This is a genomic window from Croceicoccus sp. YJ47 (genome assembly GCF_016745095.1).
Lineage (GTDB): Bacteria > Pseudomonadota > Alphaproteobacteria > Sphingomonadales > Sphingomonadaceae > Croceicoccus.
The window spans coordinates 1,297,981-1,347,500 of the sequence record NZ_CP067087.1 but is presented as its reverse complement, the minus strand read 5'-3'; the positions used below and the strand labels follow the sequence as shown (position 1 = coordinate 1,347,500).

The window sequence follows — 49,520 nt, the reverse complement described above, 5'->3', positions numbered from 1 at the left end:
AGGGGGTAGCGACTGTTTAGCAAAAACACAGGACTCTGCTAAGTCGGCTTCAAGACGACGTATAGGGTCTGACGCCTGCCCGGTGCTGGAAGGTTAAGAGGAGGAGTGCAAGCTCCGAATTGAAGCCCCAGTAAACGGCGTAACTATAACGGTCCTAAGGTAGCGAAATTCCTTGTCGGGTAAGTTCCGACCTGCACGAATGGCGTAACGACTTCCCCACTGTCTCCAGGATATGCTCAGCGAAATTGAATTCTCCGTGAAGATGCGGAGTACCCGCGGTTAGACGGAAAGACCCCGTGCACCTTTACTGCAGCTTCAGAGTGGCATTAGGAAAGAACTGTGTAGCATAGGTGGGAGGCTTTGAAGCGACGGCGCCAGCTGTCGTGGAGCCATAGGTGAAATACCACCCTGTTGTTTTCTGATGTCTAACCTCGCACCGTTAGCCGGTGTAGGGACCCTCTGTGGCGGGTAGTTTGACTGGGGCGGTCGCCTCCTAAAGAGTAACGGAGGCGCGCGATGGTAGGCTCAGGACGGTTGGAAACCGTCTGCAAGAGTGCAATGGCATAAGCCTGCCTGACTGCGAGACTGACGAGTCGAGCAGAGACGAAAGTCGGTCATAGTGATCCGGTGGTCCCTCGTGGAAGGGCCATCGCTCAACGGATAAAAGGTACGCCGGGGATAACAGGCTGATGATTCCCAAGAGCTCATATCGACGGAATCGTTTGGCACCTCGATGTCGGCTCATCACATCCTGGGGCTGGAGCAGGTCCCAAGGGTTTGGCTGTTCGCCAATTAAAGTGGTACGTGAGCTGGGTTCAGAACGTCGCGAGACAGTTTGGTCCCTATCTGCCGTGGGCGTCGATACTTGAAAGGAGTTGCCCCTAGTACGAGAGGACCGGGGTGAACATACCTCTGGTGTACCTGTCATCCTGCCAAGGGTGCCGCAGGGTAGCTATGTATGGACGGGATAACCGCTGAAAGCATCTAAGCGGGAAGCCTCCCTTAAGATTAGGTATCTTCGAGTCGTGATAGACCATCACGTTGATAGGCCGGGTGTGGAAGTGCGGTAACGCATGGAGCTAACCGGTCCTAATAACTCTGATCATGCTTGATGAATCTGCACCATCAATGACAGCCTTGGGTAACCCCGAGCGTCGTTGACCGGACGATCATCCAGCCAGATACGCCCAAGTATATCGCATCGATTAAAACCCGTGACACGCCAGCTTCATTGCTTGGTGACCATAGCGTCTGTGACCCACCCGATCCCATCTCGAACTCGGCCGTGAAACCGGACAGCGCCGATGGTACTAATGCTCAAGCATTGGAAGAGTAGGTCGTCGCCAGGCATTGAAGCCAGCGTGTCACGGGTATAACCCATTCACTTGTCAAAGGGCTGACCCCAAAAGGGCAGCCCTTTTTCCACGTTGGCGCAAAGCCAACACGGCGCAGTACGCGCCCGTCGCGGGGTGGAGCAGTCCGGTAGCTCGTCAGGCTCATAACCTGAAGGTCGTTGGTTCAAATCCAACCCCCGCAACCAACTAAATCAATGATTTAATGCCTCGGAAGCCTAATGCTTGCGGGGACATGTCCGTGTGATGTCCGGAAATCCGTGGCGGTTTGTCGCGCTATTTGCGTCGCGCTTTTCCGTGCAGGCATCTGGCTATCGCCTTGGACCAATCATTGTAACCCCTCTTTGCAACCGGATTGGCCGGGAAGGTTTAGTCGTAGAAACCGACGCCGCACCTGCCGGCTGTTTATCGATGCGGTGTCACGCAATTGGTGCGAGCAAATCCCTGTCGACGCTGCGCCAAACCAGAATTTCCGCCATTTCCCCGCTGTCGTCCCCGGAATCTTATGGCTGGTCGGCGCTGATACCCTTGGCAAAGATGGCTGCTGCAGTGCATGCACTGCGTTCGATTTCCTCGGTGGTGGGGCTGATGCGCGCCATAAGTTGGCGCACGTGCATGCCAGCCTTGATCATGTCGATGAACTGGGCCGCCGCCAGATCGGCGTCGTCGACATCGATAAGCCCCTCGCTCTGCCGGGTGCGAAGATAACCCGCAACCTGCTCGATAGCCTTCAAGGGTCCGATTTCCCACAGGCGCGTCACCAGATCGGGAATGATCGCTGCTTCTGCTATGACCATTCGAAAAATATTGAGACGCGTCGGATCGAAAAATTCTTTGAGGTAAGCGATCGCAAATTCACAGAGGTCGTCGGCAACGGGCCTTTCCGTTGTGCGCAGGCGTGCATTTCGGGGCAGGCTCAGATCGGCGTGGCGGGCGATTGCTTCTCGAAACAGGTTATGTTTGTTGCCGAAACGCCTGTAGACGCCGCCAATCGACCGACCGCTTGCATTGACGATGGCGCGTAAATTCGCGCCTTCGTAACCTTTCGCCAAAAACTCCGCGACTGCTGCGTTCAAGACGGCTTCGGTCTCTGCAAGATCGTCATGGGTTTCGGCAGCGGCCGTGCTGTGCGGGAGCGTTGTCATGGCGTTTCGGCCTCTGATCACAGGATGATGCTGATTCCGCCCTGACCGCGCAGGACGTCAATATCGAGTTCGACCCGTTTCTCCGCGATCAGGAAACCATTGCCGCTACGACGCAGGCGATAACGGTATTTGCCGATGAATGTCGTCACCTCGGATCTCCTGCTGCGATATACGACGACATTGGCAGTGACACGAAAAATGTCGTCATGAACGTCGAGGATTCGAATATTCGTGACGGCGCGACGCAGCCGGGAGCGCGGTTTTTCCGCAAAATCGACACCCCCGTTACTGCGAACGACGCGCGCGCGCAGCATTTCCCTGTCGTCCGCAACCACGAACATCACCTTATCGGGATCCAGCTCGGACTGATTATCCACCCCGATCGGAGGAACGAGATAACGCGCGTCGTCCGCGAGCAGCGCTTCCCATTCGGTGAGACGCCACTCGTCGAGCAGATCCGCTTCCCGGTAAAGGAAGTCCTGAACGGCCAGACCAATCGGGTTTTCCATTGCCGCGCTCATTCTTCGAAGGTTTCTTCGCCGCGGACAACGCGGTCCCACTGAGCCCACCAGGCGCGTTGCTGCGCCTCGTCGGCCTGGTCGCCGACGCCGGTGAGAATATCGCCATCCTCGTCGGGCTGCATGCCCTTGGAATAGTCGTGCATGAATTGCGGTGACGCCGCATCGGCGAGAGCCCTGCGATCGAATATCTCATAATCGTCGGGATGCGCAAAGCCGCCAGGCCCGACGAACGTCAGATGGTTCTGGAGCCGGATGCGGCGAAGGCGCGCATCTTCGCCCTTCGGAGCGAGATTCCAGATCATCGAGCGCGAAGAGGCCGGAGAGGTTGGGTAGGACGTGCGAACGGACAGCGACAGGATGTCGTTGAGCAAGGTGTTGGGGAAGATCAGCATCTGCCGGGTAAGCTCGTTCATGCGTTTGCCGCGTTCTTCGCCGTGCCTTGCAACGATCCTTGCCGCGTTCGCTTCGATGACGGGCCGGACTTCCTCGCCGAATGCAGGTATCCAGTCGGTCCATGGCTTGCCGACCTTGACATGGTTCTCGACGCCGGCGTGTCCGTTCCCGAGCCCGACACCCTGTCCATTCAGCGTGAGCACCCTGTCCTTCATCTGGCCCGGAGATGCCGAGGCGCCCGCGCGCTCTGCGGCATACATGAAGTAGCTGACATGCAGGGATGGTCCGTGGTAGGAATCGATCTGATTTTCCGTGATCGACTTCCAGTTGCAGTTGACCTGGAATTGCTGCGTTCCCGGAAGCACCTCCAGCCCCGCGTCGAACTGATCGACGATGAGATCGATCCATTCGCGCGCCCCGGCGAGGTAATCGTAGAGGGGTATCGCACGAGGATTCATGTTCACGAACCAGAACCCGCGATACTGTTCAAGACGCGCCGCGCCCTTGAGATTATACGCCCCGTCGTCGTTGAATGTCTTTGAATATCCGCCTGTCGGCCCGTGATTGAGCAACGTGCCGTTATTGCGGAACACCCAACCGTGATAAGGGCAGGAAAAGGTCTTTGCCTTGCCGCATGTGTCTGCTTGCAACATGACGCCGCGGTGCGTGCACAGATTATGGAATGCGTTGACCTCGCCGTCGACATCGCGATTGAACAGCATGCTGTAGCCGCCGACCATTCGGACGTGAAAATCTCCCGGCTTTTCGATCTCGGATTCGTGACCGAGGTAAAGCCACGACCGGCTGAAGACGAGCTCCCTTTCGCGTTCGAAAACAGCCGGATCCATGAAGGCGCGCTTGTCGACGAGAAAGCGTCCTTTTTCGCGATCGATATGTACGAGGTTCAATGGGCCAACTATGCCGGGCGAAATATAGTTCATCCTCTTCCTCCGTCGTTACGGACAGGCCAGAAAAATCGGATGCGCTTAAGCGGTGCGCTCTCTCGTTGCTCTGGAACACTTGTTCCATACACAATGGGTGGACCGGGTCAAGAGTGGTTCGCTTATGTATTAATAGCGTGATGACAATCGGGTCACAGCCCTGCCTGTCCGCACAGTCGGCAGCTCTACCGCACCGACGAACGGGTCGCGCCATTCCCCGTGAACAGTTTCCAGCGCTAGGGGTTGGCCTCATGACGACGGCGCACCGGCGGGAAATGCCGATATGTGATGACGCGACCGCTCCCGACACGAATGGGCGACGCCGCGCGTCACTCCCGGCCCGGAACCGCGGACACACGATCGCCGCAGCTCCCTCACCGGGATGCGTGTGCTCGCGAAAGAACGCTCGGCATCGCTTGTAGACCATCGAGGAAAGGCGCTCTCGACCGGATGGATCCAAACGTTTGGCGACCGTGGTTTCCGTCCCAAGGCTGGGGGCGGCATTTTTCGAACGCTATTGAGAGGTTCCCGCGATCGGTCCTTCTTGCCAATCTCGCAAAATCTGCGCGACATCGGTTTCGACGTCGGTCGGGGGTGCCTGAACCGCCCCCGGAGTGCGGCTAAAGCGGGGGGCCGGCATCGGCTGCGGAACGCCCGCTATTTTCCCGAAACTGCCGCGCGCCATGGAATGCGGATGGGCAATCGCCTCGTCCGGCGTGAGCACCGGCGTCGCGCAGGCATCCAGATCGGCAAAGATACTCTCCCACTCGGCCCGTGTCCTGCTCTTGAAGATTTCGGCGAAACGTTCGCGCATGGCGGGCCATTGGGTGCGGTCGTTCTGCTTTGGCAGGTCCGCCGCATTCAGCCCGAGGCCGCGAAGCAAGTCGGCGTAGAACTGCGGTTCGATCGCGCCCACTGCCATGAAGCCGTTATCCGACGTTTCATAAACTTCGTAAAAATGCGCTCCGCCGTCGAGCAGATTGGCCCCACGCTCGTCCACCCAACGGTCCATCGCGCGATAGCCGTGCATCATGATCCCCAGCAACGCCGTTCCTTCGGTCATCGAACTGTCGATTACCTGGCCCATGCCCGACGCGCGCGCCTCCAGCAGGCCGCAGGCAATGCCGTAGGCCATCATCATGCCCCCTCCGCCCATGTCGGCGACCATGTTGAGGTTGGGCAGCGGGCGCTCATCCGCGCGGCCGCACATCCACAAACTGCCCGATACGGCGAAGTAATTGATATCGTGCCCTGCATAGGCGGAGAGCGGGCCGGTCTGCCCCCAGCCGGTCATGCGCGCATAGACCAGCGCAGGGTTGCGTTCGAGGCAGACGTCCGGGCCGAGTCCCAGCCGTTCCATGACGCCCGGCCGGTAGCCTTCGAGAAGAACGTCGGCCATCTCCACCAGTGCGAGCAGGGTTTTGACGTTTTCGGAATCTTTCAGGTTCAGCGTCACGATGCGTCGCCCGCGGTGGAGCAGGTTCTTCACCGGGTCGATCGGGATCAGTGGCGGCGGGGCGCCCGCGCGCTCGATCCTGATGACGTCGGCGCCCATGTCCGAAAGCATCATCGCGCAAAAGGGGCCCGGCCCGACGCCCGCGATCTCCAGCACCTTCACCCCCGTCAGCGGGCCCGACGCGCCGCTCACAGGCCTGCCTCCAGCGGACGGAAGACGGTTTCCTCGGTTTCCACCGCGAAGATGCTGATCGATGCAGGGTCGAGGAAGTGGCTCTCGTCCTCCTCGCGCAAGCGCCGTTTGCGGGGATCCGAAAGCTCAGCCACCGTTGCCGCAAGCGTGTCCATGTCTTCGTGGATCGCTTCGCTTATCACATCGTAATCGGCGCGCTCTTCACCATCGGGGTGAACGATGAAATGGCGCCGATGGACGGCGGCCCCATGATCCATCAGATCGTGCATGTAGGGCAGGTGCCGGTTCGAATAATAGGCGCGAAATTCTTCATCGCTCAGTCCAGCCTTCTTGCGGGCGATCACCATGATCCTGACACTCACAGCGAACGTCCGATCAACAGCTTCATGATTTCCGTCGTGCCGGCGAAGATCCGGTGCAGGCGCGCGGCCGTATAGAGGCGCGAAACGGGATATTCATCCATATAGCCCGCGCCGCCATGAAGCTGTACGCACTGATCGATGACGCGCGCCTCCATCTCCGGAAGCCAGATCTTGGCCATGGCGCATTTCATCGTGTCGAGCGTACCGTTGGCTTTGTAATCGCGAATGATGTCGTCGAGGAACGCGCGGCCAACCGCCAGTTCGGTCTTCATTTCCGCAAGCTTGAACTGCGTGTTCTGAAAATCGAAGATCGTCTGGCCGAATCCCTTGCGATTTTTTACGAATTCGACGGTTTCGTCGAAGGCCCGCTGAGAGGCGGCATGGGCGACCAGCGGCCAGGTGATGCGATCCATGTTGACGCCGCCGAGTGCAATGCGCATGCCCTTGCCCTCTTCGCCCAACAGGTTCGCGACCGGCACGCGCACTTCGTCGAACGAAATCTCACCCGTATTCGACGCCTTGGTGCCCATCTTGTGCAGCAATCGGCCGCGATTGAAGCCGGGTCTGTCGGCCTCGACGATGATCATCGAGAGGCCCTTGCTGCCCGCGTCCGGTCCGGTGCGCGCAGCGACCATGAAGGCATCGGCGGTATTGGCCTGGGTGATATATGTCTTGGATCCGGTGATGACATATTCATCGCCATCGCGCACTGCCGTCGTACGCAGGCCCGACACATCGCTGCCGCTGTCGGGTTCGGTAATCGCAAGACCGAACAGATATTCGCCCGCGATCATCCCCGGCAGAAACCTGCGGCGTTGTTCTTCGTTGGCGGAGCGATAGAGAATCTCGCTCGTCCCGTCGGCGATCAACGAAGTCGACATGCTCGCCCCCGAAACCGAGTAGCCGATTTCTTCCGCGATAACGAGGCGGTGGAGGAAGTCCCCGCCCGGTCCACCATATTCCTCGGGAATGTCGACACCCAGAATGCCCGCCTCTGCGGCCTTGCGATAGAAGCTGCGGGGCACCTCGTATTGCTCGACCCACGCATCGACATTGGGGTCGACCTCGCGCGCGATGAAATCGCGCACCGTCTGCCGGAAGATCTGGTGCTCCGGTTCCCAGAGCGATTCATTGGTCTGATAGGTCATTAGCCGCTTCGTCCTCCGATTTCGGGATTGGCTCGGTTCGGCGGGCGAGACACGGCACGGGTTTGCCGCGCGCCGGAAAATGTGTGGGGAGGGTGAGCGCCGGTTGCCCGCCGGCACCGGGTCGCATCCGTCATCCGCGCGCGGGATCGCGCACGACTGCGCCAACCATCAAAGCTGTGTCTTGCCATTTGTCCTCTTCCAAACATACTTTCTATACGCTAGCGTATTTTACGCAAGAGAGATTATTGGCGGCGAGGGACGAGGTATGATCACGATCTATGGAAACCTACCGCAACGGGTCGTGCGCTGCCTGTGGGCGCTGGAGGAGCTGGGCATGCCGTATGAGCAGGTGTCCGTGCCCGACAAATCCAACGATGCTTTCCGCGCCCTCAATCCGGCCGGCAAGACGCCTGTGCTGGTGGATGACGACTTCGTGTTGACCGAGTCCTGCGCGATCAATGCCTATCTCTCGGCAAGGTCGGGCGGGGCGCTCATGCCGGATGACATCCGTGGCCGGGCGCGGGTCGAGCAGTGGACCGATTGGGCCATCACGGAAGTGGAGTTCCACTTCACCGTCATGGTTCGGGAGATGCGGCGTGCCGCCGGCGCGGGCGAAAATCCGGACCAGGCCGTGATAACGTCGTGCCTTTCACAGGTTTCCGACACGGTCGCCCTGCTGGAGGCGCATCTGGCGAAGGGACATGATTATGTCGCCGGGGAGGCGTTCTCGATCGGCGACATCAACGTATGCTTTCCGGTGGCCGGTATCGCGGGGCAGATCGACATGGCCCCGTTCCCCCACGTCGCCAACTGGATCGCGCGGTGCCAGGGGCGCGACGCCTGGCAACGCGTACAGTCCGCAGATGAGAGCGGCTTGCGCGAAATATAACGCTGTCCGGCGGCTGTTCACTCAGGCGAAATGCCGCTGCGTGACCTTGCGTGCGCGAATGAACAGCACCGCCGTCAAAAGCGTGAAGCCCACCGAAAACGTGAGTGCGTAGCGGAGCGGATCCGCGACATGCCCGGCAAGGGCGTCGCTGAGCTGGCCCACGAACAGGACGAGCACGCCCTGTCCGATCAATGCGTTAAGGACATTGGACACCGCGCCTGCCGTTCCGCGTTGCTGCGCCGCACAGACGCTTTGCATCGTCGCCTGAAAACTCGGTGCATAGCTCACGGCCAACGCCATGCCGATGAAGCAGGCCGCAAGCGCCAGTGTCGTGGAGCCGAGCCAGAGCACCCCCAGAAAGATCGGGACGAGCGCAAGATTGGCCGCGATGCAGATCGTGACCGGCGCGGCAAGCGAGCGACTGGCAAGGCGGTTTCCAAGCCAGCCGCCGGCGAGCATGCCAGCAAACCCAGCGCGGCGACGGGACCGAACAGCAAACCGACCTGAGACTGGTTCAGCCCGTGATAGCGGATGAAGAACTGCGGCAGCCAGACGAGCATGCCGAGGCTGGAAAAGACGCCTGTGCTCGCCGCGGCGCAAAGCCAGCGATAGGCACGATTACGCCACAGATCGCGCGCCGTCCCCATGAAACTGCCCGGTTCGGCAGCGGCATCATCGGCTGTCTGAGCGTCATGTCGTCCGCGCATGGGTTCGCGCAGGAAGATCAGGCTGGCCACGGCCAGAAGCAGGCCCGGAAGCGCGGCGATGAAGAAAGCCGCTCTCCAGCCATGGGCAATCGCGATCTGACTGGCGATGAGAAAGCTTCCCAGCATGCCGACCATTCCGCCCGCCTGGAACAGGGCGAGCGCATTGACACGCTTTTGCGGCGGGAAATGATCGCTGAGGAGCGAAAGCCCCGCCGGGTTCGATCCGCCTTCGCCAATCCCGATGCCCGCGCGGGCGAGCGCCAGCATGGGGAACGACTTGGCGAACCCGCAAAGCGCCGTCATCGCGCTCCATAAAGCGATGGCAAAGGCAATGAGCCGGCCGCGATTGCAGACATCGGCAAGCCGCCCGAAGGTCAGGCTGGCCAGCGCATAGACAAGGACGAACGCCGGGCCGGTCAGCAAACCATATTGCGTGTCGGACAAGTCGAACTCTTGCCGCAGCGGTTCGGACATGACGACCACCAGCAAGCGGTCGTAATAGTTCATCATGTTGATGGTGGCGAGCAGGCCTAGCGCCACCCACGCATTTCTCCGCGCCGATCGGTCAGATGCGGTCATAAAGGCAGCGCTCTGGCGGGCGTCCCCTCTTCGTGCGTGAAGCGGGGATGTCCCGATGCGTCGCGACGGGCGATTCGCCAGATCGTGCCGGCAAAGGCGGCGGGGTCGGCAACGATTTCGGTTACCCTCGCGCCCAGCTCATCGGCCGTCACCCATGCGCCATCCTGGATTGCGTGGTTACGGCCCGCAACGACGGACGCGACAATCAGTTCGCGCAATGCGGGCGCGTCGGTTTGCCGTTCGAAAGCAAGGCCGCGGTACATCTGGCGCAGGGCGGCCTGCGCCATCGACACATGCGCTCCGCCCTCCAGTATGAAATCCGCAGCGCCGCCGCCAATGCCCAGAAAGCAGCCATGTTTCGGCAGAAGAGGCAGGAACACGCGGACGGCGATGAAGTGGGTCAGCACATCGGCGTGCATATGGTGTGCCAGCGCCTCTGGCGTCAGCGTGTCGAGCCGGGAGGGCGCGCGCATGGCATTGACCGCGACGATCACGGCATCGACCGGCCCGACCGCATCGGCAAGCGCAAGGGCGGAAGCGACGCTGGCCAGTGATCCGCGAACGGTGGTGAGCCGTGCCGGATGGCCCAATCGCGTGATCAGCGCATCGAGCCCCGCCTGGCCGCGGGCGGAACCGACCGCATCATGCCCCGCGGCCAGTAACTGCCGGACGACACCTTCGCCGACTTCGCCGCTTGCGCCGATCACGAGCGCTCTCACCGCGTCATCCGATTTGCGCGGTGCAGCGATCGAGCACTTTCAGATCGTCCCTGTTGGTGGCACGCGCTTCGAAACGGACCGTGCCCGGTCCCGAGCCCCAGAAGTTGAAGCGGAGCGTGTCGCCCGGCAGCACGGGCGCGGAAAAGCGCACGGCCATGGACCCGAGGCGCGAGGCGTCCATATCGCAGAACTGCCGGATCAAGGCATAGCCCGCCATGCCCTTGGTCGAGAGGCCGTGCAGGATGGGGCGGGGGAAGCCGGCGGACTTTGCCACGTCGGGATCGATGTGCAGAGGATTGACGTCGCCCGACAGGCGATAGATCAGCGGCTGGATTTCCATCACCGGCACTTCGATCGAATGATCGGGCGCCGTATCCGGCAGCGTCTCGAGATCGTCGGGTGCATCGCCCCAATCACCGCACCCCCCATCCCCGCGCAGCATCAGCGTCGTGGTGACCGTTGCAATTTTCGCGCCCGTACTCGCGTCGATGACCTTTTTCTGCTGGTGCAGGAACGCCCCGCGATCCGCGCCCCGATCGCGGATGCCGAGGATTCTGTGCTCGCCCCTGATCTTTCCTTCTGCGCAAAGCGCACCATGCATTTCCAGCCGCTGCTCGGCATGGAGCAGCTTCTTCCAGTCGATCGCATATTCGGGATCGCGGGCCCACATGCCCGGATGCCCCAGGACGTTCGCCATGGTCGGGCTGGCGACGAGCCGTTCCTCGAACAGATAGTCGAGATGGGCCGGGTCCAGGGGTTCGGTTCCGAAGCCCACGCCCAATGCGTATAATATGGTGTCGCGTGCGGTATAGCTTTGCTCGGTATCCGCGAACTGGCGGTTCACCACCGTGTCGAAATTCATCGATCCATGTCCTTCTGGGCGCGCTGTACTGTCATGGGTTGTGCGTCAGCCGATCATGCAAACAGCTTGCGGCTGATGATCTCGCGCATGACTTCGGATGAGCCGCCCGCGATCTTGCGAATGCGGGAATCGAGGAAGCGATGGCTGATGTCGTATTCCATCATGTACCCGTTCCCGCCATAGAACTGCAGGCATTCGTCGGCCATTTTCCATTGCAGTTCACCCGCGATCATCTTGGCCATGGCCGCGGTCGTCGCGTCGAGTTCGCCCGTGACGGCCAGGCCGACGCAATGGTCGACAAAGACCTGCGTGGCCTGCAATTGCGCGCCCATCTCGGCAATCTTGAAGCGTGTGTTCTGAAAGTCGGCGATGCGCTGGCCGAACGCCTCGCGTTCCTTGGTATAGGCGATGGTCTGATCGATAATCCCATGGCACATGCCGATGGCGTGAACCGCGATCGAGAGGCGTTCCTCGGCGAGGTTGTGCATGGCGATCTTCATGCCCTGCCCCTCATCGCCGATCCGGTTCGAAACCGGTACGCGCATGTCGGAAAAGAACAATTCCGAGGTATCCTGCGCCTTCAGGCCGAGCTTCGACAGGTTGCGTCCACGGGAAAAGCCCTCCCGGTCGGCTTCGACGATGATGAAGGTCATGCCCCCGCGTGGATTTTCGGGGTCGGTCTTGGTGGCCAGCATCACGATGTCGCACAGCTGCCCGTTCGAGATATAGGTCTTCTGACCGTTGATGACGTAGTCGTCACCGTCGCGGACCGCGGTCGTCTTCATGGCGCGCAGATCGCTGCCCGCAGCGGGCTCGGTCAGTCCGATAGCCGCGATGCATTCGCCCGCCGCCATCCTCGGGACCCAGCGTTTCTTCTGCTCCTGCGTTCCGAAATTCAGGATGTAGCTTGCGGCCATGTCGGAATGCACCGCGAAACCCGGACCTGTCGCGCCGGCACGGCCCAATTCTTCGGTGAAGACAGCGTTGAAGCGGAAATCGGCGCCCGCGCCCCCGAATTCCTCGGGCGCGTTGGAGCACAGGAAACCTGCGGCCCCCGCCTTGCGCCAGACCTCGCGGTCGACCATGCCTTCCTTTTCCCATTGCTCGTGAAAAGGCTTGATCTCGGTCTCGATAAAGCGTCGCACCGCGTCGCGGTACATCTCGTGATCATCGTCGTAAGTGGGGCGCTGCAGGGTCTGCATGTGTGTTTTCCTGTCGTATCGTATTCTGGGGTGCGGTGCGTCAGATCCCGCGACCGGTGAGCCCGCCGTAATTTTCCTGCCCCTCGAATCCGTAGGGGCTGTATCGGCCGTTGAGGAAGATCTCGAACTGGCTGCGCCCGTTACGAACCGTGCCGTCGGGACTGATCAGTCGAACCTTCGCAAAATGCTCCACGCCATAGACTGTGCGAGTGTGTCCGTTGCCGGGGAACGTGTGCTCGCACGGTTGCCGGGAGAAATCGAATTCGTCCCACTCCATGGCCGGGCTGCGACCATGATAGGTATGGATCGTGCCGCCATCGCTCCACGCGCCGACATGATATCCGATCTGGCCCAGCACGTGGGGCGGGGGCCCGACATCGAGTTCCAGCGTCCATTCGCCTCCCGCGTCATCGGTGAGCTTCACGACCCCGTCGGTGACCGAGCGCGTGCCCGGCCGCCAGTTCAGTGCATGGTTGTAGTCGACGAACTTCACCTTCCGGCCATCCCAGCCGAAATCGACCGACCCTTCGAGCGGCGCGTTGAACGCATCGTTCAGGGGGCCGCGTTCTCCATCCGGCCCTTCGTGGAAATGGAAATACGCCGAAACGTCCTCGGCCTCGACAAAGCACGAGAAACGCAGGGCGCGCGGCGTACCCGCCGGTTCGCTCGGCGGCAGATAGGCCGGATCGAGGCCCAGCGGGGGACGGCTTTCATAGACGCCCCATGACCGGTCGCGCGACCCACCCCATGGTGCCTTATCCTCCATCGCAAAGGATGCTTCGCCAACGCTCAGCGTCCCGGTACAGGCGCCGACCTGATGATAGCGCGTCTGGTCCGTCGTCCGGCGCCCCGCACGCACCGCGGTATGGTGCGCTGCGAGATGGCAATGGGACAGCCCCCTCCACATGATGTCGAATTCGATCCCCGACTCGTTGGGTTCGCAAACCAGCCGAATGGCCTTCAACGGCTCGACGAATTCGAAGCGCAAAGGGCCGATCGCCGTGCTGAAATCGTCGCGCCAGATGCGGCTGAGTCGCAGGCAACGCTGCACGCCATTGATGTTGGTATTGGCATAGCCGCCGATCATATTGCTGTTGGGGGCAATGCGCATGCCGGTCCAGATCGACACGCCCGACGCCACATCATAGGCCAGGAAATAGTAGCCATCGTCCCACGCCGGATCGGAATTGGGGACATAGGACATCGGATAGGGCGTCGCGTGAAACGGGTACTCATCCGCAGGCGTCAGCGCCATTTTCTCAAAATCGGGTTCCGACAATTTCGCTCTCCCTGCGGCTTTCTTCGCGTTGACAACCATTCCGTCAGGCAATAGGCCAACATCAATATAGTTTGCAACATTACAATTCGCGTGCGCTCTAAATTTGCGTGCGCCGGAAGGAGGATACAGATGGGCATTCTCGATGGTCGGGTCGCAATTGTTACCGGCGCCGGGCGAGGCGTCGGCAAGGCGTATGCGCTGAAGCTCGCCGAGGAAGGCGCAAAGGTCGTCGTGAACGATCTTGGCGGCGACGTGCGCGGCGACGGGGCCGATATTTCACCGGCTCAGGAAGTGGTCGACGAGATCAAGGCGGCTGGTGGCGAGGCGGTGGTCAACGGTGCGGACGTGGCCGATTGGGACGGCGCGAAGGCCATGATCGATCAGGCGATCGACAATTTCGGCGCCCTCGACGTTCTGGTGAATAATGCTGGCATCCTGCGCGACAGGATGATGGTCAACATGACCGAGGACGAGTGGGATTCGGTTATCCGTGTCCATCTCAAGGGGACATTCGCGCCCTGCCATCATGCCGCGAACTACTGGCGCTCCGAAAGCAAGCTGGGCCGGCAGCGGGATGCGCGCATCATCAACACGGCGTCGGGTTCGGGCCTGTTCGGCAATATCGGCCAGGCCAATTATGGCGCCGCCAAGGCTGGTATCGCGAGTTTCTCGATCATTACCGCGCGCGAGCTCAGCCGGATCGGTGTGACGGTGAATGCTCTTGCCCCCCGCGCGCAAACCCGCATGACCGAGGGGCTGCGCGATGTCAGCGGCGAGATGCTGGAGCGCCGCGATCCCGAGTGGATCGCGGCGCTGGTCGCGTTTCTCGCCAGCCCGGCGGCGGCCGACATATCGGGCCGCATCTTCGCGGAAGTATGGGGCTTCGGCTACACCGTGGGACAGGGTTGGGGTCATGGCCCTCGCGCCGAGGCGAGCCGCGACGCCAAGAATGTCGAGGAAAGTCTCCGTCATGCGCTGGCTGCGGCCGGCTATAATCACGGTATCGAGCGCGATACTTTCATGAACCCGTAATCGGGCGTGAAGCTGTAATTGGCTCAGACCAGGCAGGAGAGGAAAATGAAAGCCCAGCGTATCCATGAATGGGGCGGCCCGGATCGGCTGACGCTCGACGATGTGCCGGCTCCCGATGTTTCGGACGGCGAAGTTCTTGTCGCGGTGAAGGCTGTCGGGATCAATCCGGTCGACTGGAAACTGATGACCGGAAAGGCGCCCGTCTTGCCCGAGCTACCGCTTGTCCCCGGCGGGGATATTGCAGGTGTGGTCGAGCGTGTTGGCGAAGGGGTGGACGGGCTTTCTCCCGGCGACCGGGTCTTTGGCCTGATCGGTCTCACCGGCGCCTATGCCGGCAAGGTCGCCGTCGCGGCGTCGAGCCTGGCGCGCATTCCCGGCAACGTCGATTTCCCCGCCGCGGCGGCGCTTCCGCTCGTCTCGCTCACGGCGCTGCAGGGGATGCTGTCCGATGGGCGCGAGGTCGGCTCGCTTGACATTCTGGTGCATGGCGGGGCCGGCGGCGTGGGGACCGCCGCCATCCAGATCGCCAGGGCCATGGGGGCCCGGGTGACCGCCTCGGCGTCTGCTGAAAAGGCGCAATTCGTCAAGAACCTTGGTGCGGGACAGGTCGTCGACTTCCGCTCTGGTACCATTCTGGACCCGTCGAGTTTCGACATGTTGATCGACCTTGTCGGCGATTCGCAGGAAACCGCACTCTGGAAATTGGTGCGAAGGGGCGGATCGGTGATTCGCATTGCCGGCGGCGCCACCGCGCCCGCCGAAGAAGAGGTCGGCGGCGTGCGGGCGTACAAGGTGCGCGTTCGCCCGAACGGCGAGCATATGAATAAAGTCGCCAGCCTGTTGGACAGCGGCGCCATATCGGCTCCGATCGACGCGATCTTTCCTTTCGAGGACGCGGTCGAGGCGCTTGAAATGGTGAAGGCAGGCCACGTCAAAGGCAAGGTCGTCCTCACTCTGAGCTAGGCGGGCCGTCCGGTGACGATGCGGCGCCGACCCGGACGAAAAATATTCGAATTGACGGTTGCGCAATAAGGTTCGCTACCGTACCATCATCACGATAACAGTCTCTTTTGGGAAGCATGCCATGGCTCTCTATGATCCGGTCAACAGCAGTCTCGTCGACGCAAACCCCGAAAAGGGGACGTTTCGCGTTCACCGCGATGCCTATCGCAGTGACGAGGTGTTCAAGCAGGAGAAGGAATTAATCTTTTCCAAGTGCTGGCTGTATCTCGGGCACGAGAGCGAGCTGGAAAAAAAGGGTGACTTCCGTTCACGCCGCGTGGGCGGGCGCGATCTCATCTTCATCAAGGACAAGAAAGGCGTGGATCGCGCCTTCTACAACACCTGCACGCATCGCGCGGCGAAGATCTGCCGCGTGGCGAAGGGCAATGCCCGCACCTTCACCTGCCCCTATCATGGCTGGGTTTTCAGTTCCGAAGGCGAGCTGAAGTCGCAGAACGCCTCGACGGGCTATGTCGAAGGCATCAACGACGACGGCCATCTCGACCTGCGACCGGTCGAGCGGCTGGAGGACTATCGCGGCTTCTATTTCGTCAACTTCAATCCCAATGCTATCAGCCTGCACGATTATCTCGCCGATGCGCGCAGTGCCATCGATGCCTTGTGTGATCAGACCGAGGGGCGCCAGATCATCCTGTCCGGTGACCATTCCTATACGATCCGCGCCAATTACAAGCTTTTGTGCGAAAACAGCTACGACGGCTACCACCTGTTCCCCGTCCATGCGTCCTATTTCGACTATCTGAAGGACCAGATGGCAGGGACCGAGGGCGAGAAGCTGATCGAGCAGGCGCTGAAGAGCTATAATACGGCAGGCCAGGCCCGCGCTCTCGGCAATGGTCATGCCATTCTCGACAGCTTCGTGCCCACCGGGCGCCCTGTCGCGCAATGGCTGCCCTCGCTGGGGCTGGACACCAAAGACGAAGTCGAGGCGAAATACGCGTCGCTGGTCGAGCGTTACGGGCAGGACCGGGCCGACTATATCGCGAATACGCAGAAGAACCTCGTGATCTTTCCGAACCTCGTCATCAATGACATTCTGTCGTGCACGGTGCGCACGATCGAGCCGGAGAGCGAGAATTTCATCCGTGTGCACGCCTGGGCCATGGGTCCGGAGGATGAGAGCGAGAAGCTGCGTGCGATCCGCCTCGACAATTTCGTGTCGTTCCTCGGGCCGGCAGGTTTCGGATCGCCGGATGACATCGAAATGCTCGAAATCTGCCAGGATGCCGCGGGGCACACGCCCCTCGAATGGAGCGAGATCTCCAAGGGTTTCGGCAAGGCCGACGATCCGCTCGTCGCCGAAGGACCGCCCGACGACGAAATCCAGATGCAGGCCTACTGGACCATGTGGGACCGGGTGATGCGCGGTATCGAAACCCTCGAGGAAAAATAAGAATGACGCTGACACGCGCGCAAGCAGAGGATTTTCTCTTTCACGAAGCCGAACTGCTCGACGATTGGCTGCTGGAAGAGTGGGCCGACCTTTACACGGATAAATCCGTCTACGAGGTCGCCTCGCCTTCATGCGAGGATCCGGTGAATGCCGATCCCGACAATACGCTCTTCCTCATTTCGGATCGGATCGATCGCATTCGCGGGCGCGCCAAGCGCCTGCTCAAGCCAACCGCCCATGCGGAGTTTCCGCGGTCGAAGACACGGCACATGGTGTCGAACGTCCGGGTCGTCAGCAGCGACGACGGGACGACCAGGACACGCGCCAATTTCGCCGTGTTCCGGACAAAGGAGGATACGAGCACGGTTTACATGGGCGAGATGCATCACACGATCGTGGAGGACGGCGGCGCGCTTCGCATCCTGAGCAAGCGCTGCATCCTCGATCTCAACAGTCTTTACAACCAGGGACGGCTGACGATCATCCTGTGACAGAACCGTGTGATTACAAGGACCAGACCGATGGGTGTTGATTTTCGCTATCGCCAGCTCGGCTATCTCGCGCTCAACGTGACCGATGTCGAGAAGTCGGCCGCTTTTGCAACCGATGTATTCGGCATGGATGCTGCGGGCGAGGGCGACAATGGTGCGCGCTTCTTCCGCATCGGTCCGCGGCATCACGACATGATGCTGATCCCGTCCGGCGAACCGGGGTTCGTCCGCTCGGGCTGGGAGCTTGAGACCGAAGACGATCTCGACAAGGCGATGGCCCATTACCGCGACATCGGTCTTTCCCCCCAGCTGATCGCCCAGGACGAGGCGAACATGCTTGGGCTGGAGCGGGCCTTCCGGATCGTGGAGCCGAAGCTGGGCACGACGTGGGAATATTATGCGCGCATGAGCCACACGGCCGTGCCGCGTCAGAACACGCTGACCAAATTTCAGGGGGGCAAGCACTACGGGCTGGTCGTTCCCGACTGCAAAGGTCTGACCGAATACATGATCGAGAACATGGGCTTCATGAACTCCGATTATGTCGAAGGCTGGCGGGCCTCATTGCTGCGCGCATTCCCCAACCCCAATCACCACAGCTTTGCGCCGTTGCAGTTTCCGGCACCGCGTCCGACCTTCCACCATGTTGCCTTCATGGTCGAGGAAATCGACGATATCGGCAAGCTGTTCAATCGCATCAAGCGATATGACGTGGGAATCCAGTTCGGCATCGGCCGTCACCCCACTTCGGGCAGCATCCATCTCTATATCTATGATCCCGACTATTTCGTGTGGGAATATACGCTGGGGATGGAGCAGTTTCCCGAGGAAGGCGCACGTGAACCGCGCCGCATGTCGGCCGACCCGGCAGGTTTCGACCTGTGGGGTGCCGTTCCCGAAACCGTGCATGCGGACAAGTTTCCGCCGATCGTCGTGGCCTGACCATGCGGCGGCTGGAAAGCAGAAGCGCCGTCGTGACGGGCGCAGCACGCGGGATCGGCAAGGCCATCGCAACGCGGCTTGCCAGCGAGGGCGCCGCCCTGACGATTAGCGACGTCAACGCCGACGGGCTCGATCGACTTTGCGGCGAGCTCGAACACGCCGGCGCGCCGCGTTGCGTTTCGATTGCCCGCGACCTCAGCAAGGAAGAGGGGGCCACGGCCTTGCGCGATACCGCAATGGCGGCGCACGGACAGGTCGACATACTGGTCAACAATGCGGGTGGCGGCGTGATCCGGCCATTTCTGGAGCATACGCCCGAGACGCTGCGCCAGACGATCGATCGCAATCTCTGGACCACCATCTGGTGCACGCGGGCCTTCCTCCCCGGCATGATCGAGCGCCGGTACGGCCGCATCGTCAATATGGGTGCGGATTCGGTGCATACAGGCACCTACAGCCACGCCGGATATAACGCGGCCAAGGGCGGAGTGCATGCCATGGTGACCGGCCTGGCCTTCGAATTCGCCAAGGAGGGCGTTACCTTCAATGTCGTGTCGCCCGGCGGCGTCCTGACCGAAGATCTGCAGGCGATGATGACGGACGATCCCGAGGTCCTCGCCAAGTACAAGATGTCGGTCCATCCGCGCGAGGTCGCCAAGGCGCAGATCCCGTCGCAGCGCTTTACCGAAATGGACGAGGTCGCTGCCTATGTGGCGTTCCTCGCCACGGAAGAGGCAGGGGCTGTGAACGGACAGATCCATTCGATCAATGGCGCGCAGTGGATGCTCTGATCGCCATGACCGCGCCCATCATCGACATGCACAGCCATTTCATCCCCGCCCGGTTTCCGGATCGGCCGAGCGGCGTGGAAGAGCCGGCCTGGCCCAGCCTCAAGTCCGTGCCGGGCGGCGCACAGATGTTTGTCGGCGACACGCTCTTCAGGGAATTCGAAAGCTATTACTGGGACGTCGAAGGCCGCATCGCGACGCTGGATCGCAACGATGTCGCGGTTCAGGTGATCTCACCCCTGCCAGAGTTGTTTTCCTACTGGCTCGACCGGCGGGCGGGCGCGGTGCTCACCGATGCGATGAACCGCGAATGTGCCGCGATGGTGACTGAATCGGGGGGGCGCCTGCGCGGGTTCGGCATTCTCGCCTTGCAGGATATTGGCAAGGCGGTCGAGCAAGTGGCCGAGATCGCCGAACTCGGGCTCGTCGGTGTGTTTGCCGGCAGCCACGTGAACGGCGTTTCGATCGCCAATGCGCAATTTCATCCCGTCCTTGCCGCGCTCGAGAAGCACGGCCTCGCCCTGTTCATTCACGGCCTGAAGCCCGCTGGCCTCGACCGGATCGAGGGGCCGGGCCTGATGGGAGCCGTGCTTGGCGTACCCTATGAGGGGACCATGGCGCTTGGCGGCTTCATTGCAACCGATGTCTTCGGACGCTTCCCGAAGCTCAAGATCATTTTCGCGCATGGTGGCGGAATGATCGCATCGATTATCGATCGTATGGACCTCGTATGGGAAAAATTCCCGGGTCCGATGCAGGCGAGCCTGAACATTCGGCCAAGCGAATATGCGCGCCGGTTTCATTACGACACGGTGGTCTTCTCGCCCAGGGCGGTCGCCTTTCTGGCCGAGCGTTTCGGCGCAGGCTGCATTCTGGCCGGAACCGACGGCCCGACCGAGATCGGCCAGACCGACCTTGAAGACTTCATTGCCCAAACCGGCCTGTCCCAGACGGATCGGCACGCAATCCTTGGCGGCAATGCCGCCCGAGTACTGGATATATCCCTATGACCAAGTCAGCCGTAGCTCTCGACGACAAGTACACGCAGGAAGAAGGGCGGATCTATATCTCGTCCAACCAGGCGCTTGTCCGCCTGCCGATGATGCAACGTTGGCGCGACATGGCCGCGGGCTTGAATACCGCAGGCTATATCACCGGCTATCGCGGTTCGCCGCTCGGCATTTACGACAGCAATCTCTGGGCGGCTTCCAAGCTGCTCAAGGAAAATCAGATTCATTTCCAGTCCGGCGTGAACGAGGAACTGGCGCTGACCGCGGTGCGCGGCACCCAATGGCTGCATTATTATCCGCAAGCCAATTACGACGGCGTGTTCTCGATCTGGTATGCGAAGAACCTCGGCGTGGACCGCGCTTTTGAGGTCATGCGGCAGGGCAATCTGGAGGGCAGCGCGAAGAATGGCGGCGTTCTCATCATCGGTGGCGACGATACCGGCGGAAAATCGACAGTCACCGCGACCTCGTCCGATCCGGTCTGGAAGGCGGCGCTGATGCCGATCCTCTATCCGTCGAATACGCAGGAATATCTCGATTATGGCCTGCTCGGCTGGGCGATGTCGCGCTTTTCCGGAACCTATGTCGGGTTCAAGACCGTGACCGACACGATCGAGCGGACTTCGACCGTGGATCTCGATCCCAGCCGATCGATGCCGATCATTCCGGAATTCGAATTTCCGCCCGGCGGCGTGAACAAGATCAAGGGCGACCTGATGCCGCTTCCGATCGAGAAGCGTCTGATCGAATACAAGCTTCCGGCCGTGCATGCCTTTGCCCGCGCCAACCGGCTCGACAAGGTGATCTTCGATTCCGACCGGCGGGAACTCGGCATCGTGACGGCGGGCAAACCCTATTCCGACACGCGCGAGGCGCTGATCGAACTGGGCATCGACGAGAACCGCGCCCGCAAGCTCGGCATCCGCCTCTACAAGCTCGCCATGACATTTCCGATCGAGCCGGAGGGGGCGCTGGCCTTCAGCCGCCGCCATCGCGAGATCCTCGTCGTCGAAGAGAAAAACGCCTTTGCCGAGGAGCAGCTGGTCCAGTTGCTGTATCGCGCGGATGCCGACGAACGCCCGGTCGTCACCGGAAAGGCGGACGACAAGGGCAAGAGGCTGATCCCGGAATTCGGCGAGACATCCGTCCACCTGGTCATGGATGTGCTGATCGAGCGGATCGAGGCGCTGGGCATCGCCGATGACGAACTGAAAGACCGCATCGCCAAAATCCGCGATCGGGATTCCAACGTGCTGGAAATCAAATCGACCGGCCTTGTTCGAACCGCCTTTTTCTGTTCGGGCTGTCCGCATAATACGTCCACCCGGACGGTCGACGGGTCGCTCAGCTTCGCCGGCGTCGGTTGCCATGGCCTTGCCGCCATGCTGATGCCCGACCGACCGAATGGTCGGCGCAGATGGGCGGCGAAGGCATGCTGTGGGCCGGCCTTCACGAATTCGTCGATATCCCGCACGCGTTTCAGAACCTGGGCGACGGAACCTATTTTCATTCCGGCCTGATGGCGATCCGCGCCGCCGTCGCGAGCGGGGCGAAGCTGACGTACAAGCTTCTCTACAACGATGCCGTCGCGATGACGGGCGGACAGCCGGTCGATGGCAAGCTGACCGTGGAATCCATGGCGAACCAGGTCTACTGGGAAGGCGTGAAACCGGTCGTCGTCGTCACGGACGAGCCGGACAAATATCCATCGGGCATCAGCTGGCCGCCGGGCACGACGATCCGGCATCGCAAAGACCTCGAAGAGGTTCAGAAGGAGATGCAGACGAAGCCCGGCGTCTCTGCAATCATCTATGACCAGACCTGTGCGGTCGAAAAGCGCCGCCGGCGCAAGCGGGGGAAATTTCCCGATCCCGACAAGCGCATCTTTATCAACCAGGAGGTCTGCGAAGGCTGCGGCGATTGTACCAAGAAATCGAATTGCGTGTCAGTCCAGCCGGTGGAAACGGAATTCGGCCGCAAGCGCAAGATCGACCAGTCGAGCTGCAACAAGGACTATTCCTGTCAGAACGGCTTCTGCCCGTCTTTCGTTAGCGTGCTGGGCGGCGAACCGCGCAAGTTCGGCGCGGCCTTTTCGGACGAGGAACTCGAAGACACCTTCGCCCGTCTGCCAGCCCCGGCAATGCCGGCGGGTGAGGGAACCTACAACATCCTCCTGACCGGTATCGGCGGCACCGGCGTGCTGACGGTGGCTGCGATTGCAGGCATGGCCGCGCATCTCGACGGCAAGGGAACCAGCGTCATGGATATGACCGGCATGGCCCAGAAAGGCGGCGCGGTGCTGAGCCATATCCGCATTGCCCGATCCCCCGAAGAACTCCATGCGCCGCGCCTGTGGAACAAGTCTGCCAATCTGGTTATCGGTTGCGACATGGTGGCCACGACGAGCCCGGCCACGCTGGACATGGTCGCGCCCGACACGAATATCGTCGTCAACACCGAACTCGTGCCCACCGCGCAGTTTCAGAACAACAACAAGATCGACTTCAGTCCCGAAGCCCAGGTCGCGGTTCTGGAGAGCGTCGTCGGCGATCGCGTGGCGGGCGTCGACGCGACCGAAATCGCAACCGAGTTGATGGGCGATTCCATCTATACCAACATGTTCATGCTGGGATATGCGGTACAGAAGGGTCTGGTCCCGCTGACCCTGGGATCGCTGGAGGAAGCGATCCGGCTGAACGGTATCAAGATCCGCGAAACCTTGCAGGTGTTCAACTGGGGCCGCCTTGCCGCAGTCGACGAAAAGCGGCTCGACACGTTTCGCGCCAAGGTCGGCAGCTCGGTCATCGAGGAGCCGATTTCGCAGACGTTGGACGAGCTGATCGAAAAGCGGGTCAGGCACCTCACGAATTACCAGAATGCGTCCTATGCCCGCCAATATTCGGATTTCGTCGACCACGTGCGGGCGAGACAAAGGCCGGCATGGGCGGAGACCTGAAGGTCACGCGCGAGGTGGCGTTCTATCTGTCGAAGCTGATGAGTTACAAGGACGAGTACGAGGTGGGCCGCCTCTACAGCAGCAAGCAATACTGGGACCGGCTCAACCAGGCGTTCGAAGGCGATTTCAAGGTCAAGATCCAGATGGCCCCGCCGGTATTTGCCAAGCCGCGCAAGCCTGGCGGCGAACCGGAGAAGATCGAGTTCGGTCCGTGGATTTTCCCGGTGCTCAGGATGCTTGGCAAGATGAAGGGGCTGCGCGGGGGGATGTTCGACATCTTCGGCTATAGCGCCGAGCGGAAGATGGAACGCCGCCTGATCGGCGAATACCGCGATCTGATCGAGGGGCTGCTGCCTCGGCTCACGCCCGGCACGCAGGCGGAGATCGCCGAAATCGCGGCATTGCCGGACATGGTGAGGGGTTATGGCCCGATCAAGGAACGCAATGTCGAGAGCTACGAAGAGGAGAAGGCCAAACTGCTGGCCCGGCTCGACGAACCGGTGCAGCAGGCAGCCTGAGCCCCGATGAACGTATCGGAAGCCGTTGAAACCCGGCGGTCGGTCCGGGCGTTCCTCGACCGGCCGGTCGACGCTGCGTTGCTTCGTTCGATCCTCTCCAAGGCTCAGCGCGCGCCATCTGGCGGCAATCTGCAGCCGTGGCATGGAATCGTGCTGAGTGGCGAACCGTTGCAACGGCTTGTCGACCATCTCTCGGGCGAAGCGCTGCCGCAGGGCAGGGCTGGGATGAAGCCGGAATATGACGTCTATCCGCAGGGCCTGATCGATCCCTACGAAGCGCGGCGTCGCGCCGTGGGCGAGGATATGTATCGTGCGCTGGACATCGCGAGGGACGACAAACAAGGGCGCCTGCGTCAGTTCAGTGCGAACTACCGCGCGTTCGATGCGCCTGTGCTCATGCTTGTCCACATGCCGAAAACCATGGGGCCGCCGCAATGGGCCGATGTCGGGATGTGGTTGCAGACCGTAATGCTGCTTCTGCGCGAAGCCGGGCTGGACAGTTGTCCGCAGGAGGCCTGGGCCGTGTATCAGCACTACATTCGCGAATGCGTGACTATTCCCGATGATCATGTGCTGTTCTGCGGCCTTTCGATCGGATGGCGCGACCCGGATGCCGCGGTGAACAGTTTCGCGGTAGCGCGCGCCGATCTCGACGAATCGATTCGTTTCGAGGGTGTCTGAACCCTGACGCGCTTTGGTGGCGGACAATCGGGGGGCAAGCGGCGGGCGCCAGAGAATGCGTGGGCCGCTCCCCGGAAGAGAGAGGGGACATGCAATGGGGCGACGCATTCTGCTGACAGGTGGCGGCCGGGGTCTTGGCCGGATGATGGCACTCGCGCTGGCACGCGAAGGACATCGCCTGCTGCTCACATCGCGCAGTCGCGATACGCTTGAGGCGACATGTGCCGAGTGCCGGGCACTGGGCGCGAAGGCGGACTATATCCTTGCGGATCTGGCGGTACCGGGCGGAGCCGAGGATCTGGCGGATACGGCCCTGCGCCATTTCGGAACGGTCGACGTGCTCGTCAATAACGCAGGGCTCGGCATCAACACCGTCGCCCCCGATTATCTGGAGAACCCCTATCGCTTCTGGCAGTCCGATCGCGCCAGCATCGAACAGTTCCTTCAGGTGAATACGATCTCGCCCCTGCTGCTTGCCATTCGCCTCGTCCCCGGGATGCTGGCGCAAGGCTGGGGAAGGATCGTCGCCGATTCGACAAGCCTCGACACCATGCTGCGGACTTCGCTTTACGGTTGTTCGAAGGCCGGGATGGAAGCGGAGGCGGCCGTGATGGCAAGCGATCTGAAAGGGAGCGGCGTGACGTCGAATGTGCTGGTTCCGGGCGGTGGCTGCGGTTCGCGCATGACGGACGAGATGGGCATTCCCCGCGATCAGGTGCTTCCACCGGAAATCATGGGGCCGCCCATGGTCTTCCTTGCGTCGGATGCATCAGACGACTTCAACGGAAGAAGAATACAGGCGCGCCTCTGGGATCCGGTCTTGCCGCTCGAAGAAGCGGTCGCGGCGGCATCGGACGTGATAGCCTGGACCGGTGCGGGGGTGCAGGGCTTGCAGCCTGCGATCGCCCATAAGAGCAAGCCGGGCGCGTATTGATGTGCGGCGCAGGCCGCCTGGCTGGCAAGGTGGCCTTGATTACCGGAGGTGCGGGCGGCATCGGCCAGGCCATCGTCCAGGTTTTTCGCCGCGAGGGTGCGACCGTCTTTTCGGCGGATATAACCGAGGGCAGCGATGCGCCTGCAGATGGTCTTTTCATCCACCTCGATGTCACGCGGGAGGAGGCTTGGCGAACGGCCCTGCGGCAGATCGCGGATGCCCATGGCCCGGTCGATATCATCGTCAACAACGCCGCCTGGCGAAGGCCGCTGACGCTTGACCAGACTGATCTGGCCGCATGGCGGGCCGCGCAGGGCGTCACGGCCGAAGGTGCGTTTCTGGGTACGAAGATCGCGGGCGAGTTCATGGTTTCGGGCGGCTCGGTCGTGAATGTCGCCAGTATTGCCGCTTTCGTCGGCGAGCCGCGCTCGTTTCCCTATAGCGCGGCGAAAGGCGCCATGCGGGCCATGTCGCGCTCCGCCGCGCTGCATTACGCGGCGCGCAAGCCTCCGATTCGCGTCAACCTCGTCGCTCCGGGCGCCACGCTGACCGATGCGGTGCGCGATCAGGCCCGCCGCCTCGCCGAAGGGAATTCGCAAGAGGAGGCAGACGTGCTTCGTCAACTTGCCGCGGATGTTCCGCTGGGGCGAATGGCCGATCCAACGGAAATTGCCGAGGTGATCGCCTTCATCTCGTCCGACGGTGCCAGTTTCATGACTGGCGCGGAGATACTGGTGGATGGCGGCGCGACCGCCCGCTGATCAAAAAAACAACGCGGGCTTCGTTTCGATTTGCCTTTCGCGACATTATAGTTATCGTGCGTACAGTAAGTAGGGTGCCAAAAAGGCACTCGATGCTGGGGAGAGTGATGGTGAGACTGCATATCGTGCGATGCGCGTTAATCGCGTCTACCTGCTTGGCGGGGGCCGTGCCGGCCCTGGCACAGGACGCGCAGACGGATGGTGGTGACGAGACACAGCGCACGGGCGGCGTGAAGGAAATTGTCGTGACCGCCAACCGGCGGCAGGAAAACCTTCAGGACGTGCCGGTTTCCGTGCAGCAGGTCTCATCGGAGGTGGCCCAGATCCTCAGCATCGATGACCCGACGGAAATCACCGCGCTGGTTCCCGGCTTTACGTTTCAGCGGCAGGCTGCCGGTTCGACGCCCTTTATCCGCGGCGTCGGTTCGACATCCTCGTTCATCGGCAACGAGCCGTCGGTCGCGCTCTTCGTCGATGACGTCTATGTGCCCACCGGCAATGCGGCGGTCTTCGAGTTCAATGGCACCGATTCCATCGAGGTGCTGAAGGGGCCGCAAGGCACCCTGTTCGGCCGCAACGCAACGGGCGGCGTGATCCACGTCAAGACGAAGGATCCTTCGTTCATGCCCGAGATGGACGGCTCGATCAGCTTCGACAATTTCGAAACGATCAAGGCGAAGGCCTATGTCTCGCTCCCGTTGTCGGACAACATTGCCGCCAATGTCTCGGCGTTTCGTGTCTATCAGAACGAGGGTTGGGGCGAGAACGCGCTGACCGGCGACGAGGTGTTTTTCAATGAAGGCTGGGGGGTGCGCGGCAAGCTGTTGTTCGATTTCGACGCCACCCAGGTCCTTTTGAGCGGCACCTACGCCAACCGTTTTTCGGACCAGGGTATCGCCTCGCGTGTCGTGCCGGGCTATTTCGGGTTCGGTGGCTACAGTCCCGAGGCTGTCGGCGCGGGATTTTACGATACCGCGAGCACGCCGGGCGTGTTCAATTTCTACGATACCGATTTCATGCAGGTCAGCGGCAAGATCGAGCATGATTTTGGCGGTGTGACCCTGCGTTCGATTACGGGTTATTCGGACACCAACACGGACTTCGTCTTCGACCTCGATGCGGCGCCAGCGAACGTTCTCAACGCCGGGGTCACCAATTATTCCAAAGCGTTCACGCAGGAATTCCAGCTCCTTTCGAACGGTGACAAGCGGCTCGACTGGATTGTCGGCGCCTTCTATCTGCAGGACGACGCGCTGTTCGATCTTGCCGCGTTTGGCGGTGCGCTCGATGCGCTGGCGCCCGGTGCGATCCAGACCGAGCGTGCGCGCCAGAAGACCAAGTCCTATTCGGCTTTCGGTCAGGCGAATTTCGAGATCACCGATGCGTTTTCCGTCACCGCGGGTCTTCGCTTCACGTCGGACAGGCGAACCGAGAGCGAAGGCGGCGCGTCGATCGTCCTGCCGAACGGTGTGGTGGCGGTCGCGTCCGGTCCTTTCGGAAGCGAGGCGACATTCGAAAAGCTGACCTGGCGCCTGGCTACGGACTACCAGGTGGCCGACGACATAATGATCTACGCGTCCTACAATCGCGGGTTCAAGAGCGGCGTCTACAATCTGCCGGGCTATTCGGTTGCCACCTCGGCGCCTTTGCCTCCGGTCCAGCCGGAAGTTCTCGATGCCTATGCGGTCGGCTTCAAATCCGAACTGTTCGACAGGCTCGTGCGGTTGAACGCCGAGGCATTCTGGTACGACTTCAGCAATATCCAGGTCCAGAACAACGTGGCGCCGCCCAATGCAGGCACGATCCTGAGCAATGCCGGCGCCGCGGAGATCAAGGGATTCGATGCCGATCTGACGATCGCGCCGGCGACAGGTTTGAGCATCATCGCCAGCGTGTCCGTTCTCGACGGGGAATATACCAGTTTCGAGAATGCACCGACCTTCTTCCCGCAGCCGCCGAACGATGCGATCCCGATCCCGGCGGGCTGCGCCTTCACCGCCTATCCCACGGCGCCTCCCGGCCAGCCGGCAGCACAGCGCAGCTGCGATCTTTCGGGATCCAATACCGTCAACACCCCGCCATTTTCGGCGTCAACGACGGTGCTGTACAATCTGATGACGGAGGCGGGCGACTTTGATTTCGCGGCGTCCTATACGCATGGCGGGGATTACTTTTCCGAGCCGCATAACCTCGAATTCGTGCGGGTGCCCAGCTACGATCTCGTCAACGGATCGATTACCTGGACCGAACCGTCGGGGCATTTCGACGTCCGGCTGTTCGTGAACAACCTGACCAAGGAGGAATACTACGCCTATGTCGCCAATGGCGGCACTTCGGGTCCGAAATATGCTCCCGCAGCGCCTCGGACCTATGGTGTGGAACTCGGCTTCCAGTTCTGAGTAGCCGGCACCGATCAACGCAAAGAGGGCGGGGTTCGAAGACCGCGCCCTTTTTTTGCGCCGAAGCTGGGTGATCGGGGGGCAATGCCCTCCGATGTCGTCGCGTGTCAGGGTTTCTCGAGAATATGGACAGCCGCGCTGGTGCCGAGACCGACGACATGGGCCATGCCGAATTTTGCGTCCTTCACCTGCCGTTCGCCCGCCTGCCCGCGCAAGTGGAGCACCAGTTCGTACATGTTCGCGATGCCGGTCGCCGCAATGGGGTGACCTTTCGATAGCAAGCCCCCGGATACGTTCACCGGAATGCGCGCACCCAGTTCGGTTTCGCCATCGCGGATCATGCGCACACCTTCGCCCTCACCGCACAGGCCCAGGTTCTCGTAATGCTGCAACTCGACAGAGGCGAAGCAATCGTGCAGCTCGACAAGGTCGATATCGTCCGGGCCGACGCCCGCCATTTCATAAGCCTTGCGGGCCGCGATCTGGGTCGGCGTGTTGACGTCGTGCAGGATCGGATCGTGCTCGCCCCATGGCGCCGATGCCATAGCGCTGCCGCGAATGCGGATGGCGCGATCCATCAGTCCGCGTTCCTTCACCTTGCTTTCGGTCATCAAGACGGCCGCAGCAGCGCCGTCGACGTTGATGGAGCACATCAGCTTCGTCAGCGGATAGGCGATTTCCTCCGCTTCCAGCACCATTTCCAATGGCGTTTCCTTGCGCAGGAACGCTTTGGGATTCATCGTCGCATTGTGATGGTTCTTGACCGAAACGAGGGCGAAATCCGTCTGCGTCGCGCCGGTCTTCGCCGCATATTCCATGCCCGATTCGCCAAAGACCGCCGGCATCGATGCCGACCCGAGAAGCCCTTCGGTCGGGATCGGACCAGCCGCCGCCGCACCGAGCATGCCAAGACCGGTCATCTGCTCGACCCCGACACACAGGACGGTGTCGAACTCACCCGCCTTCATGGAGACATGGCCCATGCGTATCGCGGATGCGCCGGTTGAACACGCATTGACCAGATTGATGATCTGCACCCCGGTCTGGCCGATTTCCTGCAGGACCTTCTGTCCGATCATGGTGGTATAATTGCTGCCTGAGAACACGGCCTGAATGTCCCGGATCCCGACTTCGGCTTCGTCCAGCGCGGCCAGAGCGGCCTGCGCACCCAATTGTCCGGGCGTCTTGTGCGGGAAACGCCCGAAATTGATCATGTCGATGCCAACGATATAGATGTCTTCGCTCATGTTGAAATTCCTCGTCTTCAGATCGGCTCGAAGTGATGGGCGACATAGGCGTTCCCATCCTTGTCCTTGCGGTCCAGGGCATTGTTGAAAACCACCTTCACCCGGCGGCCCGATGCGATTTCGGACGGGTCAAACTCCACACCGCGAAGCGTCCCCTTCAGCGTGGGGCCACCATCAAGGTCGACTACGGCCGAAATGAAGGGGTGGGCACACCGGGGTAGCCGCGCCGGACGATGACGGCCGAATACAATGTGCCTTCCAGGTTTGGCCGGAACGATTCGAGTGCGTCGTCCCGCGCACCGCAATGGCCGCACGCCACACGGTTCTGATCGGCATAGGTGGCGGCGCATTTTCCGCATCGTTGTGCAACCAGCACCGCATCGCCATTTTCTTCCACCTCGATGAAAGGAAAGGCTGGGCGCGGAAGATGTGAAACATCAGGCATGGGTCGTTATTCCTTCTCGTTAATCCCTTGAGTTGCGAATAAATGCGTCGGCTCAGGCGGCGCGTCGCTCCGCCTGTCGGCGCATTTCGAGCTTTGCGACCGTCTCACGATGAACCTCGTCGGCGCCTTCCCCGATCCGCACGGTGCGCATATGCGCCCACATTTCGGGAAGCGGCGTATCCCACGAAAGGCCAGCGCCACCGTGAAACTGCATGGCACGATCCAGCACTTTGAGGGCGACGGCGGGGGCCAGCACCTTGAGTGCGGCAATATCCGCGCGCACGGCCTTCATGCCGTCCTGTTCCATGCGATGCGCCGATTGCAGGATGAAAGCTCGCGCAGCTTCGATCTCGATCCGGCTGCGGGCGATGGCATCGGTGACGACGCCGCGGGCGGCAAGCGGCTCTCCTCCAATGATGCGGTTATCGGCCCACCGGCACAGTTCCATCATCGCGCGCTCTGCCGTGCCGATTGCCCCCATGCCAAGCTGGATCCTGCCGACCCCGAGCGTCGATTGCATCAGGACGAAGCCGTGCCCCTCTTCGCCGATCAGGTTTTCGGCGGGCACGCGGACATCGTCGAAGATGAGATCGCAATGCCCGAACGGCGCATCGTCATACCCCATGACCGTCTCGATCCGGCCCTTGGTTATTCCCGCCGTGTCCATCGGAACTAGCACCAGAGAGTGGCGCGCATGTCGCGGTGCATCCGGATCGGTGGCGCCCAGAAGAAGAATGAAAGAGCATTCGTTCATGGCCGCGCCTGTCGCCCAGCTCTTTATGCCGTTCAGCACATAGTCTTCGCCATCGCGGCGGATTTCAAATTGCAGTTCCGTCGGATCCGAAGAGGGCACATTCCGCTCGGTAATGGAGATGGTCGACCGCACATCGCCTTGAGTCAGCGGTTTGAGGTATCGGTCCTTCAAATGGTCCGGCGCATGCGTGTCGAGCGTGACCGCGTTCGAGATCGTGCCCGTATAGCAATTGAACAGTTCGGGTCCGTGATTGCACCAGTTCATCATCTCGCAGATGGGCGCATACTGGGTGAGCGAGAGGCCCCGACCGCCGAGGTCTTCCGGCAAGGGGAAATTCCACAAGCCTTCGGCCTTCGCCTCTGCACGCAATTGTCGCATGATTGGCGTGTAGGTCCACCGGTTGTCGGCCGCCAGAAGCTGTCGATGGTGCTCGATCTCGGTTGGTATCACCCGGTCGTGCATAAAGGCTTCGACCTGGCGCAATAGCTTATCGTTTGTCACGGGCATTCTCTCTGGCTCGCTTATGTTTCACTAGCTTATAATCCGCGTGTGAACAAATGCAACGGTTGAGGACGAAGTTTAGGCGGCCGAGTAGCAGGCAAGCGCGCCGTACCGCTCGCAGCGATGGGCGTGGACTGCGGCTTGCTGATCCTGCACGCGGCTCGATCCCAATGGCGAGTGCGCTTTCCCGGCGCAGGCATGGCGGCCGGCGTGCCGCAAAGGATGCGTTTCCCCCTATTTGGGGAGCACGAGCTTGTGCGGCTTCGTTTCTTGGAACCCGAACGCAATCTGCTTTGACGGTGCCGCGAAAACATGGGCGACGTGGTCCGAACGGCAGCGTCAGGGAGCCTCCCGTGCCGACCGTTTCACAGTGGCTGCCGCGTGCCGGGAGAGGCCGAATACGAAGGTTCATAGCCGGACAATCGGTTGCACGATGCACAGTCCGGATTGCGAAAGTGACGGGATCGATGAACCGATTGCATTTCCGGCGTTGCTGAATTACCAGCTTATCATTAGCATGCGAACAGAATGATAATGGAGAAGAGGGTGCAAAATAGTTTCCAGAAACTGGACCCCGTCAACTGGGATACGGAAGACAGTCCGTATGGCGAGGAAATGGAAATGTATCGCCAGACCGTGCGCACCTATTTCGAGCGCGAGGTCGAGCCTCGCTATCGCGAGTTCGAGGAGAAGGGCGTCCCACGCAATGTGTGGCGCAAGGCGGGCGAATACGGCATTCTCGGCGCCACGATCCCGGAGGAATATGACGGACCGGGGGCCAACCGGATGTCGATCATGGTGGCGGCCGAAGAGCTTGGCTATGCTCCGTCGGGGGCGACGGCAGGGTCGTTCATCGGCACGGATATCTGCACCAACTTCCTCGTGGAGTTCGGTACCGAAGAACAGAAGCGCAAATATTTCCCGGGTATTCTGTCGGGGGAGGTCATCCAGGCCATGGCGATGACGGAGGCGGAATCGGGTTCGGACGCCTTTGCCGCGCGAACGACCGCCGTGCGCGATGGCGATGATTACGTCATCAACGGCTCCAAGATCTATATCTCGAACGGCTCGAAGGCAGATCTGATATTTGCCTGCGTCAAGACGGATCCCTCGCAGCGCGCCAAGGGGATGAGCATCATCCTGGTCGAGGGCGATACGCCCGGGCTGACCCGGCGGCGCATGATCACGCAGGGCTACAAGGGCGGCGATACCGGGGAACTCTACTTCGACGACGTGCGCGTTCCCGTTTCCAATCTGCTCGGGGAGGAGAACAAGGCGGCGTCGGTCTTCGTCAATACGGTCGCGCTGGACCGGCTTCAGATCGTGGCGCGATCGATCGGCGCCGTACAGCGCGCGTTCGAAATGACCTTGGAGCATTGTCAGAACCGCAAGCTTTTCGGTCAGCGCCTGATCGATTTCCAGAACACGCAATTCGTGCTGGCCGAAATGGAAATCGAGATCCGGGTCTACCGGGCATTCTACAATTCGTTGCTTCGCAAGGTCGCCGACGACACCATTACCGATGCGGAATCCTCGATGGCGAAGGTCTGGCTGTGCGAACTGGAATTTCGCGTTCTCGATCAGTGCGTCCAGCTATGGGGCGGACAGGCATGGATGGACGATCATCCGATATCACGCATGTTCACGGCGGCCCGGGTCCAGCGGATGTTTGCCGGTGCAAGCGAATTGATGAAAGCGACCATCGCGCGTCGATATGTGTGAACGCGACGACGAGGAAAACAGGCTGAGCAAGAGGGTGTGGATCTGTAATGGAAAATGAACTGCTGGCGAGTCTGACCGTCGTTGATCTGGGGTTTGGGAAGGCGCCGGCGCTGATCTCCCGCCTGATGGCCGATCTGGGCGCGCGCGTTATTCGCGTGGAACCGGAGGGCGGCGATCCTTTCGCCTCCGTCTATCCCGCCTATAATTACTGGCGCTCCGGCATGCGAACCGCTGCTCCGGACGAGTTGTCCTCGTTGCTGGAGCAGGCCGATGTCTGCGTTATCGGCGGCGAGGATCACCCGGCCATCCCCCGGCGCAACGATGCTGCGTCCTTGTCCCGGAGCCATCCCGCGCTCATCGTGCTCGACATCGAGCCGGGTCCGCCGGGTACCGATTACGCCGGTCCGGCGAGCGAGCTTCTGGGGCAGGTGCGGTCCGGGCTGGTATGGGAGCAGGAACCGGGAAAGCCCATTATCAACACGTTCGACCCGGCAAGTTATGGCGCGGCCCTGATGGGGCTTTCGGGCGTGCTCGCCGCCCTGATCGAGCGAGAGGCATCGTCGACCGGACAGGTTGTCAGCACGTCCCTGTTTGCCGGCGCGCTGGCATGGATCGGGACGTATTGGGCCGAGCTCGAAAAGCCGACGCCGATGGCCGATTATGTCATTCCGCGCGGCGTTTACCCGCTGATCTTTCGTACGCGCGACGACAAGTTCATCCATATGGCGATTGGCGGCGCGGGATCGAAATACAAATTCTATAAGGCGCTCGAAATCGATGACCCGAGCGTAAAGCCGACCGATAGCGGGATGCCGCAGCCGGGGGCGAGCCGAAAGGATTTCTTCGGCGATTTCGATCTTCTTGCCGAACATGTCGCCAAGAAGGATCAACATGAAATCCTTCAGCGGATATGGGACGAGGGCGTCCCGGCAGAGGCCGTCTTGCAGCCGGGCGAGTGCTGGGACGATCCGCAGATCCGCGATAATGCGATCATCCGGACCGAAGACGACGGCACCCGGCGTGTGGGCGTGCCTTTTCGTGCGGAGCGTCTGGGTACGGCCGCCGAGCGCAAGGGGAAGGCCGGCAAATCGCCACTCGAAGGCTATCGGGTCGTTGACCTGGGGGCCTTTGTCGCCGGGCCGCTGACCGGCGTTTTCCTCGCCGATCTGGGGGCGGACGTCATCAAGGTCGAAGCCAAGCAGGGCGATCCCAACCGTGCAATCTTCAAATCGTTCAGCCTCGCAAACCATGGCAAGCGCGTCATCGGCATCGACATGAAGAACCCCGAAGGACTCGATCTGGTCAAGGATCTGGCAGTCAGGGCGGACGTGGTCATGAACAATTTTCGTCCCGGCGTGTCCGAACGGCTTGGCGTCGATCCTCAAAGCCTGAGCACCATCAATCCCTCGCTCATTGCCGTGGAGGCGCCGGCCTTCGGCAAGACCGGGCCGCGCGCGATGCGGGCCGGATTCGACATGGTCATGCAGGCATGGGTCGGGCACGAGGCGAAGGCCGCCGGCAAGGGCAATCCGCCCCGCTGGAACCGCACCAATCTTGTCGATATCGCCGCGGGCATGATCGGTTCGGTCGCTGTGCTGTCGGCGCTGTATCACCGCGAAAGGACGGGAAAGACCGTTTCGCTTGAATCGCCGCTTTGCAACGCGGGCATCTATACGCTGTCGGAATTGATAAGGCACGACAACGGACAGTTCGAAGGCGTTCGCATCCCCAGCTCCAGCCTGTCGGGCTATCACCCGGCGGAAGCGCTTTACGAAGCAAGTGACGGATGGGTGGCGATCGTGGCCCGCGGCCAGTCAGCGGCGCTTCAGTTGCGCGCCGGGCTCGGACTGGACGACGCGCTTGGCGACGATGTTGCCGGCTGGGACGAGCCGGAGGAAAAGATCATCGCCGGGCGTGTGGCGCGCTGCTCGGTCGAGGAGCTCGAGAGCCTGTTCGAAGGCACCGATGTCTGGATCGAAGAGACCAGAGACGACCGGGAGGCAGTGATCCTCTCCGATCCGAAATTGCTGGATCTGGGGATCGTCAGGGTCAGCGAGCATGAACAGTTCGGGCGTATACGCGAGCCAGGCGCGATGGTGCGCATGTCGCGATCGGCCATCGGCAACGCCCGCCCGGCCCCCGTGCCCGGTCAGCATACAAGAGAGATCCTGCAGGACATCGGTGTGCAGCCCGGCCGGATCGAAGCGCTTTACGAAGACAAGGTGGTCACCTGAACGGTGCCGCGATGTGCGGCCATCGGCGTTTCGAATACGCAGATACCGCACATTGGCGTTCGAAGAATTGCCGAAACAACTGCAATCGAAACGCAGGGAAGAGGATGAAATGATGGATATACAATCGCTTGAAAAGCCGCACGATGTCGATTTGACCAACGACCCCCGCGATCGCGGTGAAGACATGATCGTCGATCTCGATCGTATCCGGCGGGAAGATCCGGTTCACTGGAGCGAAGCGTCGCGCTGCTGGTTTCTTACGCGCCACGACGATGTGGTCGACGCGTTTCAGCGCAAGTTGCCGCTGACCAATGACGGGCGCATGTTCCCGGTCTTTCATCTCATTCCCCCCGAGGAATGGGACGAACGTATTCCCACGCTTGTCAAATATTCGGAACTGTGGATCACGAGTTCCGAAGGAGAACGTCATGCGCGGCTGCGTTCGCTCATGATGAAGGCGCTCAATCGCAAGATCGTGGAGGCTTTCCGCCCGCATGCCCGGCAGCGGGCCGAGTTTCTGGTCGACGTCATGTGCGAGGAAGGCGAGATCGAATTCAACGAGCAGATTTCGCGCGCGATGACAGGAGATGTGCTTTTCAAGCTGCTCGGCATGCCGGATGACCATCTCGACCATCTGCGCGACTGGGCCACCTGGCTCATGGAGGGCGTGGGCGCGGCCGTGCCGACACCTGCACGGCTTGAAAAGGCCAATCTGGCGCTGGAGAAGATGAATGAGGTCGTGGCGGTCGAACTCGACAAACGCCGGACGAACCCCGCCGAAGATTTCCTGACCGGACTGCTCCATGCCAGCGAGGGCGAAGACCGGCTGTCCTATGACGAAATTCTTGCGCAGATGCATGTCGCCATTGTGGCGGGTCACGATACCACGATGAACACGCTCACCCTGTCGGTCAACGCCTTGGCGCGGAACCGGGATGCCTGGCAGTATGTCCAGCAGAACCAGGACAAGATGCTCGATATCGTGACCGAGTTGCAGCGCCATGTGGCGATGGTTGGCGGGCAACCCCGCCTGGTCGCGGAAGATTTCGAGATTGGCGGCAAGCAGATCAAAAAAGGCGAAATGGTCGCCGTGCTCATCGCGGCTGCCAATCGCGATGAAAGCGTATTCAACAATCCCGGGGAACTGGACTTCAGCCGCGACAATCGCAAGTCGATGACGTTCGCACCAGGCGTCCATTTCTGCCTCGGACATTTCCTCGCCAAGATGCAATTGACAGAATTTCTCGGCGCCATGGCCCGGAAGATCGAGACGATCGAGGTGCTTGACGAAGATCTCGATTTCCTGCCGGTCTGGGTCTTTCGCGGCGTTTACAAGATGAATGTCCGTGTCACGCCGCGTGCGGCGTGACACCCGTTCGTACCGCTCAGCACCCCTTGAAAACGGGAGCGCGCTTTTCCGAATAGGCCCTTACGGCCTCAAGGAAATCGTGCTGCGCGGCGACCTCGCGAATGGATGCAATCTCTGCATCCATGGCCTCGGGCAAGCTGCGGTGCAGGCCGTCCCGCATGAGCCGCTTGGCATTTTTGGTGGCCAACGGGGGCAGGGAGAGGAGGCGACCGATCGTCTCCTCGGTCTGCTCCTCGAGGGTGTCGTCCGCCACGACCCAGTTTGCCAGTCCGTAGGCCTCTGCGGTGGCGGCATTGATTCTCTCTGCAAGGAGGCACATCTGAAGCGCGCGGGACAGGCCGATCTTGCGGGGGAGCGCCCAGCTCTCCCCATGATCGGGAGTGTGCCCGAGCCGAAGCTGGGGCAGTGAGAATTTCGCGGTCTGCGACGCTATCACCAGATCGGCCATCAACACCAGTTGCAGCGCCACGCCGATGGCATGTCCGCGGACACTTGCGACGACCGGCTGGGGCAGGTCGGCACATGCCAGTGACATCGGGCGCGAAAGATTCTCGACGGCCTCAGACACCGCGGCTGCACGCTCGTCCCGATCGGCTGACGCCATCGTTGCGATATCGCCCATGTCCCCGCCTGCCGAAAAATTCGCGCCTTCGCCCCGGATCAGCACGACACGGCAATCGTTTCGCGTCGCCAGTTCGGTGAAAACCCGGGTCATCTGTCCGACCATGGCTTCGTTGATGGCGTTCATCCGGTCCTACCGGTCAAATGTCAGCGTGGCCACGCCGCGCGCATCGAACTCAACCTTAAGAGCGTCACTCATATCAATCTCCCGCTTGCATTCCATAGATAATCTTGCAAACAGTATGGTAGCGAATGAATTTGGGGAAGGGTCGATATGCCGCTGGATTACGATCAGACGCTGTTTGGCGACGAGCATGAGATATTTCGGCGCAGTGTCCGGCACTTTTTCGAGACGCAGGCCGAGCCTTTTTGCGAGGAGTGGGACGCGGCGCATTCGATACCGCGCGCATTCTGGCGCAAGGCGGGTGAGGCCGGCATTCTGGGCATTGGTGTGCCCGAAAGTCTCGGCGGTCCCGGCGGCGATTTCATGCACCGGATCGTCATTGCACAGGAGATGGGCTATTCGATTGCCGGCGCCAGCATCGGGCCGGCATTCCAGCGCGACCAGATGTGCGAACAGCTCATGGATTTCGGCAGCGACGAACAAAAGCAGCGCTACCTTCCCCGAATGGTGAAGGGCGAGTGCCTCATGGCATTCACCGTCACCGAACCCGATTCAGGGAGCGACCTTTCGCAAATCCGCACCACGGCCCTGCGGGATGGCGACCATTGGGTAATCAACGGGGCCAAAACCTATATTTCGGGCATCGCCGATGCCGATACGTTCATGGTGGCCTGCAAGACCGATCCGGAAGCCGGCGCACGCGGCATTTCGGTCATTTTCGTCGATCGTGATACGCCGGGACTGAATATCGGCCGGACGTTGAAGAAAATGGGCTGTCATGCGTCGAACAATGGCGAATTGTTCTTCGACAATGTGCGTGTGCCCGCGAAGAACCTGTTCGGGCCGGAGAACGGCGGCTTCAAGGTCCTGGCGCTCAGTCTCAACCGCGACAGGTTGATGTGGAGCATCATCAGCCATGCCGCCGCGACGCGCGCTTTCGACCTCACGCTTGCGTTCGTCAAGAATCGCAAGGGTTTCGGGCAGACGATCTTCGATTTCCAGAACACGCAGTTCAAACTGGCCGAGATGTACGCGGAGCTGATGGTCGGACAGGCGTTTATCGATCGCGCGTTGCAAACCTATCTGCGCAAGGGCGAAGTCGACATGATGGAAGCGACCGTCGCGAAATTATGGCTGCCGGAAATGGAGGGCCGTGTCATCGATCAATGCGTCCAGTTGCACGGGGGCGCAGGCTACATGGACGAATATCCCATATCGCGGCTTTATACCGCGGCGCGGCTTCATCGCATTTTTGCAGGCACTACCGAAATCATGCGCTTGCAGATCGGACGCTCGCTTCGCTAGCGTGAGGTCAGGCGGCTTCGGACGATGTCTCGGTAATGTTTTCGATCGGACCCACACCCTCTTCGGGCGCCTTTCCGCTTTTTACGGCATTGTCCATCGCAATCAGCCGCTGTTTCATCTTGCTGAGGATTTCCTCGGCGAAGGTGATTTCCTCATTCGTGAGATCGCAATAGATCGCATCGTTGAGCTTCTTGCCGCGAGAGGTCATCTTGGTCAGGATCCGCTTGCCCTGGGCCGTCATCACGATCCGCTTCGCGCGGCGATCGACGGGATCCGCCAGCCGCTTGATATGGCCCGCCGCCTCCAGCCGGTCGAGCAGACCGCCGAGCGCGACCTTGCCGATATCGAGCACATTCGCCAGCTCGGTCTGCTTCATCTCCAGATTCTGGTGCCGCGCAAGATTGGACAGAACCCACCATTGCGATCGCGTGATCCCCATGGGCTTGAGTGCCTTGTCGATAATCGTGCGGCGGAGGCGCGAAACGTCATGCACCAGGAAACCAAGTCTGAACGGATGTTCTTCGGGCATTTGACCCTCATGGAAATGAAATCCTGCTTATCGTCCCTTATTGAACAGCATGTCAATGTATTACGCCATTCCTAGATTATCTGCTTGTGAACCATAAGGATGCGAACATTATTGACCTGCCGAACTTGCAGCCATATGGTTCGATGCAAGATGCCGCCCGTCGGTAAGGCAGTCGGTAAGGCAAGGGAGAGTTTAAACAGGTGCTTACTCCATTGGATGAAACCCTGCACCATCAGGCGTCACTGACGTTCGATTCCGTCGATTCCACCGACCATCGCTTTTATGACAGGCAATTGATCGGTGGGTTCCGGAAGGATGGCGAGGTCGCGTTCCTTTGCGGCATCACGATCTTCAAGAACATGAACGTGATCGAAGGTTTCGCCATGGTGCAGCACCGCGGCGCGCGTCAGTACAACGTCCGCTTCACCCGCCAGCTGCGTCCCATGCCCGACAGCGATGCGCGGATCGGGCCGCTTTCGATGGCGGTCGAACAGCCCTTCAAGCAATTGCGCTGGGTTCTGGAAAGCGGCGAATATCCTGTCTGCTTCGACATGCGCTTTGCCGCGGTCCTCGAACCGCGGCTGGAGCATCCGCATGTATCGCGCGGCGATGGTCGGCTCCACACCAACTATCTGCGCTATAACCAGCTTGGCCGGATCGACGGGTCGCTGACCGTTGCCGGTGAGACGATCACGGCGGAGGACTGGTTCGGCTGGCGCGACCATAGTTGGGGCGTGCGGCCGGGCGTGGGTGGTTTTGAACCCATGACAGGTACGGCAAGCGCGGGTGGAGTCGCCTCTGCGTCGCGCACCGGGGGCAAGGGCCTGTTCCTTGTCCACGCGGGTTTCCGGGCCGGAGATCTTGGCGGCGCAATCCAGCTGATCGAGGACGGAGAAGGCCACAGGCTCTATACCGAGGGTGAAATCCGCGAAGGCACCGCGGGTCCGGTCGAGGTGACCGAGCTGGAGCACGACGTACGCTTCAAGCCGGGGACGCGCGTTTTCGATACGATCGCGCTGACCCTTGGGCTGGCCGACGGACGCAGCATGGTGCTCGAGGCGCAGGCGGTGGGCCGGCCGTGGGTCTATCGCGGCGGCGGTTTCGACAGCGGCTTTTCCGATGGGCAGGGGCAGGGGGTCTGGCGATCGCGTGATCTCGCGATCGAAATCGACGAATACGATATTTCCGACCCCGAAGCCGTCGTCATGCCGGATGGCTCGACAGCCAGACCCAAGCATCGCGAACAACTGGCGATTTGCACGATCAATGGACAACGGGGCGCGGCGTACATCCCCATGTTCGTCATCGGCCCGCAGCCCCGCTTCGACTTACCCGATTGAGATCGGGCGGCCTCCAGCAGGCGACACAATAAAACAGGGAAATGGATGTGATCGAAAAGGGCCCCTTACAGGATTATCTTTCCGCCCATCTCGGCGCCAACGTGGAAGTGGACCGGTTCGTCCGGACGTTTCCGGGCATTTCGCGCGAGACGTTCCTCGTGTGGACGCGCGAAAGCGGGGGCGAGGGGGGATATGTCTTCCGTACCGACGCACTTGGCGGTCCAATCTGCCCGGTGCCGTTGGAATATGAATACCGCATCATGAAAGGGCTGTTCGGTACGGATGTTCCGGTGGCCGAACCGCTGTGGTTTGATGCCGCACCAGACATCACGCAGGGACGTCCCGTGATGGTCCGCCGGCTCACAGAAGGCAGCAACGAATTGCCTGGCCTCTATGATGACGGCGAAAAGGCGGCCGCGCGCCGTCAGCGTGTCGCATTCGAGCATGCCGAAAAGCTGGCCGCGTTGCACAGGCTGGACCTCGAGGCGAACGGCTTTGCCGATTTTGTCGACGTGCCGCCTTCGCCAAGCGCCTGCGCGCGTACCGACTTCAATCGCTGGAACCGGATTTTTCGCGAAGTGCGCACCGATCCGTTTCCGCTGCTCGTGGAGGCGGCGCACTGGCTGGAGGAGCATCTCCCCACCCAAGCCCCGCGCGTGTCATTGTGCAAAGGCAATAATGGCATGGGCGAGGAGATCTGGAAGGATGACAGGATCGTCGCGCTTTCGGACTGGGAGCTCGCCTTTGCCGGCGATCCGGCACAGGACTGGGCACTGAGTCAGGGCATGCTGACGCTCGGCGATGCCGATGCGACGCTGCGTCATTACGAAGATGCTGCAGGTTTCGAAATCGACCGGTCGAGCCTTGATTTCTACCGGGTGTGGGAAGTCTGGAAAGCGGTGCCCACGCTGAACAATGGCTTGCGGCCCTTTTTGTCAGGTGAAAATCCTCGGGTGCCACGCCTCACGCTTGGCTTTAGCCGGGTGAAATTGTTCGAACAATTGCTCGGCATGATGATCGGAAAGCCGATCGAAGAGGCGGCACGGATCGTCGAGCAATGGCGCAAGAGCCCATACCGCCCCGAAAGCGCTGCAAACTGAACGGAGTGTTCACCATGATGCCGACAACCCGAGAGGTCATTGCCTCGATGCAGCTCGCCTTAAAGGAGCATGTGGAGCCGCAACTGACTGATAAATGGGCATCGAGCGCGCTGCGCAGCGTGGATGCCTTGCTCAATCACCTGCAGGCGCGCGTTCCGGTCGAAGGCCCGATGCTGCACGAGGATAGCGCGGACCTCCTCCCGATTCTTCAGGCCGCGAAAAACGCAACGGAGGCGGCCATCCCGGCGCTGGATACGTTCCTGTCGGACGCGCCCGACGTGCTGCGGGGCTACGCCAGCGTCGAACGCCTGCAGGCCATCAACCATACCGGGCGGGAAGCGGTCGGTGTGCTTCTGGAAAATGCGCAGGGTGCCGAGGGGAACGAACGGCTGATGCAGGTGCTCAACGATCTGAAGGCCTACCTGCGGCGTCACGCCGAGCGGGAAAGCGCCTTCTTCTTCCCGGTCTTCGTCGGGAGGCCCGTGTGAATGATCCCCTCCTTGGCGCAAAATTGCGATCCATCTTCGATGCGGTGCGCGCCGATCTCAAGCCGGAACTGACCAGCCCCAACGCGCAGCTGCGCTGTGAGCTGATCGAAATGCTGCTGGCCCGCCTGTCGGTCGAAGCGGATGCCGATCCTGTCGTGCAAGGCGATGTCGAGGCAGAAGCCCTGACCCGCAATGCGATCGAGGACGAGATACTCGCTGTCCTTGCGGCGCCTGTGGAAACGAGGGGATCGGCCAAGGAACTTTCGGTACCTCCCGAGACCTTCACCCGCTGGCTTGCCGATCATGGAATTTCCGGCACGGTCTCAAAAGTGAGCATCGTACCGGGCGGCCGTTCGAAGGGGACGCTGCTGCTCGATCTCGACAATGGCCAGGACCTGGTCGTTCGGCTTGATTTCAGCTCGGCTGTGACCGGAACCTCGGTCGTCGATGAATATCATGCGATTGCCGCTGTTCATAAGGCCGGGCTGAAGGTGCCGCGGCCCCTGGCAATCGAAACCTCCGCCAATGTCATCGGCGGCCGGTTCATCGTGTTCGAGCGGGTTCCCGGTAAGGCGATGGGCACGCTGTTCGCCAGCGATGCGAGTCCGGAATTCTGCAAGGATTTCGCCGCAACGCTCGCCCGGATGCACAATTTCGACATCGATGGGTTGGGGCTTTGCGATAAGATCGAATTCGGGTCTGTCGAAAATCCGGTCGCCGGCCTGTTGGCCAAGCGCGAAAAGGAATATCGCGACGGCGTCGTCCCCACACCGCTCATCGATGCGGCATTCGCGTGGCTACACGCGGAGCTGCCTCATCTGGGCATTCACCGCCAGCTCGTCCACGGCGATGCCGCGCTGCATAATACGATGGGTGAGGGGGATCGTCTGACCGCTTTGCTCGACTGGGAATTCGTCCATGCCGGCGATCCTGCCGAGGACCTCGCCTATTGTCGTTTTCTCATCGAAAAAATCCTGCCTTGGGACGAATTCATGCAGGCGTATTACGATGCGGGCGGCCCGCATATTTCGGATCGGCGCATGGCGTTCTTCACCGTATGGCGGACGCTGACGCTTTCTGTCTGGACCGGCATGGCGCGCGGCACGTTCGATCGCGGCAAGGATCGCGATCTGCGGGTCGCGGCGATCGGCCATAATACCATGCCGCGACAATTGCGAGCGTTGGCCAGTGATCTTGCGAGGGAGATGACGAAATGAGCGATGCGCTGATTTTCGAAAAAGACGGGCCGGTCGTTCGCATCACCATCAATCGTCCCCATGCGATGAATGCGATGAAGAATGGCATGTGGGAAAGCATCGGCGATATGCTGCGCAGCATCGAATTCGACCGTACCGTCCGGGTGGTTCAGATTAGCGGTGCGGGCGACAATTTCTGCGCTGGCGGAGATGTGAAGGAGTTTTCGCAGACGCTGGGCATGGACGACGTCGAGCGCGCGAACCACTGGATGACCAGCGGGGACAAGGGCAATCAGATGTTCGCCATCATGGAGCGTATTCCGCAGCCGGTGGTCGCCAGGGTGCGCGGTATGGCGGCAGGCGGCGGTCTTGCGATCGTGTCGGCCAGCGACCTTGCCATCGCGGCCGACAATGCGCGCTTCCTTGCGGCACAGATCCGCATCGGCGTCATTCCCGACTCGGCGCTCAGCTATAATCTCGTGCGCAATGTCGGCCCCAAGCGCGCCAAGGAAATCTGCTATCTCGGCGATATCTTCGATGCCGCCACGGCCAGAGACATCGGCCTGATCAACCGCGTCGTGCCCGAGGAAGAGCTTGATCAGGTGACCGAGGAGATCGTGCAGCGACTGGCCGCGACACCTCAGGAAGCGCTCGGCAGGACCAAGCGGGCCATGAATATCGCCCATCGCATTTCGGTGCAGGACCACCTTGCGCAGGAAACCATCGATATCGGCGCGGTGGTTTCCCACCCGGACTATGCAGAGCGCGTGACCGCCTTCATGACCCGCAAGGGCTAAGGCGCCAGAAACCGCGGATCCGGGTGGGGCGCGTCATTCGACTTCGACGAAAACCTCGTCACCGCGTATCTCGGTCTTGTAGGTCTTGATAGGCTCGAAGCAGGGATGCCGGCAGGCTTCGCCCGAACGTATGTCGAACGCCCCGTCGTGCCAGCTGCATACGACGACACCTTCGTCGATATAACCGTCCTCGGACAGGCTCGCCTCACCATGGGTGCACGTATCCGATGTTGCGAACACCTCTCCGTCGACAATGTAAAATGCCATCTTCTCATGGCCTTCGATCTCAACGAGCAAAATCTCGTCTTCTTCCAGATCGTCCAGATTGCAGGCCTTGACGAAACCCATCAAATCATTTCCTTTGCACCTAATAAGCATCCGTACGGTAATCGATGCAACTGCCACAATCCAGAGGTGATGTCCATGCAGCAACATCCACGACGCTGGGCGTTGGAACAACCGGATCGCATTGCGATCTCCTATCCTTCGCTGGACGTCAATATCAGCTATCGCACCTTGGACGAGCGCGCCAATAAGGCGGCCCATTTCATGCGTGCCCAGGGGCTGGAGCGGGGCGACAATATCGCGTTGCTGATCGAAAACACGCCGGTTTTTCATGAAATCTGTTGGGCGGCACATAATGCGGGCCTGTATTACACGGCGATCTCCTGGCGCTTTCGTAGCGATGAGATCATCCACATCTTGAAGAACAGCGGCGCGCGGATCCTTTTTTACACGGCACAGCAACGCGAAATCGTCGCGCAGATAAAGGGCCGACTTGCCATCCGTTTTGTCGATGTCACCGACCAGACCTATTGCGATGACCTCCCGGCAAATCCGATCGGCGATGAAAGCCGGGGGTCGGACATGCTTTACTCATCCGGCTCCACCGGCATGCCCAAGGGTATAAAGCAAATCCTGCCGGATAGTTCGATCGACGGCCTGTCGAAAATGTTTGCGGTCTATGCCGATCGTTATGACTGGAACGAAGAAACCGTCTATCTCATGCCATGCCCCATCTATCATTCAGGGCCGATGCGCTTCACGATGGCGATGCAGCATATTGGCGCGCGTATCGTCATTATGGAAAAATTCGATGCGGTCGAGGCGCTTCGCCTGGTCGAGAAAGAGCGGATCAACTGGGCGCATTGGGTGCCGACGATGCTGGTCCGGATCATGAAACTGCCCAAGGCCGTGCGCGATGGTTTCGATCTGTCCAGCCTGCGCGGTATCGTGCATGGCGCGGCACCGATCGCCCCGGATATCAAGCGGCAGGCCATCGAGTATTTCGGACCCATCCTCGAGGAAAGCTATGGGGGCACCGAGGGCAATGGCCTCACGCTCATCAGCTCGCACGAATGGCTGAACCACCCCGGTTCGGTCGGGAGGCCATTTCTGGGATCGATCCACATTCTGGACGATGCGGGGCGCGAATTGCCGGCGGGCGAAATTGGTACGGTATGGTTCTCGGGCGGGCCGGAATTCGAATATCATGGGCAGCCGGATCGTACGCGAGAGGCTTTCGACACGACGGGTCGCAGCACGATTGAGGATGTCGGCTATCTGGACAAGGATGGCTATCTCTATCTGACCGGACGATTGAAGAACATGGTGATTTCCGGCGGCGTCAACGTCTATCCGCAAGAGGCGGAGAATGCGCTGATGCTGCATGACGGCGTGGCCGATGCCTGTGTGTTTGGGGTGCCCGATGATGACATGGGCGAAGTGTTGCATGCCGCGATCCAGCCGCTCGACCAGACGGCAAACCGCGAAGAGCTGGAGGCGGATCTGCGACGCTGGTGCAGGAGCAGGCTTGCATCGATCAAACTTCCACGCAGCTATGAATTCCGGGAAACGCTGCCACGTCACGATACCGGCAAGATCTATGTCCGGCACCTGAAGCGCGAATGGCTCGTCGAGCGGGCGGGTGCAGGCCGGCACGCCGCCCCGGAGTAATATCGTCAGAACACGCCGAACAGTCTTTTCGGGAAATAGGTGATGCCCAGTTCGGGCCGCATTTTCTGCGCGATGCTGTCGGGCAGACGACCAAAGACATGGGTTCTGGAGTCGCTGATTTTCAGTATCTCGCCCATGATCGGTCCGCAGTTCTGCATATGCGCGATCATGGCCGCAGGGTCGCGATACACGTCGAGCGCGAGCGCACGGCCCGCTTCGTCGAAAAACCACTCATAGGCCATCGTGCCGGGATCGGACTCCTTGACCTTCCCGAAGCTTTTCATGGCAAGATCATGCATTTGCTGCTCCTTGCCGGGATGCGGCGTGAACCATGCCAGCGCCATGATCCTGTCGCCGCTGTCATCGACCTGGCGATGGGGTGTCGCCTCTGTCAAAAGGCCGGCTGCCCGCGGACCGAAGACATTGACCGTGCCCAGCTTCTGCCGCATGGCCTCGACGACGGGGGCGGGAATGGAACCGGCGAAATTGACGGTGATTTCCGCATATTCGCGCAGCAATGCCGATTTGCCTTGCAGCATTCGCCCATGGTGAGCCAGCGCTTCGGCATCGTCGTAAACCTCGATCACCCAGCATTCCCGTCCGTCTTCCGAGAGGGTCCATTCGTAAAGCCGGGTTCCGGTCAGATCGGGGGTCGCCGCATCGTAGCAGGCTTTCGCTCCTTCCAGAAAGGCGGCGGTCTGGCCGGGGCCGATGTCCATGCGTATGAAGCCGTAGATCTTGTCCATAATCTGCCTTTTCATATTGGTTTGATCAGACCGACGACGCGCCATCGACGGGAAGCATCGCTCCGTTCACGAAGCTGCTGTCTTCGGATGCCAGCCATAAGACCGCATCGGCGATCTCGTCCTGCCGACCGGGGCGTTGCATCGGTATCTTTCCCGTCAGCATTTCCAGCTTGTCCGGTGCGTCGGCAAAGCCCTTCTCGACAAGATCGGTCATGACCAGCCCCGGGCAGACGGCATTGACGCGAATGCCTCGTGCCGCATTCTCCAGCGCCACGCATTTGGTCATTCCCGCAACCGCGTGCTTCGATCCGTAATAGGCGCTGCATCCAGGGCTGCCACGAAGGCTGGCGACCGACCCGCAATTCACGATCGCGCCGCCCCCGGCTTTCGAAATGGCGGGAATTTCATATTTCATGCAGAGCCATGTCCCCGTGACGTTGATGGCCATCACCTGCTCGAACATGGACAGCTGCGCATCCTCAACCGAGAGATTCACGGTGCCGGTAATCCCGGCGTTGTTATACGCGACGTGCAATGCCCCGAATCGTTCGACCGTGCGGGCGACCATGGCCTCTACGGACGCGGCATCGGTGACATCGGTGATGACAAAGTCGGCGATTCCACCCACCGCCTTGATATCCTCGACAGCTTCGCGCAATTCTTCTTCGCGGCGGGCAGCGATCATCACCTGCGCGCCTTCGTCCGCGAATTTTTTCGCCGTTGTGAGCCCGATCCCGCTGCTTCCGCCCACGATGAGCGCCGTCCGCCCGCTGAAACGCTTCGCCATGACCTCTCCTTTTCTTTTTGCCGGCGCACATTACGGATTGAAAAATATGTTCGCAACATTATCGTATGCCAGCAATCAAAATAGATGAACGGGGCGAGGGGAACACGGTGACCGAATTCAAGAACATCACCTATGCGACGGATGGTCATGTTGCGGTGCTGACGTTCAATCGTCCCGAAATCCTGAATTCGATGGACGAGATAACGACCGGAGAGGTCGTTTCGGTCATCGAGAGCCTGCGCAGGCCCGGCAATGTCCGCGCTCTGGTCCTTGCGTCGACGGGCAAGTGCTTTTAGGCCGGCGGCAATTTCGACGAGATCGAGCGGCTCATCAACGACTACGATGCGCGCATGGAGGCCTATGACAATGGCCGCCGGGCGATTCAGGGCATGGCGGAAATCGCCGTGCCGGTCATCGCGGCGCTTCAGGGGGATGTCTACGGGCTGGGCACGTCGATCGCGCTTAGCGCGGACATGATCGTGGCATCGCGCAATGTCCGCATCGGCGATCCCCATGTGAAGGTCGGACTCGTCGCGGGTGATGGCGGCACGCATGTCTGGCCCGCGGCCTTCGGCTTTCTGAAATCGAAGCGTCACCTGCTGACCGGCGATCCGATAGGGGCGGACGAGGCGCATCGGCTTGGCGCGGTGAGCGATCTCGTCGAGGAGCCGGACGACGTTCTTCCGGCGGCCATGGCGCTTGCGGCCAAGGTTGCGGCCCTGCCGCCCATCGCCGTGCAATATACCAAGCGCGCACTCAACCATTCGATGCAGCGTTCGGTGATCGACAATTTCGAGTTCGCGATGGCTCTCGAACAATACGCGATGACCAGCGAGGATCTGAAGGAAGCGCTCGCCGCGATCAGGGAAAAGCGCGCCGGAAACTACAAGAACAGATGAATGCCCGCGGCAAGGACAGCTTTTGGAATTGATATGACCGACAACGCAGAACTGCTCACAGACATCGCCGATGGCGTGGCGACACTGACCTTCAACCGGCCCGAGGTTCGCAATGCGTTGAGCCCCGATATGGTCGTTGGCATTCAGTCATTCCTGGCCGAATGCGAACGGCGCGACGATGTGCGTTGCATCGTCATGACCGGCGCGGGCGATCACTTCATGGCTGGCGGAGACGTCAAAGGCTTTGCCGGTGCGATCGATGCTCCGCCTGTTGAACGCGCGCCCGACTTCGAACGGCGCGCCCGCAGCGCCATGCCGATCTTCACATTGCTCGAACGCATGCCCAAACCCGTCGTCGCCAAGGTGCGCGGGGCCGTCGCGGGCGCCAGCGTCGGCTGGGTCGCCGCGAGCGATTTCGTGATTGCCGCCGACACCTCGATCTTCATCGTCGCGCACATAGCGCTGGGCACGAGCCCCGACGGGGCCGTTACCTGGCATCTGCCGCGCATGGTCGGTCTGCGCCGGGCCAAGGAAATGTGCATTCTTGGTGACCGGATGTCGGCCAGCGAGGCGCTTGCGGCAGGGCTGGTCAATCGGGTGGTCGCCGAAGCGGATGTCGATACCGAGACCGAACGGCTCGTCAGGCGCCTTGCCAATGGGCCGACCGCCGCAATCGGGGCGACCA

At 60.9% G+C, this 49,520-nt stretch carries 47 protein-coding genes, 1 tRNA gene, 2 rRNA genes and 2 pseudogenes (2 of these 52 only partly in view); 30 read left to right on the top strand and 22 right to left on the bottom strand.

The features are described from left to right. The 3 genes from JD971_RS06615 to JD971_RS06605 all read left to right on the top strand — a co-directional run. Positions 1-1,113 (top strand): 23S ribosomal RNA (locus JD971_RS06615) (it extends 1,681 nt beyond the left edge of the window). 121 nt (positions 1,114-1,234) lie between these two features. Further along, positions 1,235-1,349 (top strand): 5S ribosomal RNA (rrf, locus tag JD971_RS06610). Positions 1,350-1,463: 114 nt separating this feature from the next. Continuing rightward, positions 1,464-1,540, top strand: a tRNA-Met gene (locus JD971_RS06605). A gap of 315 nt (positions 1,541-1,855) precedes the next feature. On the opposite strand, the gene JD971_RS06600 is transcribed toward JD971_RS06605, so the two are convergent. The 6 genes from JD971_RS06600 to JD971_RS06575 all read right to left on the bottom strand — a co-directional run bounded on the left by JD971_RS06600 (position 1,856) and on the right by JD971_RS06575 (position 7,510). Further along, positions 1,856-2,497 (bottom strand): TetR/AcrR family transcriptional regulator, encoded by a 642-nt coding sequence (locus JD971_RS06600; RefSeq protein ID WP_202086816.1) that lies wholly within the window; start codon positions 2,495-2,497, stop codon positions 1,856-1,858. Between the two features lie 17 nt (positions 2,498-2,514). Beyond that, positions 2,515-3,006, bottom strand: a complete 492-nt coding sequence (locus tag JD971_RS06595) for an aromatic-ring-hydroxylating dioxygenase subunit beta (RefSeq protein WP_202086815.1) — start codon at positions 3,004-3,006, stop codon at positions 2,515-2,517. Between the two features lie 8 nt (positions 3,007-3,014). After that, entirely contained in the window at positions 3,015-4,319 is a 1,305-nt protein-coding gene (locus JD971_RS06590; RefSeq protein WP_202086814.1) for a Rieske 2Fe-2S domain-containing protein, read from the bottom strand. 547 nt (positions 4,320-4,866) lie between these two features. Then, the gene (locus JD971_RS06585; protein WP_202086813.1) at positions 4,867-6,000 is read right to left on the bottom strand and encodes a CaiB/BaiF CoA-transferase family protein; all 1,134 of its coding nucleotides are present in this window, start codon (positions 5,998-6,000) and stop codon (positions 4,867-4,869) included. Then, positions 5,997-6,362 carry an EthD domain-containing protein gene (locus tag JD971_RS06580; protein WP_202086812.1) on the bottom strand — a complete coding sequence of 122 codons (366 nt, stop codon included), beginning with the start codon at positions 6,360-6,362 and terminating at the stop codon, positions 5,997-5,999. The genes JD971_RS06585 and JD971_RS06580 overlap by 4 nt, the downstream gene beginning before the upstream one ends. Continuing rightward, the gene (locus JD971_RS06575) at positions 6,359-7,510 is read right to left on the bottom strand and encodes an acyl-CoA dehydrogenase family protein (RefSeq protein ID WP_202086810.1); all 1,152 of its coding nucleotides are present in this window, start codon (positions 7,508-7,510) and stop codon (positions 6,359-6,361) included. The genes JD971_RS06580 and JD971_RS06575 overlap by 4 nt, the downstream gene beginning before the upstream one ends. A gap of 265 nt (positions 7,511-7,775) precedes the next feature. On the opposite strand from JD971_RS06575, the gene JD971_RS06570 reads away from it, so the two are divergent. Continuing rightward, entirely contained in the window at positions 7,776-8,399 is a 624-nt protein-coding gene (locus JD971_RS06570) for a glutathione S-transferase family protein (protein WP_202086808.1), read from the top strand. 21 nt (positions 8,400-8,420) lie between these two features. On the opposite strand, the gene JD971_RS06565 is transcribed toward JD971_RS06570, so the two are convergent. Genes JD971_RS06565 through JD971_RS06540 form a run of 6 tightly spaced genes read right to left on the bottom strand, consistent with a single transcriptional unit; the run spans position 8,421 to position 13,747 of the window. Beyond that, on the bottom strand, positions 8,421-8,687 hold the full coding sequence (locus tag JD971_RS06565; protein ID WP_202086806.1) for a hypothetical protein: 267 nt from the start codon (positions 8,685-8,687) through the stop codon (positions 8,421-8,423). Then, entirely contained in the window at positions 8,684-9,646 is a 963-nt protein-coding gene (locus tag JD971_RS06560; RefSeq protein ID WP_202086804.1) for an MFS transporter, read from the bottom strand. Before JD971_RS06560 ends, JD971_RS06565 begins: the two co-directional genes overlap by 4 nt. 35 nt (positions 9,647-9,681) lie before the next feature. Next, complete coding sequence (locus JD971_RS06555; RefSeq protein WP_202086802.1) at positions 9,682-10,392, bottom strand: NAD(P)H-binding protein; 711 nt, start codon at positions 10,390-10,392, stop codon at positions 9,682-9,684. A gap of 16 nt (positions 10,393-10,408) precedes the next feature. Further along, the gene (locus JD971_RS06550) at positions 10,409-11,266 is read right to left on the bottom strand and encodes a MaoC family dehydratase (protein WP_202086800.1); all 858 of its coding nucleotides are present in this window, start codon (positions 11,264-11,266) and stop codon (positions 10,409-10,411) included. 53 nt (positions 11,267-11,319) lie between these two features. Continuing rightward, the gene (locus JD971_RS06545) at positions 11,320-12,468 is read right to left on the bottom strand and encodes an acyl-CoA dehydrogenase family protein (RefSeq protein ID WP_202086798.1); all 1,149 of its coding nucleotides are present in this window, start codon (positions 12,466-12,468) and stop codon (positions 11,320-11,322) included. A 40-nt stretch (positions 12,469-12,508) separates the two neighbouring features. Beyond that, a complete protein-coding gene (locus tag JD971_RS06540; RefSeq protein WP_202086796.1) occupies positions 12,509-13,747 on the bottom strand; it encodes a hypothetical protein in 1,239 nt (412 codons plus the stop codon). A gap of 129 nt (positions 13,748-13,876) precedes the next feature. Here JD971_RS06540 and JD971_RS06535 point away from each other — a divergent pair, with 129 nt between their 5' ends. The 14 genes from JD971_RS06535 to JD971_RS06470 all read left to right on the top strand — a co-directional run bounded on the left by JD971_RS06535 (position 13,877) and on the right by JD971_RS06470 (position 28,675). Next, positions 13,877-14,779, top strand: coding sequence for an SDR family NAD(P)-dependent oxidoreductase (locus tag JD971_RS06535; protein WP_202086794.1), 903 nt, complete (start codon positions 13,877-13,879; stop codon positions 14,777-14,779). Positions 14,780-14,824: 45 nt separating this feature from the next. After that, positions 14,825-15,742, top strand: coding sequence for an NADP-dependent oxidoreductase (locus tag JD971_RS06530; RefSeq protein WP_202086792.1), 918 nt, complete (start codon positions 14,825-14,827; stop codon positions 15,740-15,742). Between the two features lie 121 nt (positions 15,743-15,863). Further along, the gene (locus JD971_RS06525) at positions 15,864-17,195 is read left to right on the top strand and encodes an aromatic ring-hydroxylating dioxygenase subunit alpha (RefSeq protein ID WP_202086789.1); all 1,332 of its coding nucleotides are present in this window, start codon (positions 15,864-15,866) and stop codon (positions 17,193-17,195) included. Positions 17,196-17,197: 2 nt separating this feature from the next. Then, complete coding sequence (locus JD971_RS06520; protein WP_202086788.1) at positions 17,198-17,686, top strand: aromatic-ring-hydroxylating dioxygenase subunit beta; 489 nt, start codon at positions 17,198-17,200, stop codon at positions 17,684-17,686. A gap of 30 nt (positions 17,687-17,716) precedes the next feature. Further along, on the top strand, positions 17,717-18,628 hold the full coding sequence (locus JD971_RS06515; RefSeq protein ID WP_202086787.1) for a VOC family protein: 912 nt from the start codon (positions 17,717-17,719) through the stop codon (positions 18,626-18,628). 32 nt (positions 18,629-18,660) lie between these two features. Further along, positions 18,661-19,419, top strand: a complete 759-nt coding sequence (locus JD971_RS06510) for an SDR family NAD(P)-dependent oxidoreductase (RefSeq protein ID WP_202086786.1) — start codon at positions 18,661-18,663, stop codon at positions 19,417-19,419. A gap of 5 nt (positions 19,420-19,424) precedes the next feature. Then, positions 19,425-20,426 carry an amidohydrolase family protein gene (locus JD971_RS06505; protein ID WP_202086785.1) on the top strand — a complete coding sequence of 334 codons (1,002 nt, stop codon included), beginning with the start codon at positions 19,425-19,427 and terminating at the stop codon, positions 20,424-20,426. Next, entirely contained in the window at positions 20,423-21,946 is a 1,524-nt protein-coding gene (locus JD971_RS06500; RefSeq protein WP_202086784.1) for a hypothetical protein, read from the top strand. The genes JD971_RS06505 and JD971_RS06500 overlap by 4 nt, the downstream gene beginning before the upstream one ends. Further along, positions 21,844-23,382, top strand: coding sequence for a 2-oxoacid:acceptor oxidoreductase family protein (locus JD971_RS06495; RefSeq protein ID WP_202086782.1), 1,539 nt, complete (start codon positions 21,844-21,846; stop codon positions 23,380-23,382). Before JD971_RS06500 ends, JD971_RS06495 begins: the two co-directional genes overlap by 103 nt. Next, entirely contained in the window at positions 23,367-23,900 is a 534-nt protein-coding gene (locus JD971_RS06490) for a DUF6537 domain-containing protein (protein WP_202086781.1), read from the top strand. Before JD971_RS06495 ends, JD971_RS06490 begins: the two co-directional genes overlap by 16 nt. Before the next feature lie 6 nt (positions 23,901-23,906). Further along, entirely contained in the window at positions 23,907-24,581 is a 675-nt protein-coding gene (locus JD971_RS06485) for a nitroreductase (RefSeq protein ID WP_202086780.1), read from the top strand. Between the two features lie 94 nt (positions 24,582-24,675). Beyond that, positions 24,676-25,515 carry an SDR family NAD(P)-dependent oxidoreductase gene (locus JD971_RS06480; RefSeq protein ID WP_202086779.1) on the top strand — a complete coding sequence of 280 codons (840 nt, stop codon included), beginning with the start codon at positions 24,676-24,678 and terminating at the stop codon, positions 25,513-25,515. A 29-nt stretch (positions 25,516-25,544) separates the two neighbouring features. Next, positions 25,545-26,276, top strand: coding sequence for an SDR family NAD(P)-dependent oxidoreductase (locus tag JD971_RS06475; protein ID WP_202086778.1), 732 nt, complete (start codon positions 25,545-25,547; stop codon positions 26,274-26,276). 167 nt (positions 26,277-26,443) lie between these two features. Beyond that, a complete protein-coding gene (locus JD971_RS06470; RefSeq protein ID WP_202086777.1) occupies positions 26,444-28,675 on the top strand; it encodes a TonB-dependent receptor in 2,232 nt (743 codons plus the stop codon). Positions 28,676-28,782: 107 nt separating this feature from the next. Here the strand turns inward: JD971_RS06470 and JD971_RS06465 are convergent, their stop codons facing one another. The 5 genes and pseudogenes from JD971_RS06465 to JD971_RS06455 form a co-directional block, all read right to left on the bottom strand. Continuing rightward, a complete protein-coding gene (locus JD971_RS06465; RefSeq protein WP_202086776.1) occupies positions 28,783-29,922 on the bottom strand; it encodes a thiolase family protein in 1,140 nt (379 codons plus the stop codon). A gap of 17 nt (positions 29,923-29,939) precedes the next feature. Then, positions 29,940-30,062: a hypothetical protein gene (locus JD971_RS16830; RefSeq protein ID WP_256435298.1), complete on the bottom strand. Its 123-nt coding sequence runs from the start codon at positions 30,060-30,062 to the stop codon at positions 29,940-29,942. 6 nt (positions 30,063-30,068) lie between these two features. Next, a pseudogene (locus JD971_RS17100) lies at positions 30,069-30,119 on the bottom strand (hypothetical protein); the annotation flags it as partial. Beyond that, a complete protein-coding gene (locus JD971_RS16530) occupies positions 30,107-30,367 on the bottom strand; it encodes a hypothetical protein (protein WP_236672313.1) in 261 nt (86 codons plus the stop codon). The gene JD971_RS16530 and the pseudogene JD971_RS17100, both read right to left, overlap by 13 nt. 52 nt (positions 30,368-30,419) lie before the next feature. Further along, positions 30,420-31,622 (bottom strand): acyl-CoA dehydrogenase family protein, encoded by a 1,203-nt coding sequence (locus tag JD971_RS06455; protein WP_202086772.1) that lies wholly within the window; start codon positions 31,620-31,622, stop codon positions 30,420-30,422. A 546-nt stretch (positions 31,623-32,168) separates the two neighbouring features. Between JD971_RS06455 and JD971_RS06450 the strand changes: the two genes are divergently transcribed. From JD971_RS06450 to JD971_RS06440, 3 genes are all read left to right on the top strand, one after another. Beyond that, positions 32,169-33,344 carry an acyl-CoA dehydrogenase family protein gene (locus tag JD971_RS06450; RefSeq protein WP_202086770.1) on the top strand — a complete coding sequence of 392 codons (1,176 nt, stop codon included), beginning with the start codon at positions 32,169-32,171 and terminating at the stop codon, positions 33,342-33,344. Between the two features lie 47 nt (positions 33,345-33,391). Then, complete coding sequence (locus tag JD971_RS06445; RefSeq protein ID WP_202086768.1) at positions 33,392-35,578, top strand: CoA transferase; 2,187 nt, start codon at positions 33,392-33,394, stop codon at positions 35,576-35,578. Between the two features lie 109 nt (positions 35,579-35,687). Next, positions 35,688-36,947 (top strand): cytochrome P450, encoded by a 1,260-nt coding sequence (locus tag JD971_RS06440; protein WP_202086767.1) that lies wholly within the window; start codon positions 35,688-35,690, stop codon positions 36,945-36,947. A gap of 16 nt (positions 36,948-36,963) precedes the next feature. Here JD971_RS06440 and JD971_RS06435 read toward each other — a convergent pair whose 3' ends face one another. Then, the gene (locus tag JD971_RS06435) at positions 36,964-37,695 is read right to left on the bottom strand and encodes an enoyl-CoA hydratase/isomerase family protein (protein WP_202086766.1); all 732 of its coding nucleotides are present in this window, start codon (positions 37,693-37,695) and stop codon (positions 36,964-36,966) included. Positions 37,696-37,842: 147 nt separating this feature from the next. Between JD971_RS06435 and JD971_RS06430 the strand changes: the two genes are divergently transcribed. Next, entirely contained in the window at positions 37,843-38,997 is a 1,155-nt protein-coding gene (locus JD971_RS06430) for an acyl-CoA dehydrogenase family protein (RefSeq protein WP_202086765.1), read from the top strand. Between the two features lie 7 nt (positions 38,998-39,004). Here JD971_RS06430 and JD971_RS06425 read toward each other — a convergent pair whose 3' ends face one another. Continuing rightward, positions 39,005-39,526 (bottom strand): MarR family winged helix-turn-helix transcriptional regulator, encoded by a 522-nt coding sequence (locus JD971_RS06425; RefSeq protein ID WP_202086764.1) that lies wholly within the window; start codon positions 39,524-39,526, stop codon positions 39,005-39,007. Between the two features lie 200 nt (positions 39,527-39,726). On the opposite strand from JD971_RS06425, the gene JD971_RS06420 reads away from it, so the two are divergent. The 5 genes from JD971_RS06420 to JD971_RS06400 are packed head-to-tail and all read left to right on the top strand — an operon-like array spanning position 39,727 to position 44,447. Next, positions 39,727-40,866: a hypothetical protein gene (locus JD971_RS06420; protein ID WP_202086763.1), complete on the top strand. Its 1,140-nt coding sequence runs from the start codon at positions 39,727-39,729 to the stop codon at positions 40,864-40,866. Positions 40,867-40,913: 47 nt separating this feature from the next. Further along, on the top strand, positions 40,914-41,966 hold the full coding sequence (locus tag JD971_RS06415) for a phosphotransferase family protein (RefSeq protein ID WP_202086761.1): 1,053 nt from the start codon (positions 40,914-40,916) through the stop codon (positions 41,964-41,966). 14 nt (positions 41,967-41,980) lie between these two features. Beyond that, positions 41,981-42,454 carry a hypothetical protein gene (locus JD971_RS06410; RefSeq protein WP_202086760.1) on the top strand — a complete coding sequence of 158 codons (474 nt, stop codon included), beginning with the start codon at positions 41,981-41,983 and terminating at the stop codon, positions 42,452-42,454. Beyond that, complete coding sequence (locus tag JD971_RS06405) at positions 42,451-43,671, top strand: phosphotransferase family protein (RefSeq protein WP_202086759.1); 1,221 nt, start codon at positions 42,451-42,453, stop codon at positions 43,669-43,671. Before JD971_RS06410 ends, JD971_RS06405 begins: the two co-directional genes overlap by 4 nt. Next, on the top strand, positions 43,668-44,447 hold the full coding sequence (locus JD971_RS06400) for an enoyl-CoA hydratase/isomerase family protein (RefSeq protein ID WP_202086758.1): 780 nt from the start codon (positions 43,668-43,670) through the stop codon (positions 44,445-44,447). The genes JD971_RS06405 and JD971_RS06400 overlap by 4 nt, the downstream gene beginning before the upstream one ends. A 33-nt stretch (positions 44,448-44,480) precedes the next feature. Here the strand turns inward: JD971_RS06400 and JD971_RS06395 are convergent, their stop codons facing one another. After that, positions 44,481-44,795 (bottom strand): non-heme iron oxygenase ferredoxin subunit, encoded by a 315-nt coding sequence (locus JD971_RS06395; RefSeq protein WP_202086757.1) that lies wholly within the window; start codon positions 44,793-44,795, stop codon positions 44,481-44,483. On the opposite strand from JD971_RS06395, the gene JD971_RS06390 reads away from it, so the two are divergent. After that, complete coding sequence (locus JD971_RS06390) at positions 44,721-46,403, top strand: AMP-binding protein (protein WP_371809720.1); 1,683 nt, start codon at positions 44,721-44,723, stop codon at positions 46,401-46,403. The two genes, JD971_RS06395 and JD971_RS06390, sit on opposite strands and share 75 nt — an antisense overlap. A gap of 5 nt (positions 46,404-46,408) precedes the next feature. On the opposite strand, the gene JD971_RS06385 is transcribed toward JD971_RS06390, so the two are convergent. Further along, positions 46,409-47,149, bottom strand: coding sequence for an antibiotic biosynthesis monooxygenase (locus JD971_RS06385; protein WP_202086755.1), 741 nt, complete (start codon positions 47,147-47,149; stop codon positions 46,409-46,411). Positions 47,150-47,174: 25 nt separating this feature from the next. Next, positions 47,175-47,936, bottom strand: a complete 762-nt coding sequence (locus tag JD971_RS06380; protein WP_202086753.1) for an SDR family NAD(P)-dependent oxidoreductase — start codon at positions 47,934-47,936, stop codon at positions 47,175-47,177. A gap of 65 nt (positions 47,937-48,001) precedes the next feature. Here JD971_RS06380 and JD971_RS06370 point away from each other — a divergent pair. Further along, positions 48,002-48,835, top strand: a pseudogene (locus JD971_RS06370) (enoyl-CoA hydratase/isomerase family protein). A gap of 33 nt (positions 48,836-48,868) precedes the next feature. Then, on the top strand, positions 48,869-49,520 hold the 5' portion of the coding sequence (locus JD971_RS06365) for an enoyl-CoA hydratase/isomerase family protein (protein ID WP_202086745.1). 152 nt of this gene lie beyond the right edge of the window; the window shows 652 of its 804 coding nt (coding positions 1-652); the start codon lies at positions 48,869-48,871; its stop codon lies off the right edge, out of view.

Coding starts and splice junctions, on each gene's coding strand:
- JD971_RS06515 (WP_202086787.1), top strand. CDS start 17,717: ATGGGTGTTGATTTTCGCTATCGCCAGCTCGGCTATCTCGCGCTCAAC.
- JD971_RS06485 (WP_202086780.1), top strand. CDS start 23,907: ATGAACGTATCGGAAGCCGTTGAAACCCGGCGGTCGGTCCGGGCGTTC.
- JD971_RS06480 (WP_202086779.1), top strand. CDS start 24,676: ATGGGGCGACGCATTCTGCTGACAGGTGGCGGCCGGGGTCTTGGCCGG.
- JD971_RS06385 (WP_202086755.1), bottom strand. CDS start 47,149: ATGGACAAGATCTACGGCTTCATACGCATGGACATCGGCCCCGGCCAG.
- JD971_RS06440 (WP_202086767.1), top strand. CDS start 35,688: ATGATGGATATACAATCGCTTGAAAAGCCGCACGATGTCGATTTGACC.
- JD971_RS06550 (WP_202086800.1), bottom strand. CDS start 11,266: ATGAATTTCGACACGGTGGTGAACCGCCAGTTCGCGGATACCGAGCAA.
- JD971_RS06395 (WP_202086757.1), bottom strand. CDS start 44,795: ATGGGTTTCGTCAAGGCCTGCAATCTGGACGATCTGGAAGAAGACGAG.
- JD971_RS06465 (WP_202086776.1), bottom strand. CDS start 29,922: ATGAGCGAAGACATCTATATCGTTGGCATCGACATGATCAATTTCGGG.
- JD971_RS06430 (WP_202086765.1), top strand. CDS start 37,843: ATGCCGCTGGATTACGATCAGACGCTGTTTGGCGACGAGCATGAGATA.
- JD971_RS06545 (WP_202086798.1), bottom strand. CDS start 12,468: ATGCAGACCCTGCAGCGCCCCACTTACGACGATGATCACGAGATGTAC.
- JD971_RS06410 (WP_202086760.1), top strand. CDS start 41,981: ATGATGCCGACAACCCGAGAGGTCATTGCCTCGATGCAGCTCGCCTTA.
- JD971_RS06535 (WP_202086794.1), top strand. CDS start 13,877: ATGGGCATTCTCGATGGTCGGGTCGCAATTGTTACCGGCGCCGGGCGA.
- JD971_RS06390 (WP_371809720.1), top strand. CDS start 44,721: ATGGCCTTCGATCTCAACGAGCAAAATCTCGTCTTCTTCCAGATCGTC.
- JD971_RS06505 (WP_202086785.1), top strand. CDS start 19,425: ATGACCGCGCCCATCATCGACATGCACAGCCATTTCATCCCCGCCCGG.
- JD971_RS06520 (WP_202086788.1), top strand. CDS start 17,198: ATGACGCTGACACGCGCGCAAGCAGAGGATTTTCTCTTTCACGAAGCC.
- JD971_RS06445 (WP_202086768.1), top strand. CDS start 33,392: ATGGAAAATGAACTGCTGGCGAGTCTGACCGTCGTTGATCTGGGGTTT.
- JD971_RS06425 (WP_202086764.1), bottom strand. CDS start 39,526: ATGCCCGAAGAACATCCGTTCAGACTTGGTTTCCTGGTGCATGACGTT.
- JD971_RS06380 (WP_202086753.1), bottom strand. CDS start 47,936: ATGGCGAAGCGTTTCAGCGGGCGGACGGCGCTCATCGTGGGCGGAAGC.
- JD971_RS06500 (WP_202086784.1), top strand. CDS start 20,423: ATGACCAAGTCAGCCGTAGCTCTCGACGACAAGTACACGCAGGAAGAA.
- JD971_RS06525 (WP_202086789.1), top strand. CDS start 15,864: ATGGCTCTCTATGATCCGGTCAACAGCAGTCTCGTCGACGCAAACCCC.
- JD971_RS06435 (WP_202086766.1), bottom strand. CDS start 37,695: ATGAACGCCATCAACGAAGCCATGGTCGGACAGATGACCCGGGTTTTC.
- JD971_RS06600 (WP_202086816.1), bottom strand. CDS start 2,497: ATGACAACGCTCCCGCACAGCACGGCCGCTGCCGAAACCCATGACGAT.
- JD971_RS06570 (WP_202086808.1), top strand. CDS start 7,776: ATGATCACGATCTATGGAAACCTACCGCAACGGGTCGTGCGCTGCCTG.
- JD971_RS16530 (WP_236672313.1), bottom strand. CDS start 30,367: ATGCCTGATGTTTCACATCTTCCGCGCCCAGCCTTTCCTTTCATCGAG.
- JD971_RS06490 (WP_202086781.1), top strand. CDS start 23,367: ATGGGCGGAGACCTGAAGGTCACGCGCGAGGTGGCGTTCTATCTGTCG.
- JD971_RS06595 (WP_202086815.1), bottom strand. CDS start 3,006: ATGGAAAACCCGATTGGTCTGGCCGTTCAGGACTTCCTTTACCGGGAA.
- JD971_RS06495 (WP_202086782.1), top strand. CDS start 21,844: ATGGGCGGCGAAGGCATGCTGTGGGCCGGCCTTCACGAATTCGTCGAT.
- JD971_RS06575 (WP_202086810.1), bottom strand. CDS start 7,510: ATGACCTATCAGACCAATGAATCGCTCTGGGAACCGGAGCACCAGATC.
- JD971_RS06400 (WP_202086758.1), top strand. CDS start 43,668: ATGAGCGATGCGCTGATTTTCGAAAAAGACGGGCCGGTCGTTCGCATC.
- JD971_RS06530 (WP_202086792.1), top strand. CDS start 14,825: ATGAAAGCCCAGCGTATCCATGAATGGGGCGGCCCGGATCGGCTGACG.